General features: G+C 60.6%; 55 protein-coding genes and 1 pseudogene (1 of these 56 only partly in view). 25 read left to right on the forward strand and 31 right to left on the reverse strand.

Annotated elements, in window-relative coordinates; genetic code table 11:
- On the forward strand, positions 1-797 hold a 797-nt coding region (locus IEX64_RS18120), incomplete at its 5' end, for a hypothetical protein (RefSeq protein ID WP_188821854.1).
- Positions 798-835: 38 nt separating this feature from the next.
- Here IEX64_RS18120 and IEX64_RS18125 read toward each other — a convergent pair.
- Positions 836-1,486, reverse strand: a pseudogene (locus IEX64_RS18125) (magnesium chelatase domain-containing protein); the annotation flags it as partial.
- Between the two features lie 142 nt (positions 1,487-1,628).
- Here IEX64_RS18125 and IEX64_RS18130 point away from each other — a divergent pair.
- The 8 genes from IEX64_RS18130 to IEX64_RS18165 all read left to right on the forward strand — a co-directional run bounded on the left by IEX64_RS18130 (position 1,629) and on the right by IEX64_RS18165 (position 8,163).
- Positions 1,629-2,399: an alpha/beta hydrolase gene (locus IEX64_RS18130; RefSeq protein WP_229710555.1), complete on the forward strand. Its 771-nt coding sequence runs from the start codon at positions 1,629-1,631 to the stop codon at positions 2,397-2,399.
- Positions 2,400-2,468: 69 nt separating this feature from the next.
- Positions 2,469-2,603, forward strand: a complete 135-nt coding sequence (rpmH, locus tag IEX64_RS18135) for a 50S ribosomal protein L34 (RefSeq protein WP_039388288.1) — start codon at positions 2,469-2,471, stop codon at positions 2,601-2,603.
- 174 nt (positions 2,604-2,777) lie between these two features.
- Entirely contained in the window at positions 2,778-3,161 is a 384-nt protein-coding gene (gene rnpA, locus IEX64_RS18140) for a ribonuclease P protein component (RefSeq protein WP_188821856.1), read from the forward strand.
- A 26-nt stretch (positions 3,162-3,187) separates the two neighbouring features.
- Positions 3,188-3,418, forward strand: coding sequence for a membrane protein insertion efficiency factor YidD (gene yidD, locus IEX64_RS18145; RefSeq protein WP_229710564.1), 231 nt, complete (start codon positions 3,188-3,190; stop codon positions 3,416-3,418).
- A 58-nt stretch (positions 3,419-3,476) separates the two neighbouring features.
- Complete coding sequence (gene yidC / locus IEX64_RS18150) at positions 3,477-5,261, forward strand: membrane protein insertase YidC (RefSeq protein ID WP_188821860.1); 1,785 nt, start codon at positions 3,477-3,479, stop codon at positions 5,259-5,261.
- Between the two features lies 1 nt (position 5,262).
- Positions 5,263-5,904 carry a ribosome biogenesis GTP-binding protein YihA/YsxC gene (gene yihA / locus IEX64_RS18155; protein ID WP_188821861.1) on the forward strand — a complete coding sequence of 214 codons (642 nt, stop codon included), beginning with the start codon at positions 5,263-5,265 and terminating at the stop codon, positions 5,902-5,904.
- Positions 5,905-6,025: 121 nt separating this feature from the next.
- Entirely contained in the window at positions 6,026-7,150 is a 1,125-nt protein-coding gene (locus tag IEX64_RS18160) for a DUF47 family protein (RefSeq protein ID WP_188821863.1), read from the forward strand.
- Positions 7,151-7,161: 11 nt separating this feature from the next.
- Complete coding sequence (locus IEX64_RS18165) at positions 7,162-8,163, forward strand: inorganic phosphate transporter (protein ID WP_188821865.1); 1,002 nt, start codon at positions 7,162-7,164, stop codon at positions 8,161-8,163.
- Here IEX64_RS18165 and IEX64_RS18170 read toward each other — a convergent pair whose 3' ends face one another.
- Positions 8,164-8,586, reverse strand: a complete 423-nt coding sequence (locus IEX64_RS18170; RefSeq protein WP_188821867.1) for a DUF2141 domain-containing protein — start codon at positions 8,584-8,586, stop codon at positions 8,164-8,166. It abuts the gene before it with no gap.
- 114 nt (positions 8,587-8,700) lie between these two features.
- On the opposite strand from IEX64_RS18170, the gene IEX64_RS18175 reads away from it, so the two are divergent.
- Positions 8,701-9,366 (forward strand): glutathione S-transferase family protein, encoded by a 666-nt coding sequence (locus tag IEX64_RS18175; protein WP_188821869.1) that lies wholly within the window; start codon positions 8,701-8,703, stop codon positions 9,364-9,366.
- A 2-nt stretch (positions 9,367-9,368) separates the two neighbouring features.
- A complete protein-coding gene (locus IEX64_RS18180; protein WP_188821871.1) occupies positions 9,369-10,211 on the forward strand; it encodes a S1/P1 nuclease in 843 nt (280 codons plus the stop codon).
- Positions 10,212-10,489: 278 nt separating this feature from the next.
- On the opposite strand, the gene IEX64_RS18185 is transcribed toward IEX64_RS18180, so the two are convergent.
- Both IEX64_RS18185 and IEX64_RS18190 read right to left on the reverse strand, forming a co-directional pair.
- Positions 10,490-11,908: a methyl-accepting chemotaxis protein gene (locus IEX64_RS18185; RefSeq protein ID WP_188821873.1), complete on the reverse strand. Its 1,419-nt coding sequence runs from the start codon at positions 11,906-11,908 to the stop codon at positions 10,490-10,492.
- A 453-nt stretch (positions 11,909-12,361) separates the two neighbouring features.
- Positions 12,362-12,826 carry a cupin domain-containing protein gene (locus IEX64_RS18190; RefSeq protein ID WP_188821875.1) on the reverse strand — a complete coding sequence of 155 codons (465 nt, stop codon included), beginning with the start codon at positions 12,824-12,826 and terminating at the stop codon, positions 12,362-12,364.
- Positions 12,827-12,881: 55 nt separating this feature from the next.
- Here IEX64_RS18190 and dapE point away from each other — a divergent pair, with 55 nt between their 5' ends.
- On the forward strand, positions 12,882-14,039 hold the full coding sequence (gene dapE, locus IEX64_RS18195) for a succinyl-diaminopimelate desuccinylase (RefSeq protein WP_188821877.1): 1,158 nt from the start codon (positions 12,882-12,884) through the stop codon (positions 14,037-14,039).
- A gap of 135 nt (positions 14,040-14,174) precedes the next feature.
- A complete protein-coding gene (locus IEX64_RS18200) occupies positions 14,175-15,413 on the forward strand; it encodes a dicarboxylate/amino acid:cation symporter (RefSeq protein WP_188821880.1) in 1,239 nt (412 codons plus the stop codon).
- A gap of 96 nt (positions 15,414-15,509) precedes the next feature.
- Here the strand turns inward: IEX64_RS18200 and IEX64_RS18205 are convergent, their stop codons facing one another.
- The 3 genes from IEX64_RS18205 to dapB form a co-directional block, all read right to left on the reverse strand.
- Complete coding sequence (locus IEX64_RS18205; RefSeq protein WP_188821882.1) at positions 15,510-15,905, reverse strand: hypothetical protein; 396 nt, start codon at positions 15,903-15,905, stop codon at positions 15,510-15,512.
- Positions 15,906-15,983: 78 nt separating this feature from the next.
- Complete coding sequence (nth, locus tag IEX64_RS18210; protein WP_506330856.1) at positions 15,984-16,646, reverse strand: endonuclease III; 663 nt, start codon at positions 16,644-16,646, stop codon at positions 15,984-15,986.
- Between the two features lie 11 nt (positions 16,647-16,657).
- Positions 16,658-17,386: a 4-hydroxy-tetrahydrodipicolinate reductase gene (gene dapB, locus IEX64_RS18215; RefSeq protein ID WP_188821886.1), complete on the reverse strand. Its 729-nt coding sequence runs from the start codon at positions 17,384-17,386 to the stop codon at positions 16,658-16,660.
- 105 nt (positions 17,387-17,491) lie between these two features.
- On the opposite strand from dapB, the gene IEX64_RS18220 reads away from it, so the two are divergent.
- On the forward strand, positions 17,492-18,190 hold the full coding sequence (locus IEX64_RS18220) for an NAD-dependent deacylase (RefSeq protein ID WP_188821889.1): 699 nt from the start codon (positions 17,492-17,494) through the stop codon (positions 18,188-18,190).
- A complete protein-coding gene (locus IEX64_RS18225) occupies positions 18,187-18,528 on the forward strand; it encodes a GFA family protein (protein WP_188821891.1) in 342 nt (113 codons plus the stop codon). The genes IEX64_RS18220 and IEX64_RS18225 overlap by 4 nt, the downstream gene beginning before the upstream one ends.
- Before the next feature lie 310 nt (positions 18,529-18,838).
- Here IEX64_RS18225 and IEX64_RS18230 read toward each other — a convergent pair whose 3' ends face one another.
- The 12 genes from IEX64_RS18230 to IEX64_RS18285 all read right to left on the reverse strand — a co-directional run bounded on the left by IEX64_RS18230 (position 18,839) and on the right by IEX64_RS18285 (position 31,522).
- Positions 18,839-19,612: a HesA/MoeB/ThiF family protein gene (locus IEX64_RS18230; RefSeq protein WP_188821893.1), complete on the reverse strand. Its 774-nt coding sequence runs from the start codon at positions 19,610-19,612 to the stop codon at positions 18,839-18,841.
- Positions 19,613-19,625: 13 nt separating this feature from the next.
- The gene (locus IEX64_RS18235; RefSeq protein ID WP_188821895.1) at positions 19,626-20,024 is read right to left on the reverse strand and encodes a DUF983 domain-containing protein; all 399 of its coding nucleotides are present in this window, start codon (positions 20,022-20,024) and stop codon (positions 19,626-19,628) included.
- Between the two features lie 121 nt (positions 20,025-20,145).
- Positions 20,146-21,000: a GGDEF domain-containing protein gene (locus tag IEX64_RS18240; protein ID WP_188821897.1), complete on the reverse strand. Its 855-nt coding sequence runs from the start codon at positions 20,998-21,000 to the stop codon at positions 20,146-20,148.
- A 266-nt stretch (positions 21,001-21,266) separates the two neighbouring features.
- The gene (gene dnaA, locus IEX64_RS18245; protein WP_188821899.1) at positions 21,267-22,700 is read right to left on the reverse strand and encodes a chromosomal replication initiator protein DnaA; all 1,434 of its coding nucleotides are present in this window, start codon (positions 22,698-22,700) and stop codon (positions 21,267-21,269) included.
- A 527-nt stretch (positions 22,701-23,227) separates the two neighbouring features.
- Positions 23,228-23,488: a 30S ribosomal protein S20 gene (rpsT, locus tag IEX64_RS18250; RefSeq protein WP_188821901.1), complete on the reverse strand. Its 261-nt coding sequence runs from the start codon at positions 23,486-23,488 to the stop codon at positions 23,228-23,230.
- 135 nt (positions 23,489-23,623) lie between these two features.
- A complete protein-coding gene (gene mutM / locus IEX64_RS18255; RefSeq protein ID WP_188821903.1) occupies positions 23,624-24,436 on the reverse strand; it encodes a bifunctional DNA-formamidopyrimidine glycosylase/DNA-(apurinic or apyrimidinic site) lyase in 813 nt (270 codons plus the stop codon).
- A gap of 151 nt (positions 24,437-24,587) precedes the next feature.
- Positions 24,588-25,520 (reverse strand): MBL fold metallo-hydrolase, encoded by a 933-nt coding sequence (locus IEX64_RS18260; RefSeq protein WP_188821905.1) that lies wholly within the window; start codon positions 25,518-25,520, stop codon positions 24,588-24,590.
- A gap of 127 nt (positions 25,521-25,647) precedes the next feature.
- On the reverse strand, positions 25,648-25,893 hold the full coding sequence (locus IEX64_RS18265; protein ID WP_229710556.1) for a formate dehydrogenase subunit delta: 246 nt from the start codon (positions 25,891-25,893) through the stop codon (positions 25,648-25,650).
- On the reverse strand, positions 25,890-28,730 hold the full coding sequence (fdhF, locus tag IEX64_RS18270; RefSeq protein WP_188821907.1) for a formate dehydrogenase subunit alpha: 2,841 nt from the start codon (positions 28,728-28,730) through the stop codon (positions 25,890-25,892). Before fdhF ends, IEX64_RS18265 begins: the two co-directional genes overlap by 4 nt.
- Before the next feature lie 174 nt (positions 28,731-28,904).
- A complete protein-coding gene (locus tag IEX64_RS18275; RefSeq protein WP_188821909.1) occupies positions 28,905-30,458 on the reverse strand; it encodes a formate dehydrogenase beta subunit in 1,554 nt (517 codons plus the stop codon).
- Complete coding sequence (locus IEX64_RS18280; RefSeq protein ID WP_188821911.1) at positions 30,455-30,919, reverse strand: formate dehydrogenase subunit gamma; 465 nt, start codon at positions 30,917-30,919, stop codon at positions 30,455-30,457. Before IEX64_RS18280 ends, IEX64_RS18275 begins: the two co-directional genes overlap by 4 nt.
- Before the next feature lie 150 nt (positions 30,920-31,069).
- Positions 31,070-31,522, reverse strand: coding sequence for a winged helix DNA-binding protein (locus IEX64_RS18285; protein WP_188821913.1), 453 nt, complete (start codon positions 31,520-31,522; stop codon positions 31,070-31,072).
- Between the two features lie 234 nt (positions 31,523-31,756).
- Between IEX64_RS18285 and IEX64_RS18290 the strand changes: the two genes are divergently transcribed.
- Positions 31,757-31,936, forward strand: coding sequence for a hypothetical protein (locus IEX64_RS18290; protein WP_188821914.1), 180 nt, complete (start codon positions 31,757-31,759; stop codon positions 31,934-31,936).
- 9 nt (positions 31,937-31,945) lie between these two features.
- On the opposite strand, the gene IEX64_RS18295 is transcribed toward IEX64_RS18290, so the two are convergent.
- From IEX64_RS18295 to IEX64_RS18320, 6 genes are all read right to left on the reverse strand, one after another.
- The gene (locus IEX64_RS18295) at positions 31,946-33,055 is read right to left on the reverse strand and encodes a GGDEF domain-containing protein (protein WP_229710557.1); all 1,110 of its coding nucleotides are present in this window, start codon (positions 33,053-33,055) and stop codon (positions 31,946-31,948) included.
- 189 nt (positions 33,056-33,244) lie between these two features.
- Positions 33,245-34,555 carry a UDP-glucose dehydrogenase family protein gene (locus IEX64_RS18300; RefSeq protein WP_188821916.1) on the reverse strand — a complete coding sequence of 437 codons (1,311 nt, stop codon included), beginning with the start codon at positions 34,553-34,555 and terminating at the stop codon, positions 33,245-33,247.
- 76 nt (positions 34,556-34,631) lie between these two features.
- The gene (locus tag IEX64_RS18305) at positions 34,632-35,645 is read right to left on the reverse strand and encodes an NAD-dependent epimerase/dehydratase family protein (RefSeq protein WP_188821919.1); all 1,014 of its coding nucleotides are present in this window, start codon (positions 35,643-35,645) and stop codon (positions 34,632-34,634) included.
- Positions 35,646-36,130: 485 nt separating this feature from the next.
- A complete protein-coding gene (gene galE, locus IEX64_RS18310) occupies positions 36,131-37,135 on the reverse strand; it encodes a UDP-glucose 4-epimerase GalE (protein WP_188822005.1) in 1,005 nt (334 codons plus the stop codon).
- A 47-nt stretch (positions 37,136-37,182) separates the two neighbouring features.
- The gene (locus IEX64_RS18315) at positions 37,183-37,893 is read right to left on the reverse strand and encodes a polysaccharide biosynthesis/export family protein (RefSeq protein ID WP_229710558.1); all 711 of its coding nucleotides are present in this window, start codon (positions 37,891-37,893) and stop codon (positions 37,183-37,185) included.
- Positions 37,894-38,206: 313 nt separating this feature from the next.
- The gene (locus tag IEX64_RS18320; RefSeq protein WP_188821921.1) at positions 38,207-39,163 is read right to left on the reverse strand and encodes a PDZ domain-containing protein; all 957 of its coding nucleotides are present in this window, start codon (positions 39,161-39,163) and stop codon (positions 38,207-38,209) included.
- Positions 39,164-39,246: 83 nt separating this feature from the next.
- Here IEX64_RS18320 and IEX64_RS18325 point away from each other — a divergent pair, with 83 nt between their 5' ends.
- From IEX64_RS18325 to IEX64_RS18365, 9 genes are all read left to right on the forward strand, one after another.
- Complete coding sequence (locus tag IEX64_RS18325; protein ID WP_188821923.1) at positions 39,247-39,507, forward strand: hypothetical protein; 261 nt, start codon at positions 39,247-39,249, stop codon at positions 39,505-39,507.
- Positions 39,508-39,601: 94 nt separating this feature from the next.
- Positions 39,602-41,005, forward strand: coding sequence for an O-antigen ligase family protein (locus IEX64_RS18330; protein ID WP_188821925.1), 1,404 nt, complete (start codon positions 39,602-39,604; stop codon positions 41,003-41,005).
- A gap of 215 nt (positions 41,006-41,220) precedes the next feature.
- Complete coding sequence (locus tag IEX64_RS18335) at positions 41,221-43,422, forward strand: GumC family protein (protein ID WP_188821927.1); 2,202 nt, start codon at positions 41,221-41,223, stop codon at positions 43,420-43,422.
- Positions 43,423-43,430: 8 nt separating this feature from the next.
- Positions 43,431-44,582, forward strand: coding sequence for a tetratricopeptide repeat protein (locus tag IEX64_RS18340; protein WP_188821929.1), 1,152 nt, complete (start codon positions 43,431-43,433; stop codon positions 44,580-44,582).
- 202 nt (positions 44,583-44,784) lie between these two features.
- Positions 44,785-45,849 carry a GDP-mannose 4,6-dehydratase gene (gene gmd, locus IEX64_RS18345; protein WP_229710559.1) on the forward strand — a complete coding sequence of 355 codons (1,065 nt, stop codon included), beginning with the start codon at positions 44,785-44,787 and terminating at the stop codon, positions 45,847-45,849.
- On the forward strand, positions 45,849-46,784 hold the full coding sequence (gene fcl / locus IEX64_RS18350) for a GDP-L-fucose synthase (RefSeq protein WP_308422616.1): 936 nt from the start codon (positions 45,849-45,851) through the stop codon (positions 46,782-46,784). The genes gmd and fcl overlap by 1 nt, the downstream gene beginning before the upstream one ends.
- 294 nt (positions 46,785-47,078) lie before the next feature.
- Positions 47,079-48,407 (forward strand): alkaline phosphatase family protein, encoded by a 1,329-nt coding sequence (locus IEX64_RS18355; protein WP_188821933.1) that lies wholly within the window; start codon positions 47,079-47,081, stop codon positions 48,405-48,407.
- Between the two features lie 76 nt (positions 48,408-48,483).
- Entirely contained in the window at positions 48,484-49,716 is a 1,233-nt protein-coding gene (locus IEX64_RS18360) for a WcaI family glycosyltransferase (RefSeq protein ID WP_188821935.1), read from the forward strand.
- Positions 49,717-49,923: 207 nt separating this feature from the next.
- Positions 49,924-51,252 carry an O-antigen ligase family protein gene (locus IEX64_RS18365; protein ID WP_188821937.1) on the forward strand — a complete coding sequence of 443 codons (1,329 nt, stop codon included), beginning with the start codon at positions 49,924-49,926 and terminating at the stop codon, positions 51,250-51,252.
- Here IEX64_RS18365 and IEX64_RS18370 read toward each other — a convergent pair.
- The 6 genes in view from IEX64_RS18370 to IEX64_RS18395 are tightly spaced (at most 41 nt apart) and all read right to left on the reverse strand, a layout consistent with a single transcriptional unit that may run on beyond the window.
- Positions 51,164-52,519: a lipopolysaccharide biosynthesis protein gene (locus tag IEX64_RS18370; RefSeq protein WP_188821939.1), complete on the reverse strand. Its 1,356-nt coding sequence runs from the start codon at positions 52,517-52,519 to the stop codon at positions 51,164-51,166. The genes IEX64_RS18365 and IEX64_RS18370 overlap by 89 nt on opposite strands.
- A complete protein-coding gene (locus IEX64_RS18375) occupies positions 52,516-53,217 on the reverse strand; it encodes an alpha/beta hydrolase (protein WP_188821941.1) in 702 nt (233 codons plus the stop codon). Before IEX64_RS18375 ends, IEX64_RS18370 begins: the two co-directional genes overlap by 4 nt.
- Positions 53,218-53,258: 41 nt before the next feature.
- Positions 53,259-54,206, reverse strand: a complete 948-nt coding sequence (locus tag IEX64_RS18380; RefSeq protein ID WP_188821943.1) for a sulfotransferase domain-containing protein — start codon at positions 54,204-54,206, stop codon at positions 53,259-53,261.
- Between the two features lie 27 nt (positions 54,207-54,233).
- Complete coding sequence (locus IEX64_RS18385; protein ID WP_188821945.1) at positions 54,234-55,232, reverse strand: hypothetical protein; 999 nt, start codon at positions 55,230-55,232, stop codon at positions 54,234-54,236.
- Positions 55,233-55,242: 10 nt separating this feature from the next.
- On the reverse strand, positions 55,243-56,385 hold the full coding sequence (locus IEX64_RS18390; protein ID WP_188821947.1) for a glycosyltransferase family protein: 1,143 nt from the start codon (positions 56,383-56,385) through the stop codon (positions 55,243-55,245).
- A 1-nt stretch (position 56,386) separates the two neighbouring features.
- Positions 56,387-56,511, reverse strand: partial view of an NAD-dependent epimerase/dehydratase family protein gene (locus IEX64_RS18395; RefSeq protein WP_188821949.1) — the final stretch only. 934 nt of this gene lie beyond the right edge of the window; 125 of the gene's 1,059 nt are visible here — the last part of the coding sequence; its start codon lies off the right edge, out of view; its stop codon occupies positions 56,387-56,389.

A 56,511-nucleotide genomic window follows, 5' to 3' on the forward strand; every position in this document is an offset into this window, starting at 1 on the left:
GAATGAGGGGTCCCGATTGGACGCCGATCAACCCGCTACGGGGTTCCTTTTGCACGCCGGTCCACACCTCAGGGATGATTCCCTTCGTTGGCGGCATTCTTGCGGCAATCGCCGGAATGTGGAGTGAGAAAGAGCAGGCGCACGCTGAAAACGTCCTCAGGCAGTGGATTCAGATGCTTGAGGATGAGTTGCGTGAAAAGGGAAAAACTATCGCGGAAATAATGGCAAGGCTCGACATGCAGGACGAGGAGACCGTTAAACGCATCGAATCGCCAGAGTACCAAGCGTTGCTGAAGAAGAGTTTCAGGAAATGGTCTTCTATAGATACTGAGGGAAAGCGGGAAAAGATTAGAAACATACTATCTAACGCTGCAGGTTCATCTGTCGTTTCAGATGACGTGATAAGTCTGTTTATAGATTGGCTGGATCAATACTCAGATTTCCATTTTCAGGTGATTGGTGAAGTGTATCGTAGTCCCGGAATTACCAGAGGTGGAATTTGGGAGAACTTAGGTCGAAAGCAGGTGCAAGAAAATTCTGCTGATGCCGATCTTTATCGGATGCTCATTCGCGACTTGAGCATGGGCGGAGTAATCAGGCAGCATCGGCAAACGGACTATCATGGAAACTTCATCAAGAAGACACCTGCCAAGACTGGGAAGGGGCAAGGCAGCAAGGTCATGACATCAGCGTTTGACCGTGTTGAGCAATACGAACTGACCGAACTCGGCAAGCAGTTTGTTCACTACGCAATGAACGAGCTTGCGCCAAAATTGACGTTTCATGAAAGTGCTTAGACGCCCTTGAAAGCCTAGGGTCCTTTACGTGACAACGGTAGGAGGTTGTGTGCGCCGGCCGCGGCGATCTCCAGCGCGCGGCGGGCGGTTTCCTGGCCCTTTACCTGCTTGAGATCGGGGCCGTGCTCGGGCGGATCGACTTGTCCGGGGGCGGGCGGCGGCAGCACCTGATTGCCCTTGAGGTGATTGAGCAGGCTGATGAGATCGGGCGCGGCGACAACCGGCATGCCGTTGGCACCACCGCTGACCCATCCCGCCTCGCTTCCCTGTGCGGCCGGGCAGATCAGGCCCTTCTCACTCTCGCTGGCATGAAGCGCGGCGAGCAGCACGCCGGGGGACGGGATGACTCGCCCGTCTAGCGCCAGTTCGCCCACCGCCACGAAGTCGGCCATCTGCTCGGTATCGACGATGCCCATGGCGCTCAGCAGGGCAAGTGCGATGGGCAGGTCGTAGTGCGAGCCTTCCTTGGGCAAGTCGGCGGGCGAGAGGTTGACGGTGATGCGCTTGGGCGGAAGGGCAAGGCCCATTGCGGTCAGCGCAGCGGAAACGCGCTGGCGGCTCTCACCCACGGCCTTGTCCGGCAGGCCCACCACCGCGAAAGCAGGCAGGCCCGGCGCGACCTGACATTGCACTTCGACGGCGCGTGCTTCGAGTCCGAGATAGGCTACGGTCGAAACCAGCGCGACCACGAAGTCCCCCTGTATTGGCAGCGTGTCGCGTATGACTATGCGCTTGAAGCGGGAGGACGCGAAGGCAAGGAATTCATGCCTTACAACGTTTTAACCTTTTCTCTCATCACTTGGGTAAGTGGCCGGGCCGCATTTTCCGGCCATGCGCTCGTCCCGTGCAATCCTTGTATTTCTTGGTCTGTTTGCCGCGTCCCCCCTGTCGGCGCAGACCATCGACTATGAGTTCGTGGATCTGAATGCCGATCCGATCCACGACGGTGGCGAGCGCAGCCTGCCTTCCCGCTGGGTGGTCCAGCCATCGGTATCCGTGCCGACCGGGACTGCTGCCTACGGTCCTTTCCGCGTCCTCGATCGCCAGCGTGCCGCGCTTGTGGACGTGACCAATGGAGGCAGCCCGGCCCAGTTCGCGGCCATGTTGCGCGACCATCCCGGTATCTCCGAAATCGAAATGGTCGACTGTCCCGGAACCGAGGATGATCTGGCCAACCTGCGTCTTGGCCGGATGATCCGCGAACGCGGGATCGCCATGCATGTGCCGGACGGCGGTTCTGTGCGCTCGGGCGGGGTGGAGCTGTTTCTCGCGGGCGCACGGCGCTATGCCGATCCCGGTGCCGAGTTCGCCGTCCATTCGTGGCAGGACAACACCGGGCTCGAGCCTGACGACTATTCGAAGAACGCGCCCGAGAATCGCCGTTACCTCGAATACTATCAGACCATGGGCATGAGCCCGATCGAGGCGGAAGCGTTCTATGCCATGACCAACTCGGTGCCGTTCGAATCGGCCAAGTGGTTCGGCACCGGCGTCATGGGTCTGTGGGTCAATCTTGACCGCGCACAGGCCGGAAACGCGGCAGTCCAGACGCAGACGTCCTTGACTCTCACGCGGGCCTCCAGTAACGGCGCCCGTCTGTAAACGGTCGTCCGCTGCGGGCGGCCCTTTTTGTTCGGTCCTTCGGGGCCATGGAATTTTTCGAGGACTGACATGAAGCGCACTTTCCAGCCCAGCCGCCTTGTCCGCGCCCGTCGTCACGGTTTCCGTGCCCGTACGGCGACCGTCGGTGGTCGCAAGGTGCTTCGCGCCCGCCGCGCCCGCGGCCGCAAGAAGCTCTCGGCCTAATCCTTTCCAGCCTCACGGCTGGATGCGGCACTGGCCCGCGCCGCCGTCCGACACTCCGCACGCAGCAGCGGCGGAACCGGACGGCGGCGCGGGCCGCCGTCGTTTGGGGCCAAAGCATGTACGAATCGGTCCGCTCGGTTCCGCGACTAGGCCAATCTGTGTAGACCTGACATCATGACTGCCCCCTACGCGACCATGACCCGCCGGTCGGATTTTCTCGCCGCCAACCGGGGCCTGCGAGTCGCGCGTCCGGGGTTCGTCCTGCTGGCGAATGCCAATAAAGGACAGGGGCAGCGTGCGGGGATCACCGTCACCAAGAAGATCGGCAACGCGGTCGTGCGCAACCGGATGAAGCGCCGCTTCCGCGCTCTGCTGCGCGAGGTGCTGCCCGAGCATGGCCTTGTCGATACCGACCATGTGCTGATCGGCCGTGACGGCGGCGTAGAGCGCGATTTCGGGCTGTTGCGCGAGGAACTGGTGGCGGCGCTCGGCCGGGCGAAAGCCGGCAAGGGCGATCCTGCCCGGCGCAAGGGCGCACCGCGCAGGAGGCGCAAGTGAAAAGGGTATGGTCCTTCATCGTATCGCTGCCCGGCCTTCTGCTGATCGGGATCGCGCGCGCCTGGCAGCTGGGCCCTTCGCGGGTCATGCCGCCGACCTGTCGCTACAGCCCTTCGTGCTCGCAATACGCCATCGAGGCGGTCAAAAAGCATGGTGCGATTAAGGGTGGAAGCCTTGCGATATGGCGTCTATTGCGCTGCCAACCTTGGGGCGGTCACGGTTACGATCCCGTACCGGACTTGAAGCAGAAAGACTGACGAGAAGCGGGCGGCCCACGATGTCGCGGCTTACGGGAATACGACAGGAAACGTCTTCGTGGATAATCAGCGCAACATAATCCTGGCGGTCGTTCTGACTGCCCTTGTTCTCTTCGGGTGGGAGGCCGGCGTCGGCTACTTCTACCCGCAGACCAAGACGCCGACGCAAGTCGAGCAGGCAGGTGGCGCTGAGGAAGCGGCAAAGCCGACCAACCCCAGCAAGATCAAGCCGACCCGCGAAGGCGGTCTGCGCGATGCGGCGGAAGTCGCTCTCGAACAGCAGGATCTCGAGACGGCACTGGCCGGCGGAGGTCGCCTGCCCATCGAAGCGCCTGGCCTTTCGGGGTCGATCAACCTCACCGGCGCGCTGATCGACGATCTCGTCATCAACCGCCACCGCGAGACGGTGAAGAAGGACTCCGGTCCCGTCCGCATCTATTCGCCCGCGGGTACGCCGGCGCAGCAGTTCGCGCAGTTCGGCTGGGTCGGTCAGGGCGTTGCCACGCCCGACGGTCAGACCGTGTGGAAAGCGCCCGCCGGCGCGAAGCTGGCGCCGTCGAGCCCGGTCACGCTGAGCTGGGACAACGGGCAAGGGCAGGTCTACACGATCGCGCTCAAGATCGACGACGATTACATGATCACCGCCGATCAGCGCGTGGTGAACAAGGGGTCCAGCCCGATCACCATTCAGCCGTTCGGGCTCGTCAACCGTACCGATCAGACCGCCAGCCTCGACACCTGGAACGTCCATTCGGGCCCGATCGGCGCCTTCGACGGTTCGGTGACGTTCGGCACGAACTACGATGATGTCGAGGATGCCAAGACGATCGAGGAAAGCGGCAATGCCAACTGGATCGGCTTTACCGACGTCTACTGGATGTCGACGATGGCCCCGGTGGGAGCCAAGGCCGGCGGCGCATTCCGCTCGCTCGGCGATCACATCTTCCGTGCAGACCTGCTTTATGACCGCGAAGTCGTGCAGCCCGGTCAGGCGCTGACCCGCGAGACCAAGCTTTTTGCCGGCGCCAAGGAACACGAAGTCCTCGATGCCTATGAGAAGCAGGGCATTTCCAACTTCGGCCTCGCCATCGACTGGGGCTGGTTCCGCTGGTTCGAAAAACCGATCTTCTGGCTGCTCACGTCGCTGTTCAAGTTTGTCGGCAACTTCGGCGTCGCCATCATCCTGCTCACGGTGATCGTGCGCGGCATCATGTTTCCGATCGCCCAGCGCCAGTTCGCCTCCATGGCGGCCATGCGCGCGATCCAGCCGAAGATGAAGGCGATCCAGGACCGCTACAAGGACGACAAGCAGAAGCAGCAGCAGGAGGTTATGGCGCTGTACAAGAAGGAAGGCGTGAACCCGCTTGCCGGTTGTCTTCCGATGTTCCTGCAGATCCCTGTCTTCTTCGCGCTTTACAAGACGCTGATCCTCGCCATCGAGATGCGTCACCAGCCCTTCGTGCTGTGGATCAAGGACCTTTCCGCGCCCGATCCGCTGCATATCCTGAACCTGTTCGGCCTGCTGCCGTTCGATCCTCCGGGCTTCCTTGCCATCGGCATTCTGGCATTGTTGCTCGGCGTGACGATGTACTTCCAGTTCAAGCTGAACCCGGCGCAGATGGACCCGACCCAACAGCAGATCTTCTCGCTGATGCCGTGGTTCATGATGTTCGTTATGGCGCCGTTCGCCTCGGGCCTGCTGCTGTACTGGATCACGTCCAACCTGCTGACTATCGCGCAGCAGAAGTACCTCTACAGCCGTCATCCGCAGCTGAAGGCACAGGCCGACAAGGACGCGCAGGACAAGCAGCGGGCAGCCGACCGCGAGAAGAGCAAGGCCTGACGTGGAAGAGAGCCCCGATGACCTGACGGAGCGCGCGCGCAAGCTTTTTTCGGGACCGGTCACGTTCCTGAAGAGCGCGCCCGCACTCAAGTTCCTGCCCGATCCCGATGTGGCGGAAGTCGCCTTCTGCGGCCGTTCGAACGTCGGCAAGTCGTCGCTGCTCAATGCGCTGACGGGGCGCAAGGCGATCGCCCGCACCTCGGTTACACCGGGGCGCACGCAGGAGCTCAACTTCTTCGATGTGGGCGATCCACTGCAGTTCCGCCTGGTCGACATGCCCGGCTACGGCTTTGCCAAGGCACCTCCTGCGGTTGTCGAGAAGTGGCGGCGTCTGGTGCGCGAGTTCCTGCGTGGCCGCGTCGTGCTCAAGCGCACGTTGTTGCTCGTCGACAGCCGCCATGGCGTGAAGCCGGTGGATGTCGAGATGATGAAGATGCTCGACGAGGCCGCCGTGGGTTATCGTATCGTCCTGACAAAGGCCGACAAGATCAAGGCGAGCGAGCTGGCGAAAGTGCACGCCGCCACTATCGCCGAAGCGCGCAAGCACCCGGCAGCCTTTCCGGAGGTCCATGTCACAAGTTCGGAAAAGGGCATGGGTATAGAAGAATTGCGCGCCGCCGTGCTCGGAGACGCGGAACTTTGACCAAAGGCCGGGGGTTTCCTCAGGATAACCCCGGGTTTCCGTCATTGTGACGATTGTATGACGACTACAGCTCGGTTAAGGGCACGCTCCAGTTTGCGCCAGGAAGGAGGAGGTCTCGCCGATGCGCCAGATTGCCGTACTTCCCTATCGAACTCTTGGCCTTGCCGTCGATGCCCCCATCCAGATCCTGCTGATCACGTCGCGTGAAACGCGTCGCTGGGTGATCCCGAAGGGGGGGCTGATGAAGGGACTGCCGCCCCATTCCGCCGCAGCCGTCGAGGCAGAGGAAGAGGCGGGCGTACTCGGCGCCGTGTGCCCGACGCCGATCGGTTCCTATCGCTATCGCAAGCGTCGCAGGTCCGGCGCTTCGGTATGGGCGGATGTGGATGTCTTCCCGTTCGCCGTGACCGAAGAACTGGATACCTGGGACGAGCAGCACCAGCGCGAGCGAAAGTGGTTTTCGTTGGCCGATGCGGCCGATGCCGTGGACGAGGAAGACCTGCAGGCGCTCATCCGCTCGTTCGGCGCAAGCGAGTTTCGCGCTGCCGCCAGTCCCGCCCGGTTTATCGGCGCAGTCGTAAAGAAAACAGGGGTCAATACGATGTTTGCGTGGTTCCAGAAGCTGCTTCCGCAGCAGAGCCATTTCTTCGATCTGTTCGAGAAGCAGGCCGCGACGCTGGTGGCCGGGGCCGACGCGCTCGCAAGGCTTGCGCAGGGTGGACCGGGCCGGGCGCAGCATATCCGCGAGATCGAGGAGCGCGAGCACGACGCCGACGACATCACGCGCGAAGTGCTGCATGCCGTTCGTCGCAGCTTCCTGACACCGTTCGACCGTTCGGCCATCACCAGCCTGATCACCACGATGGACGATGCCATCGACGAGATGCAGCAGACGGCGGGCGCCGTGGACCTTTACGAGGTCTCCGAATTCGAACCCGAAATGCGCGACATGGCCGCGATTATCGTCGATGCCGCCCGTCTGACGGCCGAAGCCATGCCGCTGCTGCGCAAGATCGCCGACAACGGCCACCGGCTTCACGAACTGACCGAGCGTCTCGTGCGCATGGAAGGTCACGCCGATCAGATCCACGCCGAGGGGCTGAAGCGGGTATTCAAGGCCAGCAGCAACAGCGATCCGCTGCAGTTCATCGTGCTCCAGGAAATGTTCAAGCGGCTCGAACGCGTCGTCGACCGGTTCGAGGATCTCGCCAACGAGATCGATGGCCTCGTGATCGATCACGCCTGAGCCTATTCCCGATGGATCACAGTCTTGCCCTGCCGCTGCTGATCGGCCTCATCGCGCTCGCGCTGGCGTTCGACTTCCTGAACGGCTTGCACGATGCCGCCAATGCCATTGCCACGGTTGTCGCGACGCGGCTGCTCTCGCCGGTCATGGCGGTGGTATTTGCTGCCGTGGGCAATTTCGCTGCCTATTGGTTTGTCGGCCTCCATGTCGCCGAAACGGTGGGCAAGGGGATCATCGACAAGGACGCGGTAACCCCGGCTGTCGTCTTCGGGGCCTTGGTCGGGGCGATGTTCTGGAATGTGGTGACCTGGCTCAAGGGGATTCCTTCCAGTTCCAGCCATGCGCTGATCGGCGGTCTCCTGGGCGCGGGCATGGCGCACGGCGGCTTTGCCGTCGTCGAAGGGAGCGGCACGACGAAGACGGTCGTCGCGATCGTGGCCTCGCCGATGATCGGCTTTGCCATTGCGATGCTCTTGATGCTGGTCACCAGCTGGCTGTTTCAGGGGGTGTCGTCGCGCGGGTCCAACCGCACGTTCAAGGGCCTGCATCTCCTTTCCAGCGCCGCTTACTCGATCAGCCACGGCGGCAACGATGCGCAGAAGACGATGGGCATCATCGCCGTGCTGCTCTATTCGACCGGGCATCTTACGGGCGATTTCCATGTGCCTGAATGGGTCGTGCTGTCCTGCTACACGGCGATTGCGCTCGGAACGCTTTCGGGCGGGTGGAAGATCATCAAGACCATGGGCACGCGGCTGACAAAGCTTACGCATCACTCGGGGTTCTGCGCGTCGACGGCCGGATCGTTCGTCGTGTTCGGGGCCAGCGCCATGGGCATTCCCGTGTCCACGACCCATGCCATTACCGGCTCCGTCGTCGGCACCGGCGCGGCGCGGCGGGCCAGTGCGGTGCGCTGGTCGGTGGCGAGCCGCGTGATTGTGGCCTGGATCATCACGATCCCGGCGAGCGCTGCCGTCGGCGCCCTGTTCTATATGCTCACGCGCCTGTTCTGATCAGGGGATCTTGCGCACTGCAAAGGTGATGCGCGTGGGCGCGGTCCCATGGTCGAAGGCGGCTGCGGCGAACTTCGGACGTGACAGCTTTACCTGCACATCGTTTGAAAAGCCGACGAGTTCGAGCGGCATGCCGATGAAGTTGCGGTCTGCCTTGCCGTTGCCGTTGGCGTCCCAATAGGCCTGCGCCGCGTAACGGCCGGGAGGGACATCCGGTACCGTCACGGTGGTCGTTCCGGCATGGGCGACGGCTTCGGCTGCCCAGGGGCAGTCCTCCCGGGTAAACTGTTTCGCCGGACAGATGTCGACATGGACTATGCCCTTGGCCGCACCGATACCCGAGACGGCGACCACCACCGGCTTGCCGGGAGAGGCCGCGCCGAGCAGCAGGGGTGTGAGCAACACGGCAGCGAGTCTGTGCATGCGTCACTTATGATCCATCAGGGATCACAAGTCCATGCGCCTTGCCTCGCTTCGACCTCGACAGCGGGCGTCTGACCTCCTAGGTCCGCAGCAAAGCCAGAGGGACCCCCGCCCGTGAAGCTCATCATCGGCAACAAGAACTATTCAAGCTGGTCGCTGCGCGCCTGGCTCGCCTGCAAGCAGTCCGGCCTGCATTTCGACGAACTGACCGTTCCGCTGTTCGGCGAGGACTGGGAGCATCGCAAGAAGAGCTCCGACGATCTCGCGCCGAGCCACGGCAAGGTGCCGATCCTGTGGGACGGCGAGGCCGTCGTGTGGGACAGTCTGGCGATCATCGAATACCTCGCCGACAAGGTCGGCCGCGACCGGTTCTGGCCCAAGCCCGAGGATGCGCGGGCGATGGCGCGCTCGATGGTGGCGGAAATGCACTCCAGCTATCTGCCGCTGCGCCGCTCCTGCCCGATGAACATTCGCGCGCGGGCCGAGAACGTGCAGATCGAAGAGGAAGTTCGGGCCGATATCGTCCGCATCCTCACGCTCTGGGCAGAGGCGCGGGCGCGCTTCGGCAAGGGCGGGCCGTTTCTATTCGGCACGTTCGGCGCTGCGGACGTGATCTACGCGCCGGTCGTCAGCCGGTTCCTGACTTACGGCATCGGTGTGCCCGGTTTTGCGCAGGCCTATATGCAGGCCGTGTGGGAGCATGAATGGATGCAGCAGTGGATTGCCGCGGCCGAGGCCGAGGACTGGGTGATCGAGCAGTACGAAATGCCGGTGACCTGACGATGCGTGCTTTTTTCCTGCTGATCGCGGCGCTCGTATCGCTCGCCGCCACGCCGGCCATGGCCTGGGGCGCCTATGGCCACCGCACCGTCGCCTCGATCGCGATGAAGAACGTCACGCCGCGCACGCGGGCGGAGATCCGGCGCATCCTCCATGCCGCGCCCGAATTGCTGACGCCCGACTGCCCGGTGAAAAGCCTCGAGGATGCCTCGGTCTGGCCGGATTGCGTGCGCGGGGAAGGCTGGCGCTGGGCCTACACGTTCCCGTGGCACTACCAGAACATCTCCGTGTGCAAGCCTTTCGACATCAAGGCCAAGTGCGCCTACGGCATTTGCGTGACCGGGCAGGTCGAACGCTTTGCCCGGCTGCTGGCGGACCGACGCCTGCCCGCCGAACAGCAGCTCGAAGCGCTGATGTTCCTCACGCACTTCGTCGGCGATTTGCATCAGCCGCTCCACGTGGGCGAGAACGAGGATCTGGGCGGCAACCGCGTCAAGGCGGACTATGGCATCGCGCCGGGTCTGAATTTGCACTGGATCTGGGACGGCCCCGAGGCCGAGCGCGCGATTTCCTCCGCCAATCCGCCGCTGGTTCGCCGCTACAGTGCCGAGGAAAAGGCGCGTCTGGCCACGGGTGGCGTCGAGGACTGGGCGAAGGAGAGCTGGCAGGTCTCGCGCGACTTCCTCTACCCGGCTGCCTTTGGAAAACTGCCGTGCGACGGCGACGAGGCCGAGCATGTGGTCTGGAGCGAGGAAGCGATCCAGAAGGCCATTCCCATCGTCGACGAACGCATAGAGCGGGCGGGCCTGCGGCTGGCGAAGATGCTGGACAAGGCGCTGAGCTGACAGGCCGGGCCAAGTTCAAAGTTTGCCCACTCCGGCATTAGTGAGTTCTGGAAAGACCGCGGAATTCAATAGCCTATGCCGCGCGAAACTTCACACTTCGCGGCGTGCCTGGGGGCGGGTGAACTTACGGTTCAAGGAGCGGGGCACAAGGATGCCGCGCACAGTGTGCCGGGCGGGGGGCGTGTAGGAAAGCACGCGCTCCGCTTTGGGGCGAGGCACAGGAAAAGGGGCCGAACCGCAAGCGGCCGGCCCCTTCCCGAAAGTCCCCTCTCAGGCGGTCAGAACTCCGACCAGTCTTCCTCGACCGGCTGCGATTTGAGCGCGAGGTTGCCCTCGACCATCGGCCTCGACTGGCGGGCGGCCGGAGCGGGCTTCGCTTTGCCGATGGTTGGCAGGGCAGCCCTGGCGGCGGGCACCGACTTGCCGTCGAATGTGAAGCGGCCCACGACCTGCGAAAGCACCTTGGCTTCATCCGCGAGCGAGCGGGTTGCCGCGCTGGCTTCTTCGACCATGGCCGCGTTCTGCTGGGTCACGCGGTCGAGATCGCCCATCGCGGCATTGACCTGGCTGAGGCTGGCCGCCTGGCTCTGGGCATTGGTGGCAATACTGGAGATCTGCGTGTTGATCTCGCCGACGCGCGAGACGATCTTGGAGAGCAGGTCGCCGGTTTCACCGACCAGTTTCACGCCCGAACCGACATGCTCGGAAGATGCCGTGATCAGCGCGCCGATGTCCTTGGCGGCATCGGCCGAACGCTGCGCAAGGGCGCGCACCTCGTTGGCGACAACGGCGAAGCCCTTGCCGGCATCGCCCGCACGGGCGGCTTCCACGCCGGCGTTCAGCGCCAGCAGGTTGGTCTGGAAGGCGATACCGTCGATTACGCCGATGATCTGGCTGATCTCTTCGGCAGACTGCTCGATAGCGCTCATCGCCTTTACGGCCTTCTCGACGACGACGCCGCCTTCGGTGGCCTCGCGGTTGGCATCGGCAATGGTCTGCTGTGCGCCGACCGCAGCGCTGGCGGCTTCGTTCACGCCCTGCGTAACCTGATTCATCGCGGCCGACGTCTCTTCGAGGCTCGCGGCCTGCTGCTCGTTGCGGCGCGACAGATCGTCGGATGCGGTGTGGATTTCCGAAGAACCGGTCAGTACGGCATCGGCAGTCTGGCGAACCGAGGAAAGGGTATCGGTCAGCGAGGCCAGCGCCCGGTTGAAGTCGTTGCGCAGCGCTTCGTATTCAGCAGGGAACGGCTGGTCGATGCGGCAGTCGAGCCGCTGGCTCGCCAATGCCTTGAGCGATTGACCCAGCTGGCCCACGACCACTTCCTGGGCTTGGCCGGCTTCCTGCACGCGAACCGCGTTGTCGCGGAACGTGGCCATGGCCGTCGTCATGCGGCCGACGCAGTCTTCGTATTCCGTATACTGGATGTTGCTGGTGGTGTCGCCGGCAGCGAGGGCCTCCATGCGCACCACGGTGTTCACATAGGGCCGGCAGATGCGATCAGCGGAGATCAGAACCGCAGCGACGATCGCCGCACAGGCCAAGGCCGCGATACCGATGAGCACCGGACCGGGAAGGCTGCCTGCGACAGCGAGCGCCGTTGTTGCCAGACCTACGCAGCCTAGTCCGGTATGGACGATCAGCAGCACTTTGAATTTCTGCCGAATCGGTGCTTTCTTTTCAAACCAGTCTAGCATGTGTTTGTTCCTCTGCCCCTTCAAACGTTTGAAACCGCCCGATAATCGATTGCAGTCGATTCGGTTCAGCCGCTGTCAAATGAAATACTGTTAACCGTACCTAGACATGCGACCCGTTTTTTTGGTGGGCATGTGCCTACGTGTTGATGCGTATTTCAGCATCTTTATACATTGCGATTTGTGAAGGTTCCTGAAGTTCGGGCATGAGTGGGATGTGCGAGGCTGATGTTTTCAGTTGTTAACCATCCCGACATGGTTAATATGGAGTGTATTTCTAAAGCGATTTGTTTTATTGATATCCGTTACTTAGCATCTCTTTGCTGGCATTGAGGGAGTATTTCGACCTGTACCTTCGGGAAGGTGCCGAAGATCCATTCTCCGAAAGCGAGGCTTTGCCTGCGCCGCTGGTCGAAGACGCACAAAAGGTCCATTTTGGTGCTTAGTTCGGTCGTGTCAGCGCAAGCGCTGGGTCGCGTAGGGTGTGCCGTCCTTGTGGAAGTAGCCTTCGCTGCTGAACGTCATGTCGATGTCCGGGTAGGCGCCGGTGCCGTTCCTGTCGCCAGCGCTGATCGCCACGAAGCTGCAGTCCGCATCACTCTCGTTGATCAGGTGGTGTCCATCGCGCACGCCTTTGGCCCAGGCGCACACGTCGCCGGGCTTGAGCACCGTGCGCCCGCCGTCTTCCACCAGCACGGCTTCCCCGGTGAGCATGATCAGCAGTTCATCCTCATGGTCGTGCCAGTGGCGCTGGCTGGACCATGCTCCCGGTTTCAGCACGACATGGCTGGCGCCCATCTCGGTCAGCCCTCCGACAGGCGCGAGACGCCGCCACCAGCGCCCGGATACCGCTTCGTCGTAGGGCGCCGGATAACCGGTGGCATTGGACTGGGGGATCGCTTCGATGTCGAGCTTGGGCATGGCGGTATTCTCCTCCCTATGGCTATCGCTGCGGGCTTGTGCGAATAGCGCGGATATGTCCCAGACTGCCTCTTCCGCGGCAAGCGTAACCGAACTTGCCGAAGCCCTGATCGCCTGTCCCAGCGTCACGCCGGCCACCGGCATGGTGTTCGACTGTCTCGAGCAGCAGCTCGCCCCGCTCGGCTTTGACGTGGCGCGTTTCGTTGCCGGCGAAGCGCCCGATGGGCCGGTGGAGAACCTCTTCGCCATCAGACGCGGCCCGGAAGGATCGCGCCACTTCGCTTTTGCCGGCCACCTCGATGTCGTGCCGCCCGGCGACGGCTGGACGACGGGACCGTTCCTGCCCGAGCGGCGCGGTGACCTGCTCTACGGCCGCGGCGCGGTGGACATGAAGGGCTCGATCGCGGCGATGGTCGCGGCGGTCCGGGACATTTCGGCCGAGGCCGGCACGGTCAGCTTCGTGATCACCGGCGACGAGGAAGGACCGGCGATCTACGGCACCCGCGCGCTGATGGACCTCATGCGCGGGCGCGGCGATATTCCGGACTTGTGCCTCGTCGGCGAACCGACCTCGGTCAACCGTCTGGGCGACGTGATGAAGATCGGCCGGCGCGGCTCGGTGAACATCTTCCTCGACGTCGAGGGCGTGCAGGGCCACGTGGCCTATCCGCACATGGCTGACAACCCGGTGACCAAGCTGGTCGCCATGCTGGCCGAACTCGATGCGCTGACGCTCGACGAGGGCACCGACTGGTTTCAGCCCAGCAACCTCGAGATCACCGACATCACCGTGGGCAACCCCGCGCACAACGTGATCCCGGCGCGGGCGGCGGCGCGCATCTCGATCCGCTTCAACGATCTGCACACCGGCGCTGAATTGGGCTCGCGCGTGTCGGCCATTGCCGAAAAGCACGGCGGTGTGGCGCGGCCGGTGATCTCGGGCGAGAGCTTCCTGACCGAGCCGGGCCGCTTCTCCACGCTGCTCGCCGATGCCATCCGCGCGGAGACGGGCGTCGATCCCGAGCTTTCGACCAGCGGCGGCACGTCGGACGCGCGCTTCCTCAAGGACCTGTGCCCGGTGATCGAGTTCGGCCTGTGCAACGCGACGATGCACAAGCGCGACGAGGCCGTGGCGATGGACGATCTCGAGGCGCTGGCCCGGATCTACCGCCGCGTCGTCGAGACGGCGCTGGCGGATCGCGATCCGGACTGAACTGGCGTCCGGATTGACCGGGCGCGTTAGGGTGTTAGTCTCGCCTGAAATATTCTTGCGGGGCTAGTCGGCAGGCGTGACAGCGCCGGGCGGCCGTGATGCACTCCGGTTTGCTGCCGATCTTGGGGACTGTTCATGCTTCGATTCTGGTTTGCCATTCCGCTCTGGCAGCGCGTGATCGCCGCGCTGGTGCTGGGCACGATCACCGGCCTGCTGTGGGGGCCGGATGCGGAATCGATCAAGTGGATCGGCGACTTCTTCATCAGGGCGGTGAAGATGCTCGTCGTCCCGCTTATCTTCTTCTCGCTGGTCTCGGGCGTTGCCGCCATCGGCGACTTGCGCAAGCTGGGTGCGGTGGGCGGACGGGCCATGCTGCTCTTCGTCGTGACCGGACAGATCGCCGTCTGGCTGGGGCTGGCGCTCGGCACCTTCTTCAAGCCGGGGCAGGGGATCGACGCCAGTGCTATCGAGCTTGGCCCCACGCCCGCACCGAACAACACGACCGCGGTCGACATGATCCTCTCGATGGTGCCCGAAAGCCCGGTCAAGGTCATGGCCGACGCGCAGGTGCTGCCGCTGATTGTCTTCGCCATGCTGATCGGCATCGGCATCCTCATGGCCGAGAAGGACGGAGAGCCCGCCGCCAAGATCTTCGACAGCGGCGCGGTGGTCATGCAGAAAGTCACGATGATCGTGATGGAGCTGACCCCGTTCGGCGTCTTCGCGCTCATGGCCTGGGTTTCGGGCACGCTGGGGCAGGACGCGCTGATCGCGCTCGCCAAGCTGGTGGGGCTCAACTACCTCGGCTGCCTGCTCATCATTTTCGGCATCTATTCGGCGATGATCCACTTCCTCGCGAAGCTGCCGGTGCACGACTTCTTCCGCGGCATCATCGATGCCATGGCCGTGAGCTATTCCACCGCTTCGTCCAACGCGACGCTGCCGGTGACGCTGCGCTGCGCCGAGCGCAACCTGGGCGTGAGCAACTCGGTGGCCAGCTTCGTGATCTCGCTGGGCGCGACGATCAACATGAACGGCACCGCCATGTACCTCGGCCTTGCGACGCTGTTCGGCGCGCAGGTCTTCGGGGTGGATCTGTCCTGGGGCGACTACTTCCTGATCTCGATCCTCTCGACGCTCGGCGCGGTGGGCGCGGCGGGCATTCCGGGCGCGGGGCTGATCATGATGGCGCTGGTCTTCGGCGCGGTGGGCGTACCGCTGGAAACGATCGCCTTCGTTGCCGGCGTCGACCGGATCATGGACATGATGCGCACGACCACCAACGTCAGCGGCGATGCCGCCGTCGCGACCACGGTGGCGGTCATGACCGGCGAGATCGACCGCGCCGAAATGATCAGCGCGGACGACGTCTAGGCGCTGACCGCGTCCGTCCATCCCGTTCGTGCCGAGCCACGTCAGCGCGGGGTATGCGTGTCTCGACTTCGCTCGACACGAACGGCAGCTGTTGGTTCAGCGCTCCAGCTTGACCGGGACGAACTCGCCCATGCCGCAGCCGGCACCGCGCTGCAGGTTGTTGCCGAACTGCTGGAGAGGGTAAATGATGTCCTGCTTGCACAGCTGCGACAGCGACGTCTCGAAAGTGAAGGTGTCTGCCGACTTCAGGCCGCTGCAGCGGTTCGGCAGAGTCACGCGCCAGACCTTGTTGCCGGCGCCGCCGATGAAGTCGATCGTCCGGTCGTCGCGGATGCGCGTGGTCGAATACTGGGTGATCGGCAGGCAGTCCTGCGCCGGTCCTACGGCCACGGCGGCGGGCGTTACGGGCGGCGCATTGGCGGGTTCGCCCTGCGTGCAGGCGGCAAGCGCCACCGGCGCGGCGCAAAGAATGGCGAGATTTCTGGCGTTCATGACTTTTTCCTCTCCTGACTCCGACGTTCGGGCGCGCAATCCGTTCCCGGTACCGTGTTGCCTGAGGGATGCTGGACCTCAGGAACGCGAGCCGGTCTTCGCTTTCGGCTTGGCCGCGCCCTTTTCCATCACCTTGGGCTTGTAACCGCACAAGTCGACGACCGGGCACCGCCAGCACTCGGGCGTGCGCGCCTTGCAGATATAGCGCCCGTGCAGGATCAGCCAATGGTGCGCGCCGACGCGGAAGGGCTCGGGCACCTTCTTTTCGAGCTGCTTCTCCACTGCCAGCGGCGTCTTGCCCTTGGCGAGGCCGGTGCGGTTGCCGACGCGGAAGATGTGCGTATCGACCGCGAAGGTCTCGGCCCCGAAGGCGCAGTTCATCACCACATTGGCGGTCTTGCGGCCCACGCCCGGCAGTTCGACCAGCGCGTCGCGGTCCTCCGGCACTTCGCCGCCGTAGTCGCGCACGAGGATTTCGGAGAGGGCGATGACGTTCTTGGCCTTGGAATTGAACAGGCCGATGGTCTTGATGTGCTGCTTGAGCCCTTCCTCGCCCAGCTCGACCATCTGCTGCGGCGTCGTCACTTCGCGAAACAGCGCCCGCGTCGCCTTGTTGACGCCGACGTCGGTCGCCTGCGCGGACAGCACCACGGCGACGAGCAGCTGGTAGGTATTGCCGAATTCCAGCTCGGTCTCGGGCGAGGGGTTCAGCTCGGCCAGCCGGCGGAAGAAATCGAACATGGCGTCCTTTTTCAAAGCCCCAGCACTTCCGGCATCGTGTAGCGCCCGGCAGGCTTGCCCTGCACCCATTCGGCGGCTCTCAGCGCGCCCTTGGCGAAGATCGTGCGGTTCTCGGCCATGTGCGAGAGGGTGAGGCGCTCGCTGTCGCTGAGGAACATGACCGCGTGATCGCCGGCGACGGTGCCGCCGCGCAGCGCGGCAAAGCCGATGGTGCCGCTCTCACGCTTGCCGGTGATGCCGTCGCGGCCGCGTTCCGAGTTGTCGGCGAGGGCAATGCCGCGCCCCTCGGCGGCCGCTTCGCCGAGCAGCAGCGCCGTGCCCGAAGGCGCATCGACTTTCATGCGGTGGTGGGTCTCGACGATCTCGATATCCCAGTCCTCGCCGAGCCGGTTCGCGGCCTCGCGCACGAGGTGGGCGAGCAGAGTGACGCCGAGCGAGGTATTGCCGGTCTGGAGTACGGGGATGACCTGCGCGGCGCTGTCGATCAGCCAGTGGTGCCGTTCTTCCAGCCCGGTTGTGCCGATCACCACCGGCACGCCGGCCGCCATTGCCGCATCGAGATTGCCTTCGAGCGCGCCGGGGCTGGAGAAGTCGATCAGCACATCGACCTTGGCGGCAAGCGTGGCCACGTCGCCGTCCTTGTCGACGCCGCCGGCCACTTCGACGCCCGCTGCCTCGGCGGCGGCTGCGATGGCCTGGCCCATCCGGCCCTGACTGCCGATAATTCCGATCTTCGTCACTGCGCACTCTCCGCTAGCCCTGCGCGCGCCGCCGGGCGGTTCCGCGCCCCGCATGGCGCAAACAGCCTCTTTCGACAAGGTTGCGGTGCAGGCTATGATGGCGCCATGTCCACCATTCGCAACATCGTCATCCTCACCGGCGCCGGCGTCAGCGCCGAAAGCGGCATCGACACCTTCCGCGACGGCGGCGGCCTGTGGGAGCAACACCGCGTCGAGGACGTGGCGACGCCCGAGGCCTTCGCGCGCGACCCCGAACTGGTCCAGCGCTTCTACGACATGCGGCGCGAAGCCATCCAGACCAAGCAGCCGAACGCCGCGCACCATGCGCTGGCGCGGCTCGACAGCGAATGGAGCGGCAATCTGCTGATCGTCACCCAGAACGTCGACGACCTGCACGAACGGGCCGGGGCGAAGCGGGTGCTGCATATGCATGGCGAACACCTCAATGCCTGGTGCACCGCCTGCGACGTGCGCTCGCGCTGGACCGGGCCGCTGATCGACGGTCCGGCCTGTCCGGCCTGCGGCGAGAGCGCCTTGCGGCCCGATGTCGTGTGGTTCGGCGAGATTCCCTATCGCATGGAAGAGATCTTCGCCGCGCTGCAGGAGGCGGATCTGTTCGTTTCGATCGGGACCTCTGGCGCGGTCTATCCGGCTGCGGGTTTCGTGCGCAATGCACGCGATCTGGGCGCAGCGACGCTGGAGCTTAATCTGGAGCCGTCGCAGGGCACCTTGTGGTTCGACGAGGCGCGGCATGGCCCGGCGAGTGAGGTGGTGCCAGCCTGGGTGGACGAGATGCTTTCATGACCGGCGTCTTGCATGGCAGCTGTCATTGCAGCGCCATCACGCTCACGATCACCCATGCGCCTGAAACGGTCAGCGAATGCAATTGCTCGATCTGCAGACGGATTGCGGGGCTGTGGGGCTACTTCGATCCTGCGGAGGTCACTGTGGACGGCGATGCGGGCGGGTACCGGTGGGGAGACCGGTCGCTTACCGTCTGGCACTGCACCCATTGCGGGTGCACCACGCACTGGACGGCTGCCGATCATCATTACAAGCGCATGGGCGTGAACATGCGGATGTTCGCGCCGTCCGTGCTCGCGGGTATTCCGGTCGAGTTCACCGACGGCGCCAGTTTCTAGCGCGACGACGGCAGATGGGCATCGCGACGTCCTGTCGTTCCTGCCTTATTCCTCTCCGCCCTATTCGCCGTCATCCCCGCGCAGGCGGGGATCCCGCTTTTCACACAGAGTAAGCATGGAAAAGTAGCGGGGCCCCCGCCTGCGCGGGGGCGACGATTATGATGCGAACGCTTTGTTGGGTCCGTTCTCACCCGCAGCGACCGCCCACCGTTCGTGTCGAGCGAAGTCGAGACACTGTAGCGCCCACGTGTCTCGACTTCGCTCGACACGAACGGAAGCGGGGCTTCGCCCCGGCCTCGTGAGACGCCGGTCAGGCCTTCTGGCCACATCCCTTGCAGGCGGGATCCTTGGCGATCCGCAGCGGGCGCATCGAGGGGGCCATGCCGTCGATCAGCTGCAGCGTGCCGAATTGCGGATCGCCGAAAGCCGCGTGCCCGTCGAGCAGTACGCGGATCGCATGCATGACGGCGAAGGTGCCGACCATGCCCACCATCGCGCCGAGTACGCCGTCAGCCGCGCAGGTGTCGCAATCCTCAGCATCGAAGGCATCGCCCACGAAGCAGCGGTAGCAGGGCTGGCCCGGCAGGTGCCCGGCGAAGTTGGCGACTTGCCCCTGGAACCGGCCGATGGCGGCGCTGGTAAGCGGAATTTTCAATTCGACACAGGCATCTGACACCGTCAGGCGAGTCGCGAAGTTGTCACACCCGTCTACTACGAGGCTCGCGCCGGAGAGGATCCGGGCAGCGTTGGCACCCCCCACCCGCATAACGACTGCCTCCACCTCAAGGCCAAGATCAAAACGCCGCACCCATTCGGCCGCCACTTCCGCCTTGGGCCTGCCGATATCAGACGGCGCAAATATCGTCTGACGCTGAAGGTTGCTGACGTCCACGACGTCGTCGTCCACCAGTGTCAGATGTCCTATGCCGGCTGCGGCGAGGTATTGCAGTGCAGGACTGCCTATCCCGCCGCAGCCGACAAGCACCACGTGTGCATCGGCCAGTGCGACTTGGCCGGCGCCGCCCACTTCGGGCAGCACGATATGGCGTGCGAAACGCGAAAGACGGTCTGGCGAAAGGCTCATTGCGGGCCGGGCTTCAGGCCGGGTCCGAAGGCGTGTCTTCGGGCAGGCGTTCCTTGAGGAAGCCGTGCAGGCCGAACCACCACTGGGCGGAGATCACCGCGCCCTTGGCCGGTTGCAGCATCCCCAGCATCATCACGAGCGCCAGCGGCACGAGGATCGAGATCATCGCCAGCGGGCCGAGTTCGAAATCGAGCGAAAGCGCGATGATCAGCGGGGCCATCAGGTGGCCGGTGACGAGAATCGCGATGTAGGCCGGGAAGTCGTCCGCGCGCTGCGGCGTCAGGTCCAGCGTGCAGACAGGGCAGCGCTCCAGAGGCTTGAGCCACTTGCGAAACAGGTGGCCTTCTCCGCAGCGCGGGCACTTGCCGCGAATGCCGCGCAGCGCGGCCTGAACGAAAGTGGCAGGTATCATGGGGCTGCGCCTACAGCATGGGCGGCTGGCGGTGAAGCCGGAAATCCCGGTTGCACCTCGCCCGAACGTAAACCGGCCGGCTTCCCGTGCGGAGGAAGCCGGCCGGCCCGGGGGGAACTGTTTACTCCGCTGCCGAGACGTGAACGCGGTTGCGGCCGCCGTTCTTGGCGCCGTAGAGCGCCGCGTCGGCCTGACGGATAACCTCGTCGAACTGCGCGAAGTCGCGGATCGAGGCGAGGCCGCAGGAGAACGTGACCGGCCAGCCCTGTTCGTCGAGCGTGCGATCGAGCGCGACCGAGGCGCGCAGGCGCTCCATGATCATGCGCGCCTCGTCGAGCATCGTATCGGGCAGGAGCACCGCGAACTCCTCGCCGCCCCAGCGGGCGGAAAGGTCGGTCCGGCGCAGTTCGCTCTCCAGCCTGCCGGCCACGGTCTTCAGCACGACATCGCCGGCCTCGTGGTCGAACTGGTCGTTGATCAACTTGAAGTGGTCGATGTCGATCAGGGCCAGCACGGCGGTCTGGTGCCCGAGCAGGATCTCGCGCGCCGAATCGGTGAAGCCGCGGCGGTTGCGAATGCCGGTCAGTGGGTCGCGCTCGGCGGCATCGACGAGGCGTTTGATTCGAGCCGCCGATTCGTTGGCGGCCGTGGCGACACCGCCCAGCAGGCGGCCGACGAGATCGTCCGCGCCGCGCGGTATTTTCGCAATCGGTTCGCCGTCCTGGACCGAGCGCAGCATCTGCGTGGCCTCGGCAATGGGTGAGAGCAGGGCGCGGATGGCGGCGAGGCCCAGCCCGGTGCCGACCAGCGTTGCAGCCAGCAGCGTGAGCAGGGTGGTCACGTCCCAGTGTCCGGTGGCGGCTTGCAGGCCGACGTAGGCAATCAGCGGGAGGTGGACGGCGCCGAAGCAGATACACAGGATCCGCCATTCGTAGTGCTTCGGAAATAGAAAGGCCGTGGCGTTGTAGAAGCGCATGGGGGGATTGCCTCTTCCAGTTACGATGACTGCGAAAAGATCGCAGGGTGTGACTGTGACGCTGCGCCTTATCCCTTAGTAAAGTGTTAAGACCTTCGGCCAGAAAGCCCGGAATTCCGGGAAATATCGATTGCACATCACGTAAGTATTTGGTCCGAAGTGCAGTGGAGTTTGAGCCGGATGTGAAAAAGCCTGCGAGGGGCAGACGCCGCCTCGCAGGCTTTTTCACAGTGTCTTTCGGTATCAAGCCCGGTCGGGCCGACGGCTCAGCTTTCCAGCTGGCGCAGCAGCGAGCGGACGTCACCGTCCATGTCGGCATCGCGCGTGCGCAGTTCCTCGATGAGGCGCACGGCGTGGATCACGGTGGAGTGATCGCGCCCGCCGAACTTGCGGCCGATCTCCGGGTAGGAGCGCGGGGTGAGCACCTTGGCGAGGTACATCGCCACCTGGCGCGGACGCACGACGGCGCGGGCGCGGCGCTTGGAGCTCATCTCGGTGCGGTCGATGCGATAGAACTGGCAGACCGTGCGCTGGATCTCGTCGATGGTGATCCGGCGGCGGTTGGCCGAGAGGATGTCGGTGAGCTGTTCCTCGGCCAGCTGCAGCGAGACTTCCTGCCCGGTGAGCTGGGCATAGGCGATCAGCTTGTTGAGGCCGCCCACAAGCTCGCGCACGTTGCGGTTGATGGTGCGTGCGAGGAACTCGATCACGTCGGCCGGCACCTCGATCGAGGCGAAGCGCTGGAGGCGGTTCTCGAGGATCGAGCGGCGCAGTTCGATGTCGGCCGGCAGGATGTCGGCGACCAGACCCATCGACAGGCGGCTGAGCAGGCGCGGTTCGACCCCGTCGAGCGCCTGCGGCGCGCGGTCGGCGGCAAAGACGAGGCGCTTGCCCTCGGCCAAGAGCGCATCGATCGTGTAGAGCAGCTCTTCCTGCGCCGAAGCCTTGCCGATGATGAACTGGATGTCGTCCACCAGCAGCAGGTCGAAGCCGCGCAGGCGGGCCTTGAACTCGATCATCTGGTTCTGGCGCAGCGCCTGGACGAACTCGACCATGAAGCGCTCGGCAGAGCAGTAGAAGATCCGCGCATGCGGGTGGTTGGCGAGATAGGCATGGCCGATCGCGTGCAGCAGGTGCGTCTTGCCCTGGCCGGTGGCGGCCTTGAGATAAAGCGGCGAGAACTGCGGCTTTTCGGTCGCGGCCATGCGCTGCGCGGCGTTGAATGCCAGCACGTTGGCAGTGCCGGTCACGAAGCTGGCGAACGTCTGCGATGCGTCGATGCCTGCCGGGCCCTGACCCAGCGAGGCGAACGATTCGCCTGCCAGTGCCGCCGACAGCGGATCGGACGAACCCTGCGCCGAATCATTGGCCGGCGCGCTCGAGGGACGGCCACCGCCACCCAGGCGCAGCTCAGGCAGCTGGCGGCGGCCCGGATGCACGAGAATGCGCACGTGGCGCACGTCCGGACGCGCGATCTTCCAGGCCAGCGAGAGGCGATCGGCGAAACGATCGTTGACCCAGTTTGCCGAGAATTCGGTCGGCAGATAGAGGTCGAGCGTGCCGGTTTCCTTGCAGTAGTTACCCGGCTGAATCGGCCGGATCCACTGGCTGTGAACCTGGTGCCCCAGGTCCTTGCGCAGGCCCTGGCTGATGTCTGCCCAGTCGGCCGCCAGATTCACGGCTTCCTGATCCTCTTCCATCACTACTCGCACCGCCTTCGACTTTCTGTTCGTTGAATTTGTGTTTTGACCCGATGACCCTGACACCCGCTCGAACTCCCCTGGTTCGTGTGTGACCCCAGCAGCCGTTTTGGAACCGTATCGCTACGAGAGAAGCAAAAGAACCTCACACCGCAAACGCCTGTTTGCAGCTTTCGTCGTGCGTTCTATCGTAATTACCCCGGCCGGTTCCGCGACGGCCGAGCGCCCTTCTAAGGAGAGGTTCGGGCAGCGCGCAATACGGGCTTAGCCAAATAAATAAAATTATGCCGGTTGACACAAGGATGCCTGCGGGATTTCACCGACAAAATTTTTTTATCTAAAAAAATCAATGTGTTCTGCGATGCGGTGGAACGAATCGTAGGGTTTCCGGGCATTTGCTGGCGATCATGCGGCAACGCAGCAGAAACAAAAACGGAGCCGGAAGCGATGCTTCCTGCCCCGTTCCTGTTTCGTGCTTAAAACAGGTGTCTGGCACCTGCCTCCCGAGCGCCGAATCGATGCTCCGATCAGAGCGCCGAGACGCGCTTGGACAGACGCGACATTTTGCGCGCTGCGGTGTTCTTGTGCACCACGCCGCGGGCAACACCGCGCGCCAGTTCCGGCTGCATTTCCTTGAGGGCAGCCGAAGCAGCGGTCTTGTCGCCGCCGGCGATGGCGCTCTCGACCTTCTTCACGAAGGTGCGGATGCGGCTCATGCGGTTGGTATTGATCAGAGCGCGACGCTCGTTGCGACGGATGCGCTTGCGGGCTTGCGGCGTATTGGCCATCGAATTTCCTCTGTCTGGCCGCCGTGCGGCCCCATTGCCTGTCGAATCTGAAGATGGCGAGCGGACTCGCCGGAAAGCGCGCCCCTTAACGTCGACCCCGCGTTGCGTCAAGCCGGATGCGCAGCGCGAACCCGCTCATTTCTGGCATTTGCGGCACCAGAAGGTGCTGCGCCCACCCTGCACGAAGCGCAGGACCGGCGCCCCGCAGGCGCAGGGCTGCCCCTCGCGGCCATAGACCTGCCAGGAGGCGGCAAAGTATCCCAACTCCCCCGTAGGCTGCGCATAGTCGCGAATGGTCGAGCCGCCTGCGGCAATCGATTCGCCCAGCACGGTGCGGATATCGGGCACCAGCCGGGCGAGGGCGGGCAGCGATACCCGCCCCGCTGCCTTGTCCGGACGGATACCCGAACGGAAGAGCGCCTCGCACACGTAGATATTGCCGAGCCCGGCCACGATGCCCTGGTCGAGCAGCATCTGCTTGATGGGGGCGATTCGGCCCTTGAAGGCGCGCTTGAGATGCTGCGGGTTGAGATCGGGCCCCAGAGGTTCCGGACCCATCCCGGCAAACGGACCCCAGGCTTCCAGCCCTTCCGTGGGGACCAGATCGACCGAGCCGAAGCGGCGGGCATCGTTGAGCGCCAGAACGTGACCCGATTCGGTTTCCATCACGAGGTGGTCGTGCTTCTCGGGCTGCTCGGGCTCTATCCGCCACCGGCCGGACATGCCGAGGTGAAAGACCATGGTGGTCTCGCGGTCGGTATGGATCAGCCCGTACTTGGCGCGCCGCCCCATCGCGGTGACGCGCGCGCCGGTCAGCGTCTGGACGAGATCGGGTGGGAAGGGCCGGCGCAAGTCGGGCCGGTTGACCTGAACGCGCGCGATTCGCTCGCCCTCGAGAAAACGGGCAAGTCCGCGAACAGTGGTTTCGACTTCGGGAAGTTCTGGCATTTGCCGAGGCGTTAGCGCGATCGGCGGAGCCTGTCATGAGGCGATCCGCAAGCTGTCATCCCGGCGCAAGCTGGGATCGCTCTCGATGTTGCGCCTTGCTCACAGCGATCCCAGCCTGCGCCGGGATGACGAGCTTCCTTTTGGGGAGCGTTTACTCCGCAGGTCGCGGCGGGAGCGGGTAGACGATGAAATCCGCGTGACGGTCGATTTTCGGCTCCGGGCCGGCATTGGCGGCCGCTTGCTGCAGTTCGGTGATCACGGTGGGCGGGAGGGGCAAGGCATGCTCCGAGGGATGCTCCGGCGCCTGCATCGCGTAGTCCTCGCCCGGCGTCGTTGTCATCTCGATATGCGCGCCCAGCAGCGCCCGGATCGGGTGAGTCCTGGCGAAGGCGGCCAGCCGGTCGGCGCTCGCGCGGAACGTGTCGAACTCGCCGTGCGGCACGTAGAGGCGGCCCGGATAGAGCATGTCGCCCGAGAAGAGCAGCTTGGTGCGCTCATCGTAGACCATGATGTGCGCGGGCTGATGGCCGGGCGTCGGGATAATGTCGAGCACGCGTCCGCCGAGATCGAATCGCGCCGTGTCGCTCGGCCAGCCGTCGCCCATGCCGAAGAAGGCGGCGACCTGTTCGGGTGCGAGACCGACAACATCGGTGTTCGGCCGGTCGCGGAATTCCTCGTCCCCGGCGTGGTGATCGCCGTGCCCGTGCGAATGGGCGACGATCAGGCGAATCGGATGGTCGCCGTGGGCAGCTTGCCACTGACTGACCAGTCCATCGATGGTCGGGCGGATCTTGAGCCCTCCGGCACCCGAATCGATCAGAATCGCCCTTTCGTTGCCGAACAGCAGGTAGAGAAACGGCGCTTCGAAGTTGGTCTTCACCGACTGGCGGATGACGAAAGTGTCCGCATCGATCTGCTGGACCTGCATTTCCGGCTCGCTCTCGGTCGTGCCGTCGATCCAGTGTTCGAATTGCGGCGCTTCGGGCGGCACGGGCGAGGTCGCTACAAGCAGGGCGGCACCGGCCGGCAGGAGCAGGCGGGCGAGAAGGGCGAGGGGGCCGGCGGCGCGCGGGAGAGTCTGCATGAGGCCAGCGTATGCGTAATATCAATTTACGCAAGTGTAATACTGGACGTCATCCCAGCGAAGGCTGGGATCGTTTCGGGCCAAGCGCAACATTGAGAGCGATCCCAGCCCGCGCCGGGATGGCCGGTCAATCGAGAGGCTGTTCTTCCCCCAGGCGCCGGAACACGGCGCGTGCGGCCTCGGAAAGGGGTACGCCCGGCACGTCGGCCATGGCAGCCGCGCGGGCTTTCATGCCCGGGTCCCAGTAGAGCCCGATATGCTGGGCGGTCGCCTCTATGGCCTCTTCGTCGCCCCTCGTTGCGAAATTGCGCAGGATATGCTCGGCCATATAGGCGAGGCGCTCGTCGGTACTCATCATTGCATGATCACTCATTCCGCGGGCTCGACCGTGGCGATGCGGCGGCTGCGGTCGGACTGCTCACGATAGCGTGTTTGCCAGTCCGAGGGACCATTCGAGGGCATGACCTGAACGGCGGTCACCTTGTATTCCGGGCAGTTCGTCGCCCAGTCCGAGAAATCGGTGGTGATGACGTTGGCCTGCGTGTCGGGGTGGTGGAAGGTCGTATAGACGACGCCCGGCGCGACGCGGTCGGTGATCAGCGCGCGCAGGGCGGTCTCGCCTGCACGGCTGCGCAGGGCCACCCAGTCGCCATCGCGGATGCCCCGGTTCTCGGCATCGTGGGGGTGGATCTCCAGCCGGTCTTCCGCATGCCAGGCGCCGTTTTCGGTGCGCCGCGTCTGCGCGCCGACATTGTACTGGCTGAGGATGCGGCCCGTGGTGAGCAGCAGCGGGAAGCGCGGGCCGGTCCGCTCGTCGGTGGGGACATAGTCGGTGACGACGAAGAGACCCTTGCCGCGTACGAAGTGGTCGAGGTGCATCGTCGGCGTGCCCTCGGGCGCCGCCGCGTTCATCGGCCACTGCACCGATCCGCGCTCTTCCAGCACATCGAAGGAAACGCCTGCGAAAGTCGGCGTCAGCCGCGCAATCTCGTCCATCACTTGTGAGGGGTGGGTGTAGGTCCAGTCCAGCCCCATGGCGTTCGCCACGAGCTGGACGACTTCCCAGTCCGCGTACCCGTTCTTCGGCTCCATCACCTTGCGCACCATCTGGATGCGGCGTTCGGCATTGGTGAACGTGCCGTCCTTCTCGAGGAAGGTAGAGCCCGGCAGAAAGACGTGCGCGTAATTGGCGGTCTCGTTGAGGAAGATGTCCTGCACGACGACGCATTCCATCGCCGCAAGGCCCGCCGCGACGTGCTTCGTGTTGGGGTCGGACTGGAGGATGTCCTCGCCCTGGATGAAGATGCCCTTGAAGATGCCGTCGGTCGCGGCATCGAGCATGTTGTTGATGCGCAGGCCCGGCTCGGCATCGAGCACGGTGCCCCAGTCCGCTTCGAACAGCGCGCGGGTGGCGCTGTCGGAGACGTGGCGATAGCCGGGCAGTTCGTGCGGGAAGCTGCCCATGTCGCACGAGCCCTGCACGTTGTTCTGCCCGCGCAGCGGATTCACGCCGGCGCCGGGCTTGCCGACATTGCCGGTCGCCATCGCGAGGTTGGCGATGGCCATGACGGTCGAGGAGCCCTGCGAGTGCTCGGTGACGCCGAGGCCGTAGTAGATCGCGCCGTTGCCGCCGGTGGCATAGAGCCGGGCGGCGGCGCGCAGGTCGGCGGCGGGTACGCAGGTGAGATCCTCGATGGCTTCGGGCGAGCGGGCGGGTTCGGAGACGAAGGCGGCCCATTCCCCGTATGCCTCGCCGTCGCAGCGCTCGCGCACATAAACCTCGTCCACCAGCCCCTCGGTGACGATCACGTGCGCCATGGCGGTGAGCAGCGCGACATTGGTGCCCGGGCGCAGCGGCAGGTGGTGCGCGGCCTCGATATGCGGCGAGCGCACGAGGTCGATGCGGCGCGGGTCGACGACGATCAGCCTGGCGCCCTCCCGCAAGCGCCGCTTCATCCGGCTGGCGAAGACGGGGTGCCCGTCGGTCGGGTTGGCGCCGATGACGAGGATCACGTCCGCCTGCTCGACGCTGTCGAAATCCTGCGTGCCCGCCGAGGTGCCGAAGGTGGTCTTGAGCCCGTATCCGGTCGGCGAGTGGCAGACGCGCGCGCAGGTATCGACGTTGTTGTTGCCGAAGCCCTGCCGGATCAGCTTCTGGACGAGGTAGGTCTCCTCGTTGGTGCAGCGGCTGGAGGTGATGCCGCCGATCGCGCGGGTGCCGTAGCTGCTCTGGATGCGGCGGAATTCGGAGGCGACATGGGCGATCGCCTCGTCCCACGAAACCTCGCGCCAGGGCTCATCGACCGAAGCGCGGACCATCGGATTGAGGATGCGGTCGCGGTGCTGGGCATAGCCCCAGGCGAAACGGCCTTTCACGCAGGAGTGGCCGTGATTGGCCTTGCCTTCCTTCCAGGGCACCATGCGCACTAGCTCCTCGCCGCGCATCTCGGCGCGGAACGTGCAGCCGACGCCGCAATAGGCGCACGTAGTGACGACGGCGCGGTCTGGCGTGCCCTTGTCGATGACGGTGTTCTCGATCAGCGCCGAAGTCGGGCAGGCCTGCACGCAGGCGCCGCAGGACACGCATTCGGAGGACAGGAAATCCTCGTCCTGGCTTGCCGCGATCTTGCTTGCGAAACCGCGCCCGTCGACGGTCAGCGCCAGCGTGCCCTGCACTTCGTCGCAGGCGCGCACGCAGCGCGAGCAGACGATGCACTTGGCCGGATCGAAGGTGAAGTAGGGGTTGCTCTCGTCCTTGCAGCTTTCGAGGTGATTGGCGCCTTCATAGCCGAAGCGCACATCGCGCAGGCCCACCGCGCCCGCCTGATCCTGCAACTCGCAATCACCGTTGGCGGGGCAGGTGAGGCAGTCGAGCGGGTGGTCGGAGATATAGAGCTCCATCACCCCGCGCCGCAGCTTGCGTAACTTGTCGGTCTCGGTGCGCACGACCATGTCCGGCGCGACCGGAGTGGTGCAGGAGGCGGGATAGCCTTTGCGGCCCTCGATCTCGACAAGGCACATGCGGCACGAGCCGAAGCTCTCGAGGCTGTCGGTGGCGCAGAGCTTGGGGATCGCGGTATCGACCATGGCCGCCGCGCGCATAATCGAGGTTCCGGCGGGAACCGAGACCGGCTGGCCGTCGATGGTGAGCGATACGGCCTCGCCCGTTGCTTTCGGGGTGCCGAAGTCCTTTTCGCGGGTGAACGTCATGGGTCTTACTCACCTGAATCCGAAGTGTGCATCCCTAGTCCCGTCATACCCGCGAAGGCGGGGATCCCGCTTTTCCTTGTGGCGTAGAGGAGAAAAGCGGGGCCCCCGATCCTGAGCGTGTCGAAGGGGCGGGGGCGACGAGTGAGGGTGGAACGAACGCGCACGTAGATCATGTTATTCCGCCGTCTCGGTAAGCGCGGGCGTGCTGCCGAAGTCTTCGGGGAAATGATCGAGGGCGCTCAGCACCGGGTAGGGCGTGAAGCCGCCCAGCGCGCAGAGCGAGCCGTGTTTCATCGTGTCGCACAGATCGCGCAGCAGCTCGATTTCCTCGTCGTGCGTGCGCGCCGCGATGCGGGCGTTGCGGATCTGCGGAAGCGTCTCGACCGTGCCTGCCGTGCGCGGGGCCTTGGCGACGATGCGGTCGATCAGTTCGGTGCCGCGTGTCGAGCCGATGCGGCAGGGCGTACACTTGCCGCAGCTTTCGACCGCGCAGAATTCCATGGCAAAGCGCGCCATCTTCGCCATGTCCACGGTGTCGTCGAACACGGTGATCCCGGCATGGCCGATCAGCCCGCCCGCCTCGGCAAAGGCCTCGTAATCGAAGGGCAGGTGGAACATCGAGGGCGGGAAATAGGCGCCGAGCGGCCCGCCGACCTGCACCGCGCGCACCGGGCGGCCACTGGCCGTGCCGCCGCCGATCTGGTTGACCAGTTCGCCCAGCGTCAGCCCGAAACCGACTTCGTAGAGCCCACCGTTCTTCACGTTGCCCGCGATCTGGATCGGCATCGTCCCGCGCGAGCGGCCGAAGCCCACATCGGCATAGGCTTGCGGCCCTTCGGCGAGGATAAAGGGCACGGCAGAGAGGCTGAGCACATTGTTGATGACGGTGGGTTTGTCCCAGAGGCCCTCGATCGCGGGCAGCGGGGGCTTGACGCGCACTTCGCCGCGCTTGCCCTCGATCGATTCTAGCAGCGAGGTTTCCTCCCCGCAAACATAAGAGCCCGCGCCCACGCGCACTTCCAGCGTGAACGGCGCGATCCTGTCGACCGAACGGGCGATCGCCTCACGCATGGTCTCGACCGCGAAGGGATACTCGCTGCGGACGTAGATGTAGCCGTGGCGCGCGCCGACCGCGTAGCTGGCAATCGCCATGCCCTCGATCAGGTGGAAGGGGTCGCCTTCCATCAGCATGCGGTCGGCGAAGGTGCCGCTGTCGCCCTCGTCGGCGTTGCAGACCACGAACTTCTCGTCCGCCGGTGTGTCGAGCACCGTCTGCCACTTGATGCCGGTGGGAAAGCCCGCGCCGCCGCGCCCGCGCAGGCCGGAGACCTTGACCGCCTCGACCACCTCCTGCGGCGAGAGCGCATCGGCGGCGTCCAGCCCTTTCCAGCCGCCGTTCGCGGCATAGTCGGCCATGCTGAGCGGATCGATCATGCCGCAGCGGGCAAAGGTAAAGCGCTGCTGGCCCGAGAAGAACGGATGCTCCTCGATGGGGCCGATGCAGTTTGCATGGGAACCGTTCAGGACCGCTTCCACGTCGCCGGGACCGACCGGGCCATAGGCAATCCGTTCGGCACCGGTCTCGACTTCCACCAGCGGTTCGATGGCGAAGAGCCCGCGCGATCCTGTGCGCACCACCTCGCAGCCCGCCTGGGCAAAGGCCTCGGCCACGGCATCGGCGCCGAGCGCGACAGAGGCCATGTCGCGGCTTATGAAGACGCGGGTCATGCCTCCACCTCGCGGGCTATGGCTTCCACCTGCGCCTCGTCGATGCGCGCAACCGGACGCCCGTCGACCAGGGCATTGGGGCCAATGGCGCAGAGGCCGAGGCAATAGACCGGCTCGAGCGCGACCTGACCGTCCTTGCGGGCATGGCCCATCGCGACACCGAGATGGCGGGCCAGTTCGCCCTCGATGGCTGCGCCGCCGCGCGACTGGCAGCTTTCGGCGCGGCACAGCTTGATCACATGGCGGGCAGGGGGCTCGGTGCGAAAATCGGGATAGAAGCTGATCACCCCGTGCACTTCCGCGCGGCTGAGATTCAGCGTTTCGGCTATCGCGGGGACTGCCTGCGAGGGGATGTGGCCGAACTCTTCCTGCAGGGCATGGAGCAGCGGCAGCAGCGCACCGCGCATGTCTGGCTGCACGAAACGGTCGATGAAGGTCCGGATACCGGCGATATCTGTCATGGCGTCTTTCTCTTTGACGGCACGCTGCGACAACCCGCACGACCGGTCAAATAGATCAGAGGCATGGCTGCCATAGACGCAGCTTCTGGCGACCGCCTGACTCTACCACGTCATCGATTCGGTGAACACACCGGCAATGATTTGGGCAGCCTAGTTCTGCGCTGCGTCGAACTGCTCGAACAGCGTGTCCAGTGCATTGCGTGCCTTTGCCGTGAGCGTCAGATAGGCGCGCCTGGCGTCGGCAGGATCGTCTTGCCTTTCGACATATCCATTCTGGACCAGAATACTGATCCACCGCAGACCGGTGGAGTTTGCCACTCCGGCAGCTATGCACGCACTGGTTATGCAGATCTGCTTTTTTTCTTGCTCGGAGACGTAAAGATCAAGGAGCAGATCCCATGCCGGATCGCCGAACATGCCCGGTTGGAACAGTGCGTCGCGCTGACGCCTGAGGCGATAGAGGCGCGCTGCCATATCGCTTTGACCATGCAGGTCTTTTTCGGGAAATTCATCGCATGGTGCGGGAATCCCGGGATTTTTTTCACGTCCTGACTTTTCTGCGAAACCAGAACCATCGCTCCCATCGGTCGTGGTGTTGTACATTGGCGCCCCTTTTGCGGTTGACCCGCTAGGGGTTTACTAACCCGCATTCCTTCCGTTTTGGAACCAAAATCGACGCGCGGCGAAATGCAATCCTTTGCCTCGCCGCCGTTTCAGAACGTTTTATCTTAATTCTGTTAGGTTAGTGCCGCCAATGCGCTTACAATGCAGTGCGGCAATGGCCGAATGTGATGGGTGTGAGTGATGTTTTCAAAAGCTGCTTCGTCGAAAGACGCTTTGAAGGCTTCGATAGACGCGCTGCGACAGATCGTGACGCTCTACGATGAGCAGGGCCTTGCGCTGCCCGCCGTGCACGCAGCCACGGCGCTGGAAGCGGCCTGCTTTGCCCTGGAAAATGACGAGATCGGTGTCGGCGCGGATATGCGAACCGATGGCTGGAAGCACCGTCCGAACTGAGCGGAGGCCTCAGGCGCTCATCGCCATGGTCTTTGCATGGCGCTTGCGCTTGGCTTCGTAGAGAGCAGCATCGGCCTCTTTCAGCAAGGCGTCCAGATCAACACTGCGGTCGGTACTGATCGCAGTTCCAACGCACGTTGATATCGAAAGTTCGTACTCTGCGAGAGCGTAGGGTTGGGCGATCGTCGCCACTATCCGGCGCGCCAGCAGATCCGCCTCGTCGGCATGATGTATGCCGAACTGAACGACAGCGAACTCGTCACCGCCCATCCGAGCCACCATGTCGCCGCTCCGCACGGCGCCGCGCAGCCGGTCCGCCACGGCCTGAAGCAGGGCGTCGCCGACGGCGTGTCCATGACGGTCGTTGATCGGCTTGAAGCCGTTGAGGTCGAGGTAGTGGACGGCAATCGCGCGATGCGGTGATGTTAGCGCGGCATGTTCGTCGAAATACTCCTGCAGGGCGAGGCGGTTGGGCAGGGTGGTCAGCGTATCGCAGCGGGCCAGCGAGACCGATGCCAGGCGTTGCCCGACTTCGGACTTGGAGGTTTCGAAGCGGACGTGAATGGCCTGGATGCCGCCAACCACGAAAGCCGAGGCTATGGTCGCCATGCCGATGTAGACCGGCTCCGCCTTCAGGGCGGCTGCGACGATAGGCGGCCCCACTGCCAGCAGCATGCTGGGAATAGCCAGCCTCGGACGCTGCCCGCAATTTGTCGCCACGCCGGCGCAATAGCCCACGACAACACAGATCGTGAGCATGTGCAGCTCTGGTGTCGACCAGAGGAAAATGTGCAGGGAGAGGATGCCGAGCAGCAGAGAGAACGCCAGGTACGGAACCGAGAAAAGAACCTCGAGCCGACGGGCGTCTTTTCGGTCGAGAGCGGCGGTGAGCGCGCAGTCGCGAAAACGCATGGTAATGGCGATACGGGTCGAGCTGGCCACAATTCCGGCGACGCCCAGAAGCAATAGCCCCGGTTCCGCTTTGTTGCGGTAGGCGAGCCCGAAATTGACGATGAAGGCCACCCACATGACGAGCGCAGGCACCACGTTGAGATAAAGGCTGCGAACCTGCTCAACGTAGACCCGGTCGGTCAGAGAAGCGGCAAAGCGGTCGGGCAAATCGACGCGTCCTTGATGCGTTATCGAAAAGTCAACTTCCTCCTGTTTAAAGGTGAAAGGTTATCGAAATCGAAACGCGTCGTGCGCGATTGTCCTGCGGTGCTCTCGGGCATGCACGCGCGGGAAATTGCACGTCCACCGCTTACCGGAATGAAAGGGCGCTCCCCAGAGGAGCGCCGGTTGCCGTGATCAGGCGCGGCCGACGGAGGTGTAGGCAAATCCCGCTTCGCGCATGGCCTCGGGCTGGTAGATATTGCGCAGATCGACCAGTACTGGCGCCTTGAGCAATGACTTGACGCGATTGAGATCGAGCGCGCGGAAAGCATCCCACTCGGTTACGATCACCACGGCATCCGCCCCATCGATGGCCGAATAGGGGTCGCCCATCATCTCCACTTCGGACATCAGCGGCCGCGCCTGCTCCATCCCTTCCGGGTCATAGGCGGCGACGGAAACCTTCGCGTCGTTCAGCGTCTGGGCAATGGCGATGGCGGGCGAATCGCGCATGTCGTCGGTGTTGGGCTTGAAGGTGAGCCCGAGCATGGCCACGCGCTTGCCGCGCGCTTCGTCGGGGCCGCCCAGCGCCTCGATGACCTTGCGGCCCATGGCGCGCTTGCGCAGGTCGTTGACCTTCACCACCGCCTCGACGATGCGAACGGGACTTTCATAATCCTCTGCCGTCTTGAGCAGCGCCAGCGTGTCCTTAGGGAAGCACGAACCGCCATACCCGGGGCCTGCGTGCAGGAACTTCGAGCCGATGCGCCCGTCGAGGCCGATGCCGCGCGCGACGTCCTGCACATTGCCGCCGACCTTCTCGCAAAGGTCCGCCATTTCGTTCATGAAAGTGATCTTGGTCGCCAGGAACGCGTTCGCGGCATACTTGATCAGTTCGGAAGAGCGGCGCGAGGTGAACAGCAGCGGCGATTCGTTGAGGAACAGCGGGCGGTAGACTTCGCGCATGACCTCGCGGCCGAAATCGTCCTCGGCGCCGATGACGATGCGGTCGGGACGCTTGAAGTCGCCGATGGCCGCGCCTTCGCGCAGGAATTCCGGGTTGGAAACGACCGAGACGAGATGCGGGGTGCCGCTGTCGCGTAGGACCCGCTCGACCTCGTCCCCGGTCCCCACCGGCACGGTCGACTTGGTAACGACCACCGCATCGTTCGAAAGGTTCTCGCCCACTTCGCGCGCGACGGCATAGACGAACGAAAGGTCGGCGTGCCCGTCGCCGCGGCGCGAGGGCGTGCCTACGGCGATGAAGATGGCGCTCGCGCCCCTGATGCCCTCGGCAAGGTCGGTGGTGAACGAGAGGCGGCCGGCCTTGACGTTGCCGGCGACCAGCGCATCGAGACCCGGCTCGTAGATTGGCATCACGCCGGCGTGCAGCCGGTCGATCTTCGCCTGGTCCTTGTCGATGCAGACGACATCGTGACCGAAATCGGCGAAACACGCCCCCGAAACCAGGCCCACATAGCCCGAGCCTACCATCGCAATCTTCATGAAAACCTCGTTCGGTCGAATTCCGTCCGGCCTTTAAAGCCAAGCGCCATCAAGTCCAATCCCGTTGCCCGTCCCGTCACCGCCCGTGAAAGCTGCGGAACCATTCCACGAAGCGCGGCACGCCTTCTTCGATCGGGGTCGAGGGCGCATAGCCGGTGTCGCGGGTGAGGGCAGTGATGTCGGCATAAGTCGCCGGCACGTCGCCGGGCTGCATCGGTAGAAGGTTGAGCTCGGCCTTGCGGCCGCAGGCCTGCTCCAGCACCTCGATCAGCCGCATCAGGTGCTCCGACCGGTTATTGCCGATGTTGTAGAGCGCATGCGGTTTCACGCTGCCGCCGGCCTTCTCATCGCCGTCATCGGCGGGCGGGCGATCAAGGCAGGCCAGCACGCCGCCGACGATGTCGTCGATATAGGTGAAGTCGCGGTGCATCTCGCCGTGATTGTAGACGTCGATCGGGCGGTCCGAGAGGATCCGGTCGGCGAACTTCCACATTGCCATGTCCGGGCGGCCCCACGGACCGTAGACCGTGAAGAAGCGCAGGCCGGTGAGCGGAATGCGGAAGAGGTGGGCGTAAGTCTCGCTCATCAGCTCGTCGGCCTTCTTGGTGGCGGCATAGAGCGAGACGGGATGATCGGCGCGGTCCTCTACCGCAAAAGGCAGCTTGGTGTTGCCGCCGTAGACGGAGCTCGAGCTGGCATAGACCATGTGCCCGACCTCACGTGCGCGCGCCAGTTCGAGCATGTTGACGTGCCCGGCCAGATTGGAGGCAACGTAGGCCTGCGGATTTTCCAGCGAATAACGCACACCGGCCTGCGCGCCGAGGTGGATGATCGCGCCGAAGCGCTGGTCTTCCAGCCCCGCGGACAGGGCATTCATGTCGGCAAAGTCCAGTTCGCGGAACTGGAACAGGTTGCCGAAGCGCACGCCGACACGGTCGAGCCGGGCGCGCTTTAGCGACACCGGATAGTAGTCGTTCATGTTGTCGATGCCGATAACCGCTTGCCCGCGGGCCATGAGCGCCTCGGCCACGGCAGCTCCGATGAAGCCTGCCGCACCGGTTACCAGAACCGCCGAATCGTGAACGCTCATCGAGTCTCCAATCATGCATCGGGCCGGGCCCGGGCCGCTACGGCATTCGGGCAGTGCGGCTGCGGCATAGCGGGAAAAGGTGCACTAGTGGATAACGCGGGCAGCGGCCAGAGCGGGCACGGATCGGAGATTTCGGGCAGAGGGTTACGGAGCGGGCACAGGAGAGAGGGACACGTCCCTCCTGTTCCCGCTCCGTGTTCCCGCGGCCGGCATGAATACCGGTTGCGGGAACGGTCACCTCGGAATGCCACGGGCCGGTGCGGGCGGGCGCATCGTGCCGGGGCGTAATCTCTTGCGTCTTGGAAAGCACAGTGCCCCCGGCCGCGTTCGCCGCGCCAGTTAGCATCGACCTATGTCACTTTTGGGTCGTCGAACGGCGTGCCTATCGCCGGGTCGATTACTGGCCGCCGGCCTGGAAGGCTGCCGTACAAGCGATGTGGCTGCAATTGCGGCCGTGGAGTTGAGAGACGCGAAATGCCGGCGGTCTATTCGCCGCGAATCTCGGTCAGCTTGCGTTCCCAGGCGAGCGCATGCTCGACGATGGTCGGCAGGTCCGCATAGCGCGGCTCCCAGGGCAGGGTGGCCTTGATCCGGCTGTTATCCGAAATCAGCGAGGCCGGATCGCCCGCGCGGCGGCCTTCCATCCGGCGGTCGATTGTCTGATTGGTGACGCGGTCGACCGCATCGAGCACCTCGAGCACCGAAAAGCCACGACCGTATCCGCAGTTCATGGTGAGCGACTGCTGCGGATCCTCGATCAGCGCCTCGAGCGCCAGAACATGCGCATTGGCGAGATCGGAAACGTGAATGTAGTCGCGCACGCCGGTTCCGTCGGGTGTGTCGAAATCGGTCCCGAACACTCCGACATGGCTGCGCTTTCCAAGCGCGGCTTCCACCGCCACCTTGATCAGGTGCGTTGCCCCGGCGGTAGACTGCCCGGTCCGCGCCTGCGGGTCCGCGCCTGCGACGTTGAAATAGCGAAGCGCGCAGAAGTTGAGCGGATGTGCCCTGGCCACGTCCCCCAGCATGATCTCGGTCATCAGCTTGGACATGCCGTAGGGATTGATCGGCGACTTGGGACTGTCTTCCGTGACCGGAGACACCTCGGGCACGCCATAGGTCGCCGCCGTCGAGCTGAAGATGAAGTGCTTCACGCTGGCCTTCACCGCCGCATCGATCAGTGCCCGGCTCTTGGCCGTATTGTTGAGATAGTACTTCAGCGGGTTCTCGACCGATTCCGGCACGATGATCGACCCTGCGAAATGCATGATCGCCTGCGTACCCTGCTCGGCGAAAATGCGCGCGAGCAGCTCGCCGTCCTCGATGTCGCCCTCGTAGAGCGGCACGCCATCGGGAATCGCAAACCTGAAGCCGGTGCTGAGGTTATCGACCACCGCCACCGGCCAGCCAGCGTCCTTGAGGGCAAGAACGGCATGGCTGCCGATGTAGCCGGCACCGCCGGTAACGAGGACAGGGATTTTGGTCGTCATCATCCGTCCTCATCTACCGAGGCGAAAGGAGGCGGCTGCCGCCGGCCTTATCGAGTGGCAATCAGCGAGAACGCATTCAGAGCCGGCGCGGCCTTCAGGAAGTTCTGCCAGAACGCCCTCGTTCCCGAGTATCCGACCATCACGACATCGCGATCCATCACGATCGGATCGGGTATCAAACCGCCACGAATGTCTTTCAGATTGAAGCGTCCCGCCATGCGCTGGCCATCTATCGTCCGAAATATGATCACTTCACTGAGCTTTGCCGTATCGGTTGGACTCTCGGCACGGGCAATTGCCGAAAGCAGAGTAGTGTCGTAGTCAATCTCGTAGACGCCGGGCTTGTTTACTTCGCCTTCAACCGAAACGTAACGGGGGGCTGCTTCAACAACCGAAATGGTTACCTGTGGATCGACGAGGTATTTTCTGCCCAGAAGGCCAGCGACCTTTTGGGATACTTCGGCGGGTGTCTGTCCTGCGGCCTTGATCTGCCCGACCAGTGGCAGCTGGATATAGCCCGCATCGTCAACGCGCAGCTTCTCAAAGGTGAGATCGGGCTCGCCGAAAACGTTGATGGCAATCGTATCTGCGGGATCGATAGTATAGGCCGTTGGTGCTTCAACAGTCGCCGGGATGATATCGTATGCGGCGGCCCCGGTAGGCATATTCGGATTCTGCGACACCGAACTGCAGCCTGCCACTGCAGCCATAGCTGCAAACAACGTGGCAAGGCCGAGACCTTTACGCGTACTGAGCATTATTGAACGTCTCCATGACCTTGAGTGCATTGCCATAACCGGCCCCCACCATGATGGCTAGGTCGAAACAAAGGGAGTGTGCCAAAGGAGGAAACTCGTTGGAGTGAGGGCGTAGTCTTTCCTAACTCGAAACCCGGCATGGAGCGGTTTTCTATAGTGCTTTATGCAGGGTGCAAAGCCTTGATCTGTTTGGCGCGCGAATTTTGGATGAAGCAATTTTCATCCGATCGTCGCCGAATGCGCATTACGGGGAAAGCGTATTCGAAAAAGTGTCTGTCCTTTTCGCTGCCTATTTCGATGTCGAGCGCGCCGATCAATCCGCAAGGGGCGGCACTTCCGGTGGGCAGACCATTGGAGCTGATTCGAGGTGAGCCTCGAATCGCCGGATACGTTCCGGCACATTGCGATGACTCGGGCCGCGCAGCCATCGCAGCCAGTCGCGCTTGTTGTATCGCTGCCAGATGGCGAGGCCCCGACTTACATCGAAGCCCGCGCAGCGCATCAAGTCGGCACCGAGTATATCGGCACGGTCTTCCATGGCTCGCCGTTGTCCCAAGCCACGTGCCTTGCCATCCCGGGCGACGACATGCGCCAGTTCATGTCCTGCAAAAATGGCCAATTCGTCGGCATTCCGGGCAAAATCGACCAGCTTGCCGCTGAGCGCCACATTGTTGCCGTCGCTGTACGCCGTGAGCCCCTTCCCGGTCTTGAGTATGAAGCGCGTAGCGCAGGCTGTTTCACCCTTAAACGAGACGGTTACAGGCTGGCCGTCTCGCTCCAGAACGAGCGTGACGTCGCGTCCTTCCGGTGTTGCAGCAAGCCGTTCCTCGATCTGATCGGCGAGCAACGCTGTATCGTGGCTTTGAATATGCAGCTGCGAAATCGGCATGCCGTTTACAGACAGAATGTCATCCCCGACCTGGACGCCCGCCGATTCTGCAGGGCTTTCGGCGGCGACGGAAATTACCTGCGGTGCATCTCCCAGTCCCGCGTACTCCCGCACGACTTGCTGGTCGCCTGATGCGTATGCACCAATGTAATCGATCTTAATTCCTGTGAGGGTGTTTGAATCGCTGCAAAGGTTTGCGGCAGATTTGCGTAGTCGATATTCGACGTTTCCGATTCGATCGATCTGATTACGAATCGAAATCGGCCACGGTTGGGAGGCGGTTTCGGCAAAGGCGACTTTCGGTACGACGACAAGCAGTGCCGATAGGGCGACAAGTCGAACGAACGCGTGGAGTGACATAGATTTAACAGTGTCTTTCACATTGCATCGGTTTGTGCGTTGCGGTATACGATTAGGTGGACACAGACGTCTAGTGTTAGGGCAATCAACAGGAGAACCCATCCATGAAACTTCGCAACGTATTTCCGGCGGTTGCTGCTGCTGGTCTCGTTTTCGCTCCCGTGGCTGCCCAGGCGGGCACCAAGGCAGCGGCTTCGATTCCCGCTGCTGGCGTTTCGATCGCCTCTGAAGGCGCTCGCGCTTCGACTGCCGTCGCCAAGAAGCAGAAGGCCACTTCCGGTCTCCTGATCGGCGGCATCGCTCTCGCTGCGGTTGTGGGCGGCGTGATCATCGCTGCTGACGACAACGGTTCGGGCGGCTCCTGATTTAATCGGGGATTGTAGGGAGGGCTCGGAGGAGTTAATGCTCCGCCGAGCCCTTTCTTTTTAAGTCTAGTTTATTAGTTGGAAGAGGGCGGTCTTGGCGAGGTTAGTCCGGTCACGGCATCCTCTTGAGGATGGTGGCAGCGCAAAAGGCTCTCTGTGGCTACGCCCCGATTTTCAAGCACAGTTTTTGCTGGTTCTCGCGCTGCTCCTTGGTGGCGGTGGCGCGGCTTATGGCGTTTACAACTTGGTTGTCCAGTTGGCGTCTTTGCTCATTTTGGCGTTGAATTCGGGCCGTGTTCTATACTTTTTCCGACGAGGGCCAGGTATATATGTTGCGCTAGTTATTTTGACTTTGGCGCTTCCGGTAATGCAACTGTTACCCTTCCCTCCTGCAGTATGGGCAAGTCTGCCGGGCCGCGATCTGTTGGCTGAAAGCCTCTCGCTCATTGATAGTCCTGAGGCGTGGTATCCAATATCATTGTCGCCTTCGCGAACTTTTGTAGCACTGATGTCGCTCTTACCCGTATTTGCCATCATGGTGCTGGTTAGTAATTTCGATGACCGTCAGTGGCGCGCGACTTTTCGTGTTTTCGTAGTTGCTGCTATCGCATTGGTTGTGCTTGGTAGTCTGCAGTTGTTGCTAGAGAACAGGTGCTTTTTGCTCTACCGTGAAAGAGTTCATCCTGACTTTCTTTATGCTACTTTCGCAAACCATAACACTAGCGGGTTGTTTTTTGTTCTAGCGGTGGTGTCATTGCAGGCGCTCGCGTGCCTCGCTCCACACAATTCCAAAACCCGCGGAGATCGGCCCTGGAGTTCCCGTTGGGTCGCCATTGCCATCGGCGCAGTGTTTGCAGTTGCGGTTATACTGACGCAGTCTCGCTCAAGTATGGCGTTGCTTGCTGTTGTTTTTGCAGTATCAGCTATACTCTTGATGCCTGACGTAAAGATGGTGCGTTGGCAGAAAGTGGTCGCGCTGTTGATGTCTGTCGCGTTTGCCATTGGGGCGATGCTGGTGGTTGGCGGGGGTACGAGATTCGCTGCAAGTCTTGGGCGCTTTGACAAAATTGAAGACGTGCGTCCTGCCATCTGGGAAGACACTCTTGCGTCGATTGAGCGCTTTTGGCCGGTAGGCAGTGGGATATCGTCATTCGCGGAAGTGTTTGAAGTCGATGAGTCGTTGGAAAACGTCTGGCCCTACCGTGCGGGGCGCGCTCACAACGACTACCTCGAAATCGCGCAAGAGGGCGGCTTGCCTGGACTCATGTTAATCCTCGGCTGGATAGGGTGGTCTGCCTGGGCTTCATATAAGTCTTGGTCTAACGGAAGACTGCGTCTGGCAAGCGCTGCAATTACGGCGCTAGTGATGATAGGTCTACAATCTGTGATCGATTATCCGCTAAGAAACCAGGCAATATTGTGTGTGGGTACGCTGTTTCTTGCATTTTTGACATATTCTTCGCAATTGAAAATTCATCGCGGCAGGGGTGATTTATGACTTATGTAATAGAACATAGCATTTTCGGCCCATTCCGATACAACTCCGGCCTTCACTGATTGCTTTCATCTCGCTGACGTGCCACAAAATTTGAGGTCGGCACGGCGCAGATTGCAAACCGTCTTTCCTCGGCTTGCCTGCTTGAGCGTTGCGGCAAGATGTAAAAGAAAGTGAATACCCAAAATATGGCGGCTACTAGGTTGAGTGAATCGGTCATGATGAATGGCGATGAAGGAGGGGACAATGCCTCCTATGATGCACGAGATGACCTTCTGGGCATCGACCTTAAGCAAGTTCTTTCGTCCGTACGTCGCAATCTCAAGTGGATTGTCCTGATCGTAATTGGCGCGCTGGCAGCGGGATTTATTATTACCGTGTTGATGGTGCCACGATATGTGGCCACCGCTCAGGTGCTTGTTGAGCAAAATGCCGACACGATTATCGAGGGTAGCGAGCTCCAAGAGAATTCAAACCAGCCTTGGGATGCTGATCGCTTCCTAGCTACGCAGGTCGACGTTCTCCGTAGCCGTACTTTGGCAGAGCGTGTGGCGAACGGGGCGGGTCTTCTTGATAAGCAGGCATTTTATGATGCCATGGGCGCGCCTATGCCGCAATTGGACGACCTCGAAGAAAAAGGTGCTGGCAAGGCTGGCCTTCACGATTTGCGTCTCGATACGGTTGTCGAGCTTATGCAGGACAATCTCCGGATTGTGCTTCCTGTAGATAGCAGGGTCATCAAGATCGAATTTGAGTCGACTGATCCGGCTACGTCGGCACAAATCGCAAACCTTTACGCTCAAAGTTATATTGAAGCGAATCTCAAGAGGAAGTTCGAGAGTTCGTCATACGCTCGTCAGTTTCTCGCCAGTCAGCTCGCCGATGCTCGATCAAAGGTCGAGGCATCCGAGCGCGAGTTGAATCAATATTCTCGTGCTGCAGGTCTCATTCGTGTTTCTGGTCAAGGCCAGAACGCCGATCGTGAAACGACCTTATCTGTTACCAACAATTCCCTTGTTCAGGTGAACAGCGCCGCAGCCGAAGCGACGGCACAGCGTTTGGCTGCAGAGAACCGGTGGAACACAATCTCGAATGAGCCGGTTCTGGCCATTCCACAGGTCATCGAAAATGCGGCTATTCAGGATATCCTGAAGCAGAAGGCCTCGCTCGAAGCCCGCTTGGCCGATGAACGCAGTCGCCACTTGGACGACTATCCAACTGTAAAGGTTCTCAAGGCTCAAATTGCGGAGCTCAACCGTCGCATCGATACGATCGGCGGGGGGATCAAGCGGTCAATCTACCTGGACTTCAAATCTGCCAGGGAGCGTGAAGCATCGCTCAAAGGGCAGGTCGATAAGCTTCGCGACGAGGCGATGGGAGAGCAGGAGCGTGGCGTCGGCTACGCTGTGCTTAAGCGGGTCGCCGAAACTGATCGTGCTTTGTATGATACCCTGTTGGAGCGCTATAATCAGCTTAGTGCGACCGCCGGATCTACTTCCAATAATGTCACCTTGGTGGACCGGGCCGATATGCCTCGTGAGCCTTCCTCTCCAAAGCTGATCATCAACTTGCTCGTTGCCTTTGTGCTTGGTGTAATAGGTGCAGCTGTTTTCGTTCTGCTGCGTGAACACTTTGATGACACCATTCGGTCGCCAGAAGATGTTGAAGGAAAGCTGGGGCTATCGTTGCTGGGTCTCATCCCGACCGTTCCAGATGGCGAGGCAGCAGCTGCTGCGACGGATGCAAAGTCATCACTCTCGGAAGCCTACCACTCCCTCGTCGCGAACCTCCGTTTCTCAACGGCCAATGGCTTCCCGCGCTCGATGGTGGTTACCAGCACGAACGAGGCTGAAGGTAAGACGACTTCCGCCCATTCCGTCGCTGTAGACCTTGCTCGTCTTGGCAAGTCAGTCTTGCTGATTGACGCTGACTTGCGTCGTCCAACGCTGCACCGACGTATGGCTGACAAAAATGCTGGAGGCTTCACAGAACTTCTGGTCGGTGAGTCCAGCTTTGATGCCGTGATCCATCCGTCAGACTACGACAACCTCTCGTACATGACTGCCCTGCCGATTCCACCGGAGCCCTCATTGCTTCTTGGCGGCGATCGAATGTCTGGCGTCATCAAGGAGGCATTGGAGAAATTCGATGTCGTGGTTCTGGACTCCGCCCCGCTTCTCGGCCTCTCGGATACGGCGTCGATCGCGAGTGAAGTGGACGGCGTACTCTTCGTAATTGACGCGACCCGTTTCCATCGCGGTGCCGTAAAATCTGCGCTGCGGCGCCTCACTATGGTCAACGCCCGCGTCCTCGGTGCAGTGGTTACTAAATTTGATCCAAGTTCTGCTGATGGCGATTACGCATATTACGGTTACAATTACTATACGTATGGATCTGACCGTCGCGAGGAAACGGCCTGATTGATGTGATGGCGATGTTTCGCTGGGCGTGGTATCTTTTTCTAGGACTGTTGACGGGGCTTGCAGCCATTGCTCAGGCTGACCGGCATTCCGTGGAAATGCCGAGCCTTGCCAAAATTGTGCCAGATTCCGTCGCAAGCTTTTCGTTGACTCGGAAAGTAGCGGAAGACCTGACTGAAGGTGAGTCTCAGCAAGCGTTGTGGAGCGCTAGGCGTCTGGTGTGGTTGCATCCAGTTCCAGCCGAAAATTTGACCCTTCTGGCGGTTGCTGAACTCGCAGCGGGGAATCAGGCGAGGAGTTCATCCGCCATCATGTTGTCGGCGCAACGAGGCTGGCGAGAGCCTATGGCCCAGCGTTCAATTGCACTGGCAGCCGCCGCAAGCGGGCAATGGGATATAGCTGCCGACCGGCTGGCAGCTTTATGGAAGACAAATCCGGCAAGCGACAATGTGCGTCAACTGTCGAGCGAACTGCTGCAGACTTCGGAAATGCGAACGAAATTTGCAGCAACGCTAGTTGGCGAAAGTGACTGGACGCGGGCGTTTCTAATTTGGTCCCAGGCAAATTTGCAGCCAAAGGCAGTGGTAGAATTGATGGGCGACGCCGTCGCTCATGACGTCAGATTCCCCTGCAATGGCGTCACATCATATTCTAGAGAACTGTTGGCGCGAGGTTATGCCGAACTCGCTGACCGTGTCTGGCGCAGTCAATGTGGCGTTCGCCGGAAGTCTGTAAAATCTGACTTCGCCTTCAATGTACTTCGATCAAATTCCGGTGGCGCCGAAGACCCTTATGCCTGGCGATTTCCAGATGTCGCAGGACTTGTACGAAGATTTGGCGAAGGCTCTGAGAAGGGAACGCTTAGCGTTGAAAATTCCGACCCCTTGCGACGGGTCTTTGCCAAGAAGTATCTCGCATTGCCTCCCGGGAAGCACACCCTTCATGCAAAGCTAAATGATGCATCGCAAATGCCCGGTAAAGCCGCTAGGTTCGCTATCTATTGTAGATCGCAGATCTCTAGTTCGGACAATCTGGTTGATGGATCGTTAAGTAAAGGTGATACGCAGATCCAAATACCTATGCAAAATTGCAGTGTTCAAGAGCTTCTTTTGATTGCCTCGGAGGCTGGCGTTCAAGGATTAATGGTTGATTTTGATTAGGAATCATCTTCTTGCTCATTTTTTGACGTTTCCTTTGAGTTCACTTTTTCTCTTAACGGTGTCTGTAACGATACAACTCGCACGTGCTGCGTTAGCCATATGGTGCGCTGCACCGTCTTGAGCCTGAGGGTGTTATCCTCTTGGATTTGTCGGTCCGCAGCGGTATCGTTGCGTCATTATTTGCATGAAGAAGGGCAGGAACTTGGATCCCAAAGTTGCACTTATCACGGGTGTCACCGGTCAGGATGGCGCTTATCTATCTCAGTTGCTGCTCGATAAGGGCTATGAAGTGCACGGTGTGAAGCGCCGGTCTTCATCGTTCAATACGGGACGAATTGAAGACATTTATGAGGATCCGCATCAGGAATCGGCCCGCTTTCACCTCCACTACGGTGACCTTACGGATTCGACGAACCTCATTCGCATAGTTCAAGAGGTCCGTCCGACTGAAATATATAATCTTGCGGCGCAAAGTCATGTTCAGGTGAGTTTCGAGACGCCTGAGTATACTGCTAACGCCGATGCGATCGGAACTCTAAGGTTGCTTGAGGCCATTCGAATACTCGGCCTTGAGAAAAAGACCAAATTCTATCAAGCATCCACTTCTGAATTATATGGCCTTGTTCAAGAAGTTCCGCAAAAGGAAACTACTCCATTTTACCCGCGGAGCCCTTACGGCGTGGCGAAACTTTATGGGTACTGGATTGTCGTAAATTACCGCGAAGCTTACGGTGTCCACGCATCGAACGGCATTTTGTTCAATCACGAAAGCCCTTTGCGCGGCGAAACATTTGTAACGCGTAAGATCACAAGGGCGGCGGCGGCGATCGCCCTGGGCAGGCAGGAAAAGCTCTACCTCGGCAATCTCGATGCAAAACGAGACTGGGGTCATGCACGTGAATACGTTCGCGGCATGTGGCTGATGTTGCAACAAGATCAGCCTGACGATTACGTTTTGGCTACAGGCGAAACTACAGAAGTTCGCGAATTCGTCCGCTGGGCATTTGAAGATGCTGGAATCCCGATAGAATTTCGTGGGGAAGGTGTCGATGAGAAGGGCTATGCAAAGTCTGACGGCCGGTTGCTGGTCGAGATCGATCCACGTTATTTCCGCCCGACCGAGGTCGACCTGCTTATTGGTGATCCTGCAAAAGCAAAGGAAAAGCTGGGGTGGATGCACGAAACAAGTGTTCGCGAGCTGGCTAGGGAAATGGTTCAGGCGGACCTCGAAGTGATGCGGCATGCCCCCATTGCTAAGGATTCGTGATGACTGGTTACAATCTGGAGGGGAAGCGCGTTTACGTAGCCGGCCACAAGGGCATGGTCGGCTCAGGGATAATTCGGCGATTGCAGTCCGAAGGCTGCGAGATCCTGATTTCGGATCGGTCGGTGGACCTGCGCGAGCAAGCGCAGGTGCGGGAATGGTACAAGGATAACAGCCCAGACGCTGTGTTTGTCGCCGCTGCCAAAGTCGGAGGTATATTGGCGAACGATACCTATCCGGCCGATTTCCTTTACGACAACCTGATGATCGAGGCCAATCTCATCGGCGGTGCACGTGCGCAGGGTGTTGAGAAGCTCATGTTCCTTGGCTCTTCGTGCATTTATCCGAAGATGGCTTCGCAGCCTATTGGTGAAGATGCCTTGCTGACGGGGCCTCTTGAGCCGACGAACGAATGGTATGCCATTGCAAAGATTGCCGGCATCAAGCTTTGCGAAGCCTTCCGAAAGCAATACGGCTCTGATTTTATCAGCGGGATGCCGACGAACCTATATGGGCCTGGCGATAACTTCGATCTGAAGTCAAGTCATGTGCTGCCTGCGCTCATGCGCAAAGCTCATGAAGCCAAGGAACGTGGCGAGCCCCATATAACTATCTGGGGTACTGGTACGCCGTGTCGTGAATTTCTGCACGTAGATGATTGTGCCGACGCATGTGTCTTTTTGATGAAGAACTATTCTGCAGCTCAGCACGTCAATATTGGTTCGGGGGTGGACATTCCAATTCGTGAGTTGGCCGAACTTGTTTGCGACGTTGTCGGCTTTGAGGGCGGTATTGAATGCGACACTGACAAGCCGGATGGAACGCCCCGAAAGTTGATGGATTCTGCAAAGTTGCAGGAGCTTGGATGGTCTCCGGAAATTACCCTTGAGGCCGGTGTCCGTAGTACATATGAGTGGTTTTTGAAAAATTCGCTGTAAAATGTTGCCCATTAAGGGCTCGCTGGGGCGATCTTCAATGCCTTTACTGGGTTCATTCTAGCGGTCTTTTGTTGATCACGATCAAAGGAATTGGCCGCAAGATTTTTCAGGTTTCGGTCGGCGGCAGTTCCAATCGTCGCCAATTTGCCACGTTACGGCTGCATGGTATGATGGTCGCGCCTTGATGCAGTGCAGCATCTGCAGTACGAGTCACTAAGCATTTGACCCCCGTTGGCTTCTTTTGTGTGAAGGACCGATTGCTGGGTAATAGCCCGTGTTAAGGAAGGATTGACGATGACAGTCTTGTCTCTCGAGATGAATGAGTTGAACTTCCATTACATTGAGAAGTTCATCGAAGAGGGAAAACTTCCGAATTTCGGGGCTCTGCTGGCCAAGTGTCAACTTACCCGCACGATTGCTGAAAAGGCTTATCCTGACCTTGAGCCGTGGATTCAATGGCCCACGGTTTACAGCGGCAAGACTTATGCTGAGCATGGCATTTTTCGACTCGGAGACATCGTAAGCCGCGATTACCCCCAAATTTGGGAAGCGCTCGAGCAGGAGGGCTTGAGGGTTGGTGCGATTTCGCCGATGAATGCTGCGAACCGCTGTGAAAATCCGTGTTTTTTCCTCCCTGATCCATGGACGAATACCGATATTACCGCAGATGATGCGACCAAAAAGCTTTGGAAGCTGGTTGCTTCGATTGTGAATTCCAACGCTTCGAATGACCTGGGTTTTGCAGCAGTCGGAAAGCAACTCGCCCCTCTCGCAATGCGGTATGTAAATGCAGCATCAACGGCACGCTACACGCGCGTTCTGCTGAAGGCGTTGCGTTACAAGTGGGCCAAGGCGGCATTCCTCGACGTTCTCTTGTTTGACCTGGCCATGAAGTTGAAGGAGCGCGAGCGGCCGGACTACATGTCGCTGTTTCTCAACGCGGGCGCGCATATTCAGCATCATCACACGTATGATTCCAGCGTGTACAGCGGCGAAATGGCCAATCCCGAGTGGTACAGTAAAGCCGCGGCAAACGATGAAGATCCCCTTTTGTTTATCTATGAGGTTTATGACGACATCATCGGCGAATGTATGCGTCGCTCGGATCTCCGAGTGCTCATAACCACTGGACTTAGTCAGACTCCAAATCCGCGAGAGCACTATCAGTATCGAATGGTGGAATTCGATGCATTCTTGGGCAAGTTGGGCGTGACTGGCGCTAAGGTTTTGCCGCGGATGTCGCGCGATTTCCTCCTTGAATTTGAAGATCGCGTGGATGCAGAAGCGGCAATAGCCAAACTGACTGCCACGTCCGTCGGTAACTCGGATACGCCCTTGATCCGCATTGAAGACCGCGGTCTGACGCTGTTTTGCCAAGTATGCTACTTTGGTCGGCCCGAAGGTTTAAAGGCAGTTCAGTTCGATGGACGGAGTTTCGACGCGTCGGACGATCTCGTGCTTGTATCCATTGAAAACGCCATTCATCAGACGACCGGCTATCACGTTGACATGAATGTCCCGAAAGGGGCAGGTGACGATGAAATATCTCTGACAGAAGTGTTTAACCGTCTCAAGAACGCAGCTTTGGCAGAGTCAGGGGCGCTTACGAAACTTGCCGGTTGAGCCGGCAAGGGATGTGAGTAACGTCGCACTTAAATCGCGTCAGGCGAAGTAATGGATTTAGGCACAAGCAGACGCGATGCGCATCCTTATTTTTAGCAATCTGTACAGGCCCGAACCTACTGGAATCGGGCCTGTTACTGGTGAACTGGCGGACGGTATGGCAGCCGCTGGTCATGAAGTTCATGTCATCGCCGCCAACCCTTCCTACCCGGATTGGAAGCTTTTTCCTGGGTTCTCTCCGATAGCGTGGAGTAGTCGGCGGGAAGGTGCCGTCCAAGTTCACCGCTGCCCGGTTTATATTCCAAAGAACGTCCGAGGCGTCACTCGGATGATTCATTATTCAAGTTTTGCTGCTTCAGCCTTTTTTCCTGCGGCGAAGTTGGCGGCAACTTTTCGTCCTGATCTTGTGATCATGGTTGCCCCCACTTTGCTCGCCGCTCCATTGGCTTTGCTGACTGCCAAGCTTTCCGGCGCTGTGTCATGGCTTCATGTTCAGGATTTCGAAGTAGAAGCGGGGTTCGCGACCGGAGAATTGAACAGTGGCGGTGCGATTGCCAAGGCGGCGACACTTTACGAACGTGGCATCTTACGCAGCTTTGATCAAGTGAGCAGCATTTCGCCCGAAATGTGCGCAAAGCTGCTTGAAAAAGGCTGCAAGGCGGAGCGGATATACGAACTGCGAAACTGGACAAATATCGCAGACATGCCCGCTGGCGCTACATCCAGATATCGAGATGACTTCAACATATTAGCCAAGCATGTGTTACTCTACTCTGGAGCACTCGGGAGCAAGCAAGGTGTGGAAACGATTCTCGATGCTGCCGAGTTGCTGGCCGATCGTAGCGACATTCAGTTCCTGATCTGCGGTGCGGGGCCGTCCAAAGCGATGCTCGAGGCCCGTGCGGCGAAGATGGATAACGTCCAAGTGCATGATCTTCAGCCAAAGGAACGTTTGGCGGAGCTTTTGTCGACGGCAACGGTCCATTTGTTGCCTCAGCGAAAGGATGCTGCCGACCTAGTGCTTCCTTCAAAGCTTGCCAATATGCTGGCTTCCGGCAGGCCTGTAGTCGCTGGTGCAGAGCCGGGAACGGGCCTGGCGCGAGAGGTGGAAGGCGCGGGATTGATTTGCGAGCCGGATAACGGTGCCGCCATGGCAGCCGCCATCATGAAATTGATCGATAATGACGCGTTGCGAGCCGAATATGGCATTGCAGCTCGGAAGCGATCTGCCGAACGGTGGCTGCAGAGCAGTATTCTCGCAGCATTTGAGGAGCGCGTGGGGCAGCGTGTCATTGCCAACGGGCGGTGATTGAGGCTCGTCGTGGTTTGCGGGACGAGTGCTGATCAAACTTTGATTTTGCGTCTGGCTGCCGATCGAGGATGATCGAAGTCATGGCGCTGGGGTGTTTCCGCTTCGGCTTTGGGATTGGCCTTGTGTTGTCGATCGGATAGTGTCTGACCGGCACCGCAATGCCTGGCGTGCCTTCAGAGCCATTAGCGGCAGGATTTGCATTAGATGATACGTACTTTGTTGACAGTCCCAGGGCTCTCGAAGTCTATAATTCTAGCCTTGGTTGTAATATCCACCGCATCGACAACATTATTTGCGGTGAATGCAGGTCTCGAAACACCGATGCAAGGCTTGTGCCTGGTCTTGCTTGTCGGTTTCTTTCTTCTTAACACTGGGGCGGCATTGAAGAAGGTCACACTGCCTATTTCGATATCCTATGCGATTCTGGTTCTCTTTTTTGTACTTTGGTTGTGTAATGAATTTCTTCTCCATCGAACCTCGTCTGTAGCGCTTATTACAGTATATGCGGTTGGGGCATTTCTGACGGCAGTGGTCCTGCCGCAAACGTTTTTCGAGCGCCGTGGTTATTTCAATTTCTTTATCTGGTGTGTGATTTTCGTGGGTGCTGTGGTGGGTGCAACCGGCATACTTGGCTCGTTGGGCCTTAATAGCCTTTTTGGTCTGCCAATGTTCAACAAGTATGGCTATGCGAGGTACGCTTCGTTTCCAGCAAGCTCGGGCATTCTGGATTACCCCGAGACTTTGGGCGCACAGATGGCGCTGTCGTTTATATGCGCTCTTTACATGATGGTGCGTTCCAAGCCTACGCCGCTGCTAGTTCTCAGCACGCTGCTCATTGCAGGGGGATTGATCACTAGTCAGGGCCGCGCTGCCATTCTGGGAGCTCTCGTTGGCATCGGCGCCGTAGTATTCGCGATGCGCTCGCGCATTCCGGCCGCTGCCTTGGTGGCTATTGTCGTATTGCTGGTGTTGTCGCCAATCTATGCTCTCAATCTCATCAGCCTGCTTCCCGGCGCCGGCAGCTACCTCAGGGCCGAAACGGGGTTGTCCGGCCGTGAGGGGGTATGGAACTTCGCTCTGTTCTATATCGGCGAGCATCCTTTGCGCGGCTACGGGTTCCAGTCATCAAATATGTATACTGCCATGCACGGGGACTTTCTGAGGCGACACGGTTTTCCTGCCGCAGGTGCGAGTTTCCATAACACCTTCCTCACCCGAGCTTTTGAAAATGGCATTCTGGTATCTGGTGCCTACATCGGTGTGCTTCTGACCGCTCTCTACCGGGCAGGGGGGCTGGTCAGGAGATCGCAAGAGGCAGCTTTGACATTCGCGATGCTGGTAGTCGTTATCTCGATCTCGACGTTCCGTGACATCAATATTGGTGGTATGCGTCAGATTGTGATCTACAGCGCCGTGTTCATTGGTGCGGCGCTTCAGCTACCTGTTAGATACACCAGACTTCGCGAGAAAACATCGTCGTATTCACGCCAAAGGACCGATAGGCTGCCAGCGACGTCGCAATATTCTGGATAATTGTTGCCAGGCTTATTGCCGCAGCAGCCCCCAAGATTCCGTATAGCGACGATCCCAAGAAGATAAGCGGGACATACATCGCGAGAATTGTTGTCGAGATTTTCGACAATGTATTCTGCAAGCCGGTCATGTTCATGAACGAGGCATTGGGCCCACAGATTACGTTGAAGGCTTCGCCAAACAGAATTATGTAGAGCACCGGAAGGCCATTACGGTATTCCGGCCCGGCCACATCAAGCAGCGTGGGGCCAAGCAACGCAATCGCTGCAATACTGGGCAACGCCATCACTGCCGTAGCCCTTGCTGCACCTGACAACGCCGATTGCATCTTGACTCGGTGGGCGGTATCGGACTTGATGTCTTGGAGGCCTGACATATCCGCCTCTTCCTTCAGTCGGGCGAATTGTGGGCTAGCGACCATATGGGCCGCCTGTAGTCCAAAGCTTACGAATCGGGTCACTCGACCAGCCAGCCAATACAGGGCGATCTGGCTCGGCGCTACGAAGAAGGACAGAATGATGGAATCGACTTGCCGCACGGCAAAGCTACTGGCGGCTGACGGTAGTGTGGCAAGGGAGGTACTGATCCATTTGCGCCGTTCTGGCTCCAAAGCGGGTTGAACGTTGCCGGGCCATTTGCGTGAAACCAAAAGAGCGGAAACAACGATCGCACAGGCTGTGCCAGCGTACAGGCAGTAGAAAGCAATAGGAGTTTCCATGCCCAGGGATGGAGACAGGGCGACTATTCCGACTGAGCAAAGCACAACGAGCGGGAAAATGACGTTGTAGGGGAGCAGTGAGCGTACGACCGTGCCATAGCCGCGCATCATGCCGCCGGACACGTCCAGAAAGGGAAAAACCAATATCATTGGTATGGCGAACAAGTACGCGCTCGCGCTTTTCTCTTCAAGAAAACCGAACTGCGCACCGGCAAGGCCTACGGTAAGCGAAATTATGCATCCGATGAACGCACCTAGGGCAGTCAGCAGGATCGCGGTCTTGAGGAACGATAAGAGCTGGTCGCGTCTTTCTGAGTGCAAATAAGCTGCAACGAAGCGTATCGAGGAGAGATTGAAGCCAAGGCTTCCCAGATTCATCGCCACGAGACCCCAGGCAAGTCCGATGGCAACCGTGCCGTAGACTTCCGGGCTAGCAATCCGAGCGAGCGCAACATTCATCCCATACATCATGCCAGCGCCGGCGATACGAACGATGAGGGCGGAAAGATACTGTCCTTTCTCTCCGCGCAATTTCTGCAGGATTTTCATGGCTTTGCTTCAAGAACGCAATTCATCAAGATCTGTTCCAGCCTACCGGATGCTCTCAGTTCCTTGACCAGCCCATGTCCTTCGCCGGAAAAGGCGTGAAGCTTGACATTCTCAACATCTGTCACGTTCTGGGCATGTAGCTTGTCGAGCCGCGAAGCCTCGCCGTAATATATGTCTGAAGAGGGCTTGTAGGAACTCGCACTGAGATACTTGCGCAGGTCGTAGGTAGGCTTTGACAGGCCGTTGGCTACATACATTCTGGTGATTTGTCGCATCCACCTGAAGTCGCGCGTTTTTAGTCGCTTAAACGGACTAACGTATGTTTGAGGTGCAAATGCTATAACCTTGTCGGCCCTGAGCTTGTTGCCCAAGAGCAGGGCGGCAAACCCACCCATGCTATTGCCTACGAAAATTGTGTGCTGAGTATCGATCGAATCCAGCATGCTCTTGATGGTTGCGACCGCGCCATCGAGGCTAGGGGCGCTGTCATCGATGCCGGCGTGATACCATGCCTGTGCAAAATCGCGGACGTAGATCCTATTTGCGGGAATATCCGCCATCATTCGTCGGAATTCGAATGGAGGTATGCCGATACCCTCGGAAATGCCTCCGAAAATCACAAAAGTTATCTTGCTGCCTGGTACCGCTTCGACAGCGCTGCCACAGCGCAGCAGCGAGAACTCTTCTTGTCTATCCACGATTTGCCTTTCGTCGGCCTCGAACTGGACTGTCGGGGTGCCTAGCGCACGCCAACAAAAACCTTGCTGGACGATTGTCCGTCTGGCGCCGTCGGAGGTTCCAACCATTCGCCGAACGAGCGCCCCAATAGATCCTGCAATTGCAGCGTATCCTGACGGAACAAATCCAGCAAAAACTGCACCGACTTGTCATCAGGCATGGCCACTGACCTCTCGGCCTTAACGTTCCAATTCTGGAGATGGGTCATGACCCGCCGGCGAACTACCGTTACGGGCATGAGCCGCCGGATAATGTACTTGTGAGGCCCGTTGCCGGAAATCAGCCTCATGAGCAGCTTCGACTTTGGGGTTGCAGCCACGTTGTGACGGCTTGCTTCGATCTCGACCGCTGGCGCTTCCACGCCGAGAAAGCGCCAGATAGCTTCCATTTCGGTCTGCATCTGGCTTTCCAAATCTTCGAGCCGCAGGACATGAAACCGTTCGGCACCGAATGCATCGATCCAGAGCTTCAGCTTGCTCGCATAGAAGCCGCCTGCCGCATACCCGGTGGGATGTGGGAACCCCGCAGCCTGCTCCTCTATAAGACTGTCATAGAAGCTCTTAAGATCTTCACCCACTCTGTTGCGGTGCCGGTAGTGTGACCAGGCGCGCATGACCGGGTGTCGAAGCATGACAATGAACTTCGGTAGTGTGTCCCCGAACGCGTCTTGAAGCCGGGGAATTACCTCATGTGGCATGTGAAGGTAGGAAGGAGTTGCTTCGCCGCGAAGTGGGTAGCTTTCAGCTTTTGGAAAGAACTTATTAAGGTAGAAGTCGAGACCATTTGCGTAGTGCTGATCGTCCCCAAAAAAGAAGGGCTCCTTGATCGGCGACATGAATACCTCAGGGTGCTTTTTGAGGTAGTGATACATGGAGGTGGTGCCAGCTTTGGCGGCACCGATTACCATGAAGTTCGGCGCGGTCGGATTGTTTCTGAATTCGTTGGACATCGTTACGCTCTTCACCTGCCCTATAGATCAAAATACCGGTTCATCTAATCCCGGTTTGTAGATGCCCAATCCGAAGTGCGAGCAGATGTCGAGAAGTTCGCGCTCGCGCGATTCTGAAATCTTCTCTCGCCATCGGCTCGCCAAGTAGGTTCGGTCGCCCTCGGCAATCTTTTCCCTGGTGGCTGCCGTACTTTGTCGTTTGGTCGACCGCGAAGGGCGGAGGAGTTGTTGCAGCATACGATCCTCCTCGCCCTGCAGGTCGCAGTAGGAAGCCAGTTCCCGGACGCTTGCTTCGGGCGCCAGGACGAGCTTCTCGTAACTGAGGAAGAGCCAGTCAGGATGGGATTTTGTTGCATCGATCAGCGGTAGGTTTTCCAATGTCCAGTCCAGCACCCGGCATGCCAGTCGGTCATTTCCCCGCAGGATCGACCATGCATCGCCCAGCAATGATCCAGGAAGCCATCGTTCCACAAATGCCGGATTGCGCAGAAATGCTCGCCCGGTGAAATCCCATCCATTGCGTTCCACTGATGAACCCTGCGCGATCGGATTGCGCGTGGACACAACTGTCTTGAGTCCAAACCGATGCGTGAGTGCGCCCGCAATCGACTTCGCATCCGTGATTTTCAGTACCATGCGTGTCGTTCGCATGTTGGAGCCGGAGGTCCAGAACTTCCAGGGGCCATTCACAACCGACTGGCCGCTCAAAATCCTGTCAGTATACTCGAAAATGCGTTCAAGCTCATCGTCATCCGGAGAGATTATCTGGCTATACTCAAGTAACGGCAGTTCTTGCATCTGCGCCTGTGACGCGGTGTACAAGCTGAACGGCTGGTCGGAGAAACTCATGCACGAATTGGTGCAAAGCAACTCCATGAGCATTGTAGAGCCGCCTCGTCGGGATGAAAATACTGCGACATGCGGGGCGTTTCCATCTGGATTATGCTTGAGCAGGTACTTCCAGATCAACTCTTTTACAAGTCGACGGAATGCGTAGCTCAGAGGTGAGGTGCCCGTATTATCCATTTATCGAAATTCACCCAGAAACTTCATTGATCAAACTAACTACCTCGCCCGGATCATAGAACAGGCTCTTGTCTTTCGAAGCAATTTCATCGCGCTTCTGCATCCATTGATCCAAGTTCATTTCCCTTAGAAAATCTTCGATGCCTCGGACAATATCCCCCGAGAACGTCCAGCCCAAGCCTTCTTCCTGAATGCGCGTTCCGGTTGCGTGATCTGCATCGCCAAGCAGTGGGCGCTCGTAATATCCGGCTTCATAAACCCGGTTGGGAAGCAACCATGCGGAATTTCCCCAAGCATCAATATAATCGAATGACCAAGAGAAATGGATTTTCGCCATCATGTCGGGCAGGTCTTGATGCGAATAAGCTCCATCATAATAAATGTTATCATGGGAGGTCACCGATTGGTGAAAATATTCTTCGTCTATCGTAGTAGGAAAACCTCTTATGTACACGTCCAAAGTGTCCGGGAGGTCGGATGCAAGGCGGCACAGCATCTCCAGGCTCTTGGGGCACCGTAGTGCACCGAACCATCCGATTACCCATCGGTTTTCAGGCAGTTGGTCCGGACTGGGGGCTGCCGTATGGACAATTTTGTTTTCCAGAAGCCGCCACTGCCCAGTGAATCCTTGAATTTTTGCGAAATATTCTTCGGCGAACTTGGGTGCGCTGATCCACAGTCTGGCGGTAGAGTTCAAGATGCGCCGTTCTGCCCAGCGTAACGCCTGCGCAGCAATGCCGCTCCCCACCATGACCTTCCGGATATCGAGGACCTCATAAACAAACGGCGCCCGAAGTCGGGTGACCATGGTGCAGGCGCGTGCAAGCAATGCGAGATCAAGGTTGCGCGCTATGACAACTGCTCGAGAGCGCCTTTTCAAACGACGGGCGACCGGAATGATACGATAGGCGGCTCGAAGAAGAGTGCCTATGCGCGCCAGATAGTTACCGTCACTCAGTTCTCCGAGATCCACATACTGCCAGGTGCCGGGGTCTGGTGCGGGGTATCCGGGGCGCCGAAACCCAACTACGATCAGATCGATGCCTGCATCGCTCATGGCCTTGGCGCGAGCCAAGGCCTTGGTTTCGAGGCTGTTCGGGACAAAATAGAGGACAGCAGGCGCACTGCCCGAATTGTCCTTGCAAGCCTCCATGTCAGACCACTGAGTGGTGCTTAAGCCACCGGACCGAAAGGCTCAGGCCTTCGTCGGCTGAAGTCTTGGGTGCATAGCCAATTACTTCGGTCGCAAGATTGTTCGGGAAGAAAGCCTTTCGTCCGT

The sequence above is a fragment of the Novosphingobium indicum genome (assembly GCF_014645195.1).
Lineage (GTDB): Bacteria > Pseudomonadota > Alphaproteobacteria > Sphingomonadales > Sphingomonadaceae > Novosphingobium > Novosphingobium indicum.

Excerpts from the sequence above, each read along its gene's own strand:
- IEX64_RS18130 (WP_229710555.1), top strand. The coding sequence starts at position 1,629 with ATGCGCTCGTCCCGTGCAATCCTTGTATTTCTTGGTCTGTTTGCCGCG.
- rpmH (WP_039388288.1), top strand. The coding sequence starts at position 2,469 with ATGAAGCGCACTTTCCAGCCCAGCCGCCTTGTCCGCGCCCGTCGTCAC.
- rnpA (WP_188821856.1), top strand. The coding sequence starts at position 2,778 with ATGACTGCCCCCTACGCGACCATGACCCGCCGGTCGGATTTTCTCGCC.
- IEX64_RS18160 (WP_188821863.1), top strand. The coding sequence starts at position 6,026 with ATGCGCCAGATTGCCGTACTTCCCTATCGAACTCTTGGCCTTGCCGTC.
- IEX64_RS18165 (WP_188821865.1), top strand. The coding sequence starts at position 7,162 with ATGGATCACAGTCTTGCCCTGCCGCTGCTGATCGGCCTCATCGCGCTC.
- IEX64_RS18170 (WP_188821867.1), bottom strand. The coding sequence starts at position 8,586 with ATGCACAGACTCGCTGCCGTGTTGCTCACACCCCTGCTGCTCGGCGCG.
- IEX64_RS18180 (WP_188821871.1), top strand. The coding sequence starts at position 9,369 with ATGCGTGCTTTTTTCCTGCTGATCGCGGCGCTCGTATCGCTCGCCGCC.
- IEX64_RS18185 (WP_188821873.1), bottom strand. The coding sequence starts at position 11,908 with ATGCTAGACTGGTTTGAAAAGAAAGCACCGATTCGGCAGAAATTCAAA.
- IEX64_RS18190 (WP_188821875.1), bottom strand. The coding sequence starts at position 12,826 with ATGCCCAAGCTCGACATCGAAGCGATCCCCCAGTCCAATGCCACCGGT.
- dapE (WP_188821877.1), top strand. The coding sequence starts at position 12,882 with ATGTCCCAGACTGCCTCTTCCGCGGCAAGCGTAACCGAACTTGCCGAA.
- IEX64_RS18200 (WP_188821880.1), top strand. The coding sequence starts at position 14,175 with ATGCTTCGATTCTGGTTTGCCATTCCGCTCTGGCAGCGCGTGATCGCC.
- IEX64_RS18205 (WP_188821882.1), bottom strand. The coding sequence starts at position 15,905 with ATGAACGCCAGAAATCTCGCCATTCTTTGCGCCGCGCCGGTGGCGCTT.
- nth (WP_506330856.1), bottom strand. The coding sequence starts at position 16,646 with ATGTTCGATTTCTTCCGCCGGCTGGCCGAGCTGAACCCCTCGCCCGAG.
- IEX64_RS18220 (WP_188821889.1), top strand. The coding sequence starts at position 17,492 with ATGTCCACCATTCGCAACATCGTCATCCTCACCGGCGCCGGCGTCAGC.
- IEX64_RS18225 (WP_188821891.1), top strand. The coding sequence starts at position 18,187 with ATGACCGGCGTCTTGCATGGCAGCTGTCATTGCAGCGCCATCACGCTC.
- IEX64_RS18230 (WP_188821893.1), bottom strand. The coding sequence starts at position 19,612 with ATGAGCCTTTCGCCAGACCGTCTTTCGCGTTTCGCACGCCATATCGTG.
- IEX64_RS18235 (WP_188821895.1), bottom strand. The coding sequence starts at position 20,024 with ATGATACCTGCCACTTTCGTTCAGGCCGCGCTGCGCGGCATTCGCGGC.
- IEX64_RS18240 (WP_188821897.1), bottom strand. The coding sequence starts at position 21,000 with ATGCGCTTCTACAACGCCACGGCCTTTCTATTTCCGAAGCACTACGAA.
- dnaA (WP_188821899.1), bottom strand. The coding sequence starts at position 22,700 with ATGGAAGAGGATCAGGAAGCCGTGAATCTGGCGGCCGACTGGGCAGAC.
- rpsT (WP_188821901.1), bottom strand. The coding sequence starts at position 23,488 with ATGGCCAATACGCCGCAAGCCCGCAAGCGCATCCGTCGCAACGAGCGT.
- mutM (WP_188821903.1), bottom strand. The coding sequence starts at position 24,436 with ATGCCAGAACTTCCCGAAGTCGAAACCACTGTTCGCGGACTTGCCCGT.
- IEX64_RS18260 (WP_188821905.1), bottom strand. The coding sequence starts at position 25,520 with ATGCAGACTCTCCCGCGCGCCGCCGGCCCCCTCGCCCTTCTCGCCCGC.
- IEX64_RS18265 (WP_229710556.1), bottom strand. The coding sequence starts at position 25,893 with ATGAGTGATCATGCAATGATGAGTACCGACGAGCGCCTCGCCTATATG.
- fdhF (WP_188821907.1), bottom strand. The coding sequence starts at position 28,730 with ATGACGTTCACCCGCGAAAAGGACTTCGGCACCCCGAAAGCAACGGGC.
- IEX64_RS18275 (WP_188821909.1), bottom strand. The coding sequence starts at position 30,458 with ATGACCCGCGTCTTCATAAGCCGCGACATGGCCTCTGTCGCGCTCGGC.
- IEX64_RS18280 (WP_188821911.1), bottom strand. The coding sequence starts at position 30,919 with ATGACAGATATCGCCGGTATCCGGACCTTCATCGACCGTTTCGTGCAG.
- IEX64_RS18285 (WP_188821913.1), bottom strand. The coding sequence starts at position 31,522 with ATGTACAACACCACGACCGATGGGAGCGATGGTTCTGGTTTCGCAGAA.
- IEX64_RS18300 (WP_188821916.1), bottom strand. The coding sequence starts at position 34,555 with ATGAAGATTGCGATGGTAGGCTCGGGCTATGTGGGCCTGGTTTCGGGG.
- IEX64_RS18305 (WP_188821919.1), bottom strand. The coding sequence starts at position 35,645 with ATGAGCGTTCACGATTCGGCGGTTCTGGTAACCGGTGCGGCAGGCTTC.
- galE (WP_188822005.1), bottom strand. The coding sequence starts at position 37,135 with ATGACGACCAAAATCCCTGTCCTCGTTACCGGCGGTGCCGGCTACATC.
- IEX64_RS18315 (WP_229710558.1), bottom strand. The coding sequence starts at position 37,893 with ATGCTCAGTACGCGTAAAGGTCTCGGCCTTGCCACGTTGTTTGCAGCT.
- IEX64_RS18325 (WP_188821923.1), top strand. The coding sequence starts at position 39,247 with ATGAAACTTCGCAACGTATTTCCGGCGGTTGCTGCTGCTGGTCTCGTT.
- IEX64_RS18335 (WP_188821927.1), top strand. The coding sequence starts at position 41,221 with ATGATGAATGGCGATGAAGGAGGGGACAATGCCTCCTATGATGCACGA.
- IEX64_RS18340 (WP_188821929.1), top strand. The coding sequence starts at position 43,431 with ATGGCGATGTTTCGCTGGGCGTGGTATCTTTTTCTAGGACTGTTGACG.
- fcl (WP_308422616.1), top strand. The coding sequence starts at position 45,849 with ATGACTGGTTACAATCTGGAGGGGAAGCGCGTTTACGTAGCCGGCCAC.
- IEX64_RS18355 (WP_188821933.1), top strand. The coding sequence starts at position 47,079 with ATGACAGTCTTGTCTCTCGAGATGAATGAGTTGAACTTCCATTACATT.
- IEX64_RS18360 (WP_188821935.1), top strand. The coding sequence starts at position 48,484 with ATGCGCATCCTTATTTTTAGCAATCTGTACAGGCCCGAACCTACTGGA.
- IEX64_RS18365 (WP_188821937.1), top strand. The coding sequence starts at position 49,924 with ATGATACGTACTTTGTTGACAGTCCCAGGGCTCTCGAAGTCTATAATT.
- IEX64_RS18370 (WP_188821939.1), bottom strand. The coding sequence starts at position 52,519 with ATGAAAATCCTGCAGAAATTGCGCGGAGAGAAAGGACAGTATCTTTCC.
- IEX64_RS18380 (WP_188821943.1), bottom strand. The coding sequence starts at position 54,206 with ATGTCCAACGAATTCAGAAACAATCCGACCGCGCCGAACTTCATGGTA.
- IEX64_RS18385 (WP_188821945.1), bottom strand. The coding sequence starts at position 55,232 with ATGGATAATACGGGCACCTCACCTCTGAGCTACGCATTCCGTCGACTT.
- IEX64_RS18390 (WP_188821947.1), bottom strand. The coding sequence starts at position 56,385 with ATGGAGGCTTGCAAGGACAATTCGGGCAGTGCGCCTGCTGTCCTCTAT.